Origin of the sequence: Amycolatopsis sp. lyj-108 (assembly GCF_046549005.1) — a bacterium.
GTDB lineage: Bacteria > Actinomycetota > Actinomycetes > Mycobacteriales > Pseudonocardiaceae > Amycolatopsis.
The window spans coordinates 678460-733195 of record NZ_JAJPWQ010000002.1 but is presented as its reverse complement, the minus strand read 5'-3'; the positions used below and the strand labels follow the sequence as shown (position 1 = coordinate 733195).

59 protein-coding genes (1 of these 59 cut by a window edge) are annotated in these 54736 nt (G+C 68.9%); 20 read left to right on the top strand and 39 right to left on the bottom strand.

All coding sequences use genetic code 11. The features are described from left to right. Positions 1-501, top strand: the 3' portion of a protein-coding gene (locus tag ACLJO0_RS09865; protein WP_410577688.1) for a DUF4064 domain-containing protein. Its footprint begins 417 nt before the window's first position; 501 of the gene's 918 nt are visible here — the last part of the coding sequence; its start codon lies off the left edge, out of view; its stop codon occupies positions 499-501. Positions 502-848: 347 nt separating this feature from the next. Here ACLJO0_RS09865 and ACLJO0_RS09860 read toward each other — a convergent pair whose 3' ends face one another. Beyond that, positions 849-2261 (bottom strand): S8 family peptidase, encoded by a 1413-nt coding sequence (locus ACLJO0_RS09860; protein WP_410577687.1) that lies wholly within the window; start codon positions 2259-2261, stop codon positions 849-851. Between the two features lie 79 nt (positions 2262-2340). Beyond that, the gene (locus tag ACLJO0_RS09855; protein ID WP_026467335.1) at positions 2341-2595 is read right to left on the bottom strand and encodes an SCO4848 family membrane protein; all 255 of its coding nucleotides are present in this window, start codon (positions 2593-2595) and stop codon (positions 2341-2343) included. Between the two features lie 43 nt (positions 2596-2638). Here ACLJO0_RS09855 and ACLJO0_RS09850 point away from each other — a divergent pair, with 43 nt between their 5' ends. After that, positions 2639-3877, top strand: a complete 1239-nt coding sequence (locus ACLJO0_RS09850) for a D-alanyl-D-alanine carboxypeptidase family protein (protein ID WP_410577686.1) — start codon at positions 2639-2641, stop codon at positions 3875-3877. An 8-nt stretch (positions 3878-3885) separates the two neighbouring features. On the opposite strand, the gene ACLJO0_RS09845 is transcribed toward ACLJO0_RS09850, so the two are convergent. Continuing rightward, positions 3886-4914 carry a YhjD/YihY/BrkB family envelope integrity protein gene (locus ACLJO0_RS09845; protein WP_410577685.1) on the bottom strand — a complete coding sequence of 343 codons (1029 nt, stop codon included), beginning with the start codon at positions 4912-4914 and terminating at the stop codon, positions 3886-3888. A 35-nt stretch (positions 4915-4949) separates the two neighbouring features. Then, positions 4950-5969, bottom strand: a complete 1020-nt coding sequence (trpS, locus tag ACLJO0_RS09840) for a tryptophan--tRNA ligase (RefSeq protein WP_125796438.1) — start codon at positions 5967-5969, stop codon at positions 4950-4952. A 163-nt stretch (positions 5970-6132) separates the two neighbouring features. Between trpS and ACLJO0_RS09835 the strand changes: the two genes are divergently transcribed. Then, positions 6133-6879, top strand: a complete 747-nt coding sequence (locus ACLJO0_RS09835; protein ID WP_125796437.1) for a S1 family peptidase — start codon at positions 6133-6135, stop codon at positions 6877-6879. A 460-nt stretch (positions 6880-7339) separates the two neighbouring features. Here ACLJO0_RS09835 and ACLJO0_RS09830 read toward each other — a convergent pair whose 3' ends face one another. Next, positions 7340-7669 carry a hypothetical protein gene (locus ACLJO0_RS09830; protein WP_410578215.1) on the bottom strand — a complete coding sequence of 110 codons (330 nt, stop codon included), beginning with the start codon at positions 7667-7669 and terminating at the stop codon, positions 7340-7342. A 399-nt stretch (positions 7670-8068) separates the two neighbouring features. Between ACLJO0_RS09830 and ACLJO0_RS09825 the strand changes: the two genes are divergently transcribed. Beyond that, complete coding sequence (locus ACLJO0_RS09825) at positions 8069-8953, top strand: glycoside hydrolase family 19 protein (RefSeq protein ID WP_410577684.1); 885 nt, start codon at positions 8069-8071, stop codon at positions 8951-8953. 56 nt (positions 8954-9009) lie between these two features. On the opposite strand, the gene ACLJO0_RS09820 is transcribed toward ACLJO0_RS09825, so the two are convergent. Then, positions 9010-9513: a MarR family winged helix-turn-helix transcriptional regulator gene (locus tag ACLJO0_RS09820; RefSeq protein ID WP_410577682.1), complete on the bottom strand. Its 504-nt coding sequence runs from the start codon at positions 9511-9513 to the stop codon at positions 9010-9012. A gap of 65 nt (positions 9514-9578) precedes the next feature. On the opposite strand from ACLJO0_RS09820, the gene ACLJO0_RS09815 reads away from it, so the two are divergent. Further along, on the top strand, positions 9579-10079 hold the full coding sequence (locus ACLJO0_RS09815; RefSeq protein WP_410577681.1) for a cupin domain-containing protein: 501 nt from the start codon (positions 9579-9581) through the stop codon (positions 10077-10079). On the opposite strand, the gene ACLJO0_RS09810 is transcribed toward ACLJO0_RS09815, so the two are convergent. The 4 genes from ACLJO0_RS09810 to ACLJO0_RS09795 form a co-directional block, all read right to left on the bottom strand. Then, positions 10073-10948, bottom strand: a complete 876-nt coding sequence (locus ACLJO0_RS09810) for a hypothetical protein (RefSeq protein WP_410577679.1) — start codon at positions 10946-10948, stop codon at positions 10073-10075. The two genes, ACLJO0_RS09815 and ACLJO0_RS09810, sit on opposite strands and share 7 nt — an antisense overlap. A 125-nt stretch (positions 10949-11073) precedes the next feature. Next, positions 11074-11196 (bottom strand): HepT-like ribonuclease domain-containing protein, encoded by a 123-nt coding sequence (locus ACLJO0_RS09805; protein WP_410577677.1) that lies wholly within the window; start codon positions 11194-11196, stop codon positions 11074-11076. A gap of 75 nt (positions 11197-11271) precedes the next feature. Further along, positions 11272-11580 (bottom strand): nucleotidyltransferase family protein, encoded by a 309-nt coding sequence (locus tag ACLJO0_RS09800; protein ID WP_410577675.1) that lies wholly within the window; start codon positions 11578-11580, stop codon positions 11272-11274. Between the two features lie 87 nt (positions 11581-11667). Continuing rightward, positions 11668-12474: an exodeoxyribonuclease III gene (locus ACLJO0_RS09795; RefSeq protein ID WP_410577673.1), complete on the bottom strand. Its 807-nt coding sequence runs from the start codon at positions 12472-12474 to the stop codon at positions 11668-11670. A 56-nt stretch (positions 12475-12530) separates the two neighbouring features. Between ACLJO0_RS09795 and ACLJO0_RS09790 the strand changes: the two genes are divergently transcribed. Beyond that, a complete protein-coding gene (locus tag ACLJO0_RS09790) occupies positions 12531-13274 on the top strand; it encodes an MBL fold metallo-hydrolase (RefSeq protein WP_410577671.1) in 744 nt (247 codons plus the stop codon). 15 nt (positions 13275-13289) lie between these two features. On the opposite strand, the gene ACLJO0_RS09785 is transcribed toward ACLJO0_RS09790, so the two are convergent. Both ACLJO0_RS09785 and ACLJO0_RS09780 read right to left on the bottom strand, forming a co-directional pair. Further along, positions 13290-13595, bottom strand: a complete 306-nt coding sequence (locus ACLJO0_RS09785; RefSeq protein ID WP_410577669.1) for an SH3 domain-containing protein — start codon at positions 13593-13595, stop codon at positions 13290-13292. A 197-nt stretch (positions 13596-13792) separates the two neighbouring features. Beyond that, entirely contained in the window at positions 13793-15016 is a 1224-nt protein-coding gene (locus ACLJO0_RS09780; RefSeq protein ID WP_034304555.1) for an NADP-dependent isocitrate dehydrogenase, read from the bottom strand. A 238-nt stretch (positions 15017-15254) separates the two neighbouring features. Here ACLJO0_RS09780 and ACLJO0_RS09775 point away from each other — a divergent pair, with 238 nt between their 5' ends. From ACLJO0_RS09775 to ACLJO0_RS09765, 3 genes are all read left to right on the top strand, one after another. Beyond that, entirely contained in the window at positions 15255-15767 is a 513-nt protein-coding gene (locus tag ACLJO0_RS09775; RefSeq protein WP_410577667.1) for a hypothetical protein, read from the top strand. Positions 15768-15849: 82 nt separating this feature from the next. Further along, a complete protein-coding gene (locus ACLJO0_RS09770) occupies positions 15850-16440 on the top strand; it encodes a hypothetical protein (protein WP_396566057.1) in 591 nt (196 codons plus the stop codon). A 21-nt stretch (positions 16441-16461) separates the two neighbouring features. Further along, entirely contained in the window at positions 16462-17457 is a 996-nt protein-coding gene (locus tag ACLJO0_RS09765; RefSeq protein WP_410577665.1) for a DUF2203 family protein, read from the top strand. A 3-nt stretch (positions 17458-17460) separates the two neighbouring features. Here the strand turns inward: ACLJO0_RS09765 and ACLJO0_RS09760 are convergent, their stop codons facing one another. Continuing rightward, positions 17461-17751: a hypothetical protein gene (locus ACLJO0_RS09760; protein ID WP_410577664.1), complete on the bottom strand. Its 291-nt coding sequence runs from the start codon at positions 17749-17751 to the stop codon at positions 17461-17463. A gap of 222 nt (positions 17752-17973) precedes the next feature. Further along, on the bottom strand, positions 17974-18525 hold the full coding sequence (locus ACLJO0_RS09755) for an Lrp/AsnC family transcriptional regulator (RefSeq protein WP_410577662.1): 552 nt from the start codon (positions 18523-18525) through the stop codon (positions 17974-17976). Here ACLJO0_RS09755 and ACLJO0_RS09750 point away from each other — a divergent pair. After that, entirely contained in the window at positions 18524-19387 is an 864-nt protein-coding gene (locus ACLJO0_RS09750) for an NAD-dependent epimerase/dehydratase family protein (RefSeq protein WP_410577661.1), read from the top strand. The genes ACLJO0_RS09755 and ACLJO0_RS09750 overlap by 2 nt on opposite strands. 2 nt (positions 19388-19389) lie before the next feature. Beyond that, positions 19390-20214, top strand: coding sequence for an aldo/keto reductase (locus ACLJO0_RS09745; protein WP_410577659.1), 825 nt, complete (start codon positions 19390-19392; stop codon positions 20212-20214). Here the strand turns inward: ACLJO0_RS09745 and ACLJO0_RS09740 are convergent, their stop codons facing one another. Beyond that, positions 20215-20829 carry a LysE/ArgO family amino acid transporter gene (locus ACLJO0_RS09740; RefSeq protein ID WP_410577657.1) on the bottom strand — a complete coding sequence of 205 codons (615 nt, stop codon included), beginning with the start codon at positions 20827-20829 and terminating at the stop codon, positions 20215-20217. It lies immediately after the preceding gene. Between the two features lie 66 nt (positions 20830-20895). Here ACLJO0_RS09740 and ACLJO0_RS09735 point away from each other — a divergent pair, with 66 nt between their 5' ends. Together ACLJO0_RS09735 and ACLJO0_RS09730 are read left to right on the top strand one after the other, a co-directional pair. After that, positions 20896-21774, top strand: coding sequence for a LysR family transcriptional regulator ArgP (locus tag ACLJO0_RS09735; protein WP_410577655.1), 879 nt, complete (start codon positions 20896-20898; stop codon positions 21772-21774). A 38-nt stretch (positions 21775-21812) separates the two neighbouring features. Continuing rightward, entirely contained in the window at positions 21813-22400 is a 588-nt protein-coding gene (locus ACLJO0_RS09730; protein ID WP_396566038.1) for an HhH-GPD-type base excision DNA repair protein, read from the top strand. A 261-nt stretch (positions 22401-22661) separates the two neighbouring features. Here ACLJO0_RS09730 and ACLJO0_RS09725 read toward each other — a convergent pair whose 3' ends face one another. Genes ACLJO0_RS09725 through ACLJO0_RS09715 form a run of 3 tightly spaced genes read right to left on the bottom strand, consistent with a single transcriptional unit; the run spans position 22662 to position 24446 of the window. Next, positions 22662-23231: a GNAT family N-acetyltransferase gene (locus ACLJO0_RS09725; protein ID WP_410577653.1), complete on the bottom strand. Its 570-nt coding sequence runs from the start codon at positions 23229-23231 to the stop codon at positions 22662-22664. 7 nt (positions 23232-23238) lie between these two features. Continuing rightward, positions 23239-23820 (bottom strand): hypothetical protein, encoded by a 582-nt coding sequence (locus ACLJO0_RS09720; protein WP_410577652.1) that lies wholly within the window; start codon positions 23818-23820, stop codon positions 23239-23241. After that, the gene (locus tag ACLJO0_RS09715) at positions 23802-24446 is read right to left on the bottom strand and encodes a spermidine synthase (protein ID WP_410577651.1); all 645 of its coding nucleotides are present in this window, start codon (positions 24444-24446) and stop codon (positions 23802-23804) included. Before ACLJO0_RS09715 ends, ACLJO0_RS09720 begins: the two co-directional genes overlap by 19 nt. A 128-nt stretch (positions 24447-24574) precedes the next feature. Here ACLJO0_RS09715 and ACLJO0_RS09710 point away from each other — a divergent pair, with 128 nt between their 5' ends. After that, positions 24575-24763, top strand: a complete 189-nt coding sequence (locus ACLJO0_RS09710) for a DUF1918 domain-containing protein (RefSeq protein ID WP_125788921.1) — start codon at positions 24575-24577, stop codon at positions 24761-24763. A gap of 3 nt (positions 24764-24766) precedes the next feature. On the opposite strand, the gene ACLJO0_RS09705 is transcribed toward ACLJO0_RS09710, so the two are convergent. Next, positions 24767-25936, bottom strand: coding sequence for an MFS transporter (locus tag ACLJO0_RS09705; RefSeq protein WP_410577650.1), 1170 nt, complete (start codon positions 25934-25936; stop codon positions 24767-24769). A gap of 195 nt (positions 25937-26131) precedes the next feature. Between ACLJO0_RS09705 and ACLJO0_RS09700 the strand changes: the two genes are divergently transcribed. Next, positions 26132-26449, top strand: a complete 318-nt coding sequence (locus ACLJO0_RS09700; RefSeq protein WP_125796417.1) for an ArsR/SmtB family transcription factor — start codon at positions 26132-26134, stop codon at positions 26447-26449. A 185-nt stretch (positions 26450-26634) separates the two neighbouring features. Continuing rightward, positions 26635-27807 (top strand): MFS transporter, encoded by a 1173-nt coding sequence (locus ACLJO0_RS09695; RefSeq protein ID WP_125796416.1) that lies wholly within the window; start codon positions 26635-26637, stop codon positions 27805-27807. Between the two features lie 6 nt (positions 27808-27813). On the opposite strand, the gene ACLJO0_RS09690 is transcribed toward ACLJO0_RS09695, so the two are convergent. Further along, a complete protein-coding gene (locus tag ACLJO0_RS09690; RefSeq protein ID WP_410577648.1) occupies positions 27814-28113 on the bottom strand; it encodes a DUF3017 domain-containing protein in 300 nt (99 codons plus the stop codon). Positions 28114-28230: 117 nt separating this feature from the next. On the opposite strand from ACLJO0_RS09690, the gene ACLJO0_RS09685 reads away from it, so the two are divergent. Further along, entirely contained in the window at positions 28231-30933 is a 2703-nt protein-coding gene (locus tag ACLJO0_RS09685; RefSeq protein WP_410577647.1) for a glycohydrolase toxin TNT-related protein, read from the top strand. A gap of 69 nt (positions 30934-31002) precedes the next feature. On the opposite strand, the gene ACLJO0_RS09680 is transcribed toward ACLJO0_RS09685, so the two are convergent. The 8 genes from ACLJO0_RS09680 to ACLJO0_RS09645 form a co-directional block, all read right to left on the bottom strand. Continuing rightward, positions 31003-31590 (bottom strand): pentapeptide repeat-containing protein, encoded by a 588-nt coding sequence (locus ACLJO0_RS09680; RefSeq protein ID WP_410577645.1) that lies wholly within the window; start codon positions 31588-31590, stop codon positions 31003-31005. A gap of 22 nt (positions 31591-31612) precedes the next feature. Beyond that, positions 31613-32680, bottom strand: a complete 1068-nt coding sequence (locus tag ACLJO0_RS09675; RefSeq protein WP_410577643.1) for a reverse transcriptase family protein — start codon at positions 32678-32680, stop codon at positions 31613-31615. Between the two features lie 139 nt (positions 32681-32819). Then, on the bottom strand, positions 32820-33302 hold the full coding sequence (locus ACLJO0_RS09670; RefSeq protein WP_410577642.1) for a VOC family protein: 483 nt from the start codon (positions 33300-33302) through the stop codon (positions 32820-32822). 67 nt (positions 33303-33369) lie between these two features. Continuing rightward, the gene (locus ACLJO0_RS09665; protein ID WP_410577640.1) at positions 33370-33879 is read right to left on the bottom strand and encodes a hemerythrin domain-containing protein; all 510 of its coding nucleotides are present in this window, start codon (positions 33877-33879) and stop codon (positions 33370-33372) included. A gap of 106 nt (positions 33880-33985) precedes the next feature. After that, positions 33986-37339 (bottom strand): error-prone DNA polymerase, encoded by a 3354-nt coding sequence (locus ACLJO0_RS09660; RefSeq protein WP_410577638.1) that lies wholly within the window; start codon positions 37337-37339, stop codon positions 33986-33988. Positions 37340-37342: 3 nt separating this feature from the next. After that, complete coding sequence (locus tag ACLJO0_RS09655; protein ID WP_410577637.1) at positions 37343-37495, bottom strand: hypothetical protein; 153 nt, start codon at positions 37493-37495, stop codon at positions 37343-37345. Positions 37496-37497: 2 nt separating this feature from the next. Continuing rightward, positions 37498-39108, bottom strand: a complete 1611-nt coding sequence (locus ACLJO0_RS09650; protein WP_410577635.1) for a DNA polymerase Y family protein — start codon at positions 39106-39108, stop codon at positions 37498-37500. Continuing rightward, the gene (locus tag ACLJO0_RS09645; protein ID WP_370309048.1) at positions 39105-39779 is read right to left on the bottom strand and encodes a hypothetical protein; all 675 of its coding nucleotides are present in this window, start codon (positions 39777-39779) and stop codon (positions 39105-39107) included. The genes ACLJO0_RS09650 and ACLJO0_RS09645 overlap by 4 nt, the downstream gene beginning before the upstream one ends. 229 nt (positions 39780-40008) lie before the next feature. Here ACLJO0_RS09645 and ACLJO0_RS09640 point away from each other — a divergent pair, with 229 nt between their 5' ends. Further along, the gene (locus ACLJO0_RS09640; protein WP_410577634.1) at positions 40009-40839 is read left to right on the top strand and encodes a hypothetical protein; all 831 of its coding nucleotides are present in this window, start codon (positions 40009-40011) and stop codon (positions 40837-40839) included. Positions 40840-40882: 43 nt separating this feature from the next. Here the strand turns inward: ACLJO0_RS09640 and ACLJO0_RS09635 are convergent, their stop codons facing one another. Both ACLJO0_RS09635 and ACLJO0_RS09630 read right to left on the bottom strand, forming a co-directional pair. Beyond that, positions 40883-41014: a hypothetical protein gene (locus ACLJO0_RS09635; RefSeq protein WP_410577633.1), complete on the bottom strand. Its 132-nt coding sequence runs from the start codon at positions 41012-41014 to the stop codon at positions 40883-40885. An 11-nt stretch (positions 41015-41025) separates the two neighbouring features. After that, positions 41026-41523 carry a pyridoxamine 5'-phosphate oxidase family protein gene (locus ACLJO0_RS09630; RefSeq protein ID WP_410577631.1) on the bottom strand — a complete coding sequence of 166 codons (498 nt, stop codon included), beginning with the start codon at positions 41521-41523 and terminating at the stop codon, positions 41026-41028. A 182-nt stretch (positions 41524-41705) separates the two neighbouring features. Here ACLJO0_RS09630 and ACLJO0_RS09625 point away from each other — a divergent pair, with 182 nt between their 5' ends. Further along, on the top strand, positions 41706-42410 hold the full coding sequence (locus tag ACLJO0_RS09625; protein ID WP_410577630.1) for an SRPBCC domain-containing protein: 705 nt from the start codon (positions 41706-41708) through the stop codon (positions 42408-42410). Here the strand turns inward: ACLJO0_RS09625 and ACLJO0_RS09620 are convergent. The 9 genes from ACLJO0_RS09620 to ACLJO0_RS09580 all read right to left on the bottom strand — a co-directional run bounded on the left by ACLJO0_RS09620 (position 42407) and on the right by ACLJO0_RS09580 (position 52754). After that, complete coding sequence (locus ACLJO0_RS09620) at positions 42407-43165, bottom strand: hypothetical protein (protein WP_410577629.1); 759 nt, start codon at positions 43163-43165, stop codon at positions 42407-42409. The two genes, ACLJO0_RS09625 and ACLJO0_RS09620, sit on opposite strands and share 4 nt — an antisense overlap. A 215-nt stretch (positions 43166-43380) precedes the next feature. Further along, positions 43381-44943, bottom strand: coding sequence for a bifunctional phosphoribosylaminoimidazolecarboxamide formyltransferase/IMP cyclohydrolase (gene purH, locus ACLJO0_RS09615; RefSeq protein WP_410577627.1), 1563 nt, complete (start codon positions 44941-44943; stop codon positions 43381-43383). Then, complete coding sequence (gene purN, locus ACLJO0_RS09610; RefSeq protein WP_396565997.1) at positions 44940-45557, bottom strand: phosphoribosylglycinamide formyltransferase; 618 nt, start codon at positions 45555-45557, stop codon at positions 44940-44942. The genes purH and purN overlap by 4 nt, the downstream gene beginning before the upstream one ends. 76 nt (positions 45558-45633) lie before the next feature. Beyond that, the gene (locus tag ACLJO0_RS09605; RefSeq protein ID WP_410577626.1) at positions 45634-47112 is read right to left on the bottom strand and encodes a DUF6350 family protein; all 1479 of its coding nucleotides are present in this window, start codon (positions 47110-47112) and stop codon (positions 45634-45636) included. 141 nt (positions 47113-47253) lie between these two features. Further along, on the bottom strand, positions 47254-48072 hold the full coding sequence (locus tag ACLJO0_RS09600) for a DUF5336 domain-containing protein (protein WP_410577624.1): 819 nt from the start codon (positions 48070-48072) through the stop codon (positions 47254-47256). A gap of 272 nt (positions 48073-48344) precedes the next feature. Then, a complete protein-coding gene (gene sucD / locus ACLJO0_RS09595; protein WP_125788903.1) occupies positions 48345-49232 on the bottom strand; it encodes a succinate--CoA ligase subunit alpha in 888 nt (295 codons plus the stop codon). Position 49233: 1 nt separating this feature from the next. Beyond that, positions 49234-50403: an ADP-forming succinate--CoA ligase subunit beta gene (gene sucC / locus ACLJO0_RS09590; protein ID WP_125796400.1), complete on the bottom strand. Its 1170-nt coding sequence runs from the start codon at positions 50401-50403 to the stop codon at positions 49234-49236. A 117-nt stretch (positions 50404-50520) separates the two neighbouring features. Beyond that, positions 50521-50880 carry a hypothetical protein gene (locus ACLJO0_RS09585; RefSeq protein ID WP_410577621.1) on the bottom strand — a complete coding sequence of 120 codons (360 nt, stop codon included), beginning with the start codon at positions 50878-50880 and terminating at the stop codon, positions 50521-50523. Continuing rightward, positions 50877-52754 carry a hypothetical protein gene (locus ACLJO0_RS09580; RefSeq protein ID WP_410577619.1) on the bottom strand — a complete coding sequence of 626 codons (1878 nt, stop codon included), beginning with the start codon at positions 52752-52754 and terminating at the stop codon, positions 50877-50879. Before ACLJO0_RS09580 ends, ACLJO0_RS09585 begins: the two co-directional genes overlap by 4 nt. Before the next feature lie 640 nt (positions 52755-53394). On the opposite strand from ACLJO0_RS09580, the gene ACLJO0_RS09575 reads away from it, so the two are divergent. Further along, entirely contained in the window at positions 53395-54081 is a 687-nt protein-coding gene (locus tag ACLJO0_RS09575; RefSeq protein WP_125788899.1) for a M23 family metallopeptidase, read from the top strand. Positions 54082-54736: the final 655 nt, after the last annotated feature.

Below are 54736 nucleotides of genomic sequence, written 5' to 3'. Positions count from 1 at the left end.
CCGAGATACGTTTCTCTGAAGATGGCCTACTACGGAATGACTCCCCTGACCGCCAGGGCGAAACGGCGCATCTCGTGCAAGGCGTACCACGCGAGACCGGAAAGCGCGTCCGAACGCACGCGGGCGAAGGCCACGTCCGTCTGGAAGAACTCGAAGACCGGAAAACCGCGCCTCGACATCTATGTCCACTTGGGAAACCGTGTCGCGGACGGCGACCTCGTGACCGTCGAGTGGTGGTGGCCGAAGATGTCGGCGGATCTGATGAGCGGCGCGGAGCCGGAGGACTTCGACGTGGTCTTCGACAAGGAGGTCTGCAAGTTCACCCACCGCGTCGTCTTCCGCAACATCGCGAACCCCGGGTCTCTCACCGTGCGCAATCAGGGTGCGCGCAATTTCAAGAAAAAGGTGCGGAACAACGACGTGATAGTCGAGTTCTCCGCTCGCGAGCCCCAGTTGAGCCAGCGGATGGGCTTCGTCGCGGACTACACGCGTCACGGCTGACGCTCCGGCACGGGTGAAAGTTCGACCTCATGCCGGAGCCAGGCGATGGGCTAGTTGCCGCCCGTCTCAGAACCGCCGGTCATCATGTATCCATTCGCGAGGTCGAACCTGACATCCCCATCGAGCGATGTGGAAGTGGGCACCTTAACGCAGGCCGATCGAGATGCGCGCAGTGCGTCACTCCATTGAGCTTCACTCACGAGCTTACCTCGTCCGGACGGTGTCAATACCGAAAAACCCGGCACGTGATCGGGCGATCACCGAACGAATCTCGCTTTCGCGCAAGTCCGGGAACGAAACCGGGGCCCGCCCGCGAAACGCGGACGGGCCCCGGCGAACGAAAAGATCTACTTCACCGCGTCCAGAGCGTTGACGCGGCCGTGCCCGTAGTACGAGTTGTCCTTCGCCGGGCCTTCACAGACCGGTGCGGCGGTGCCGCACTCGACCGCGTCGGCCTGGTGCTCCAGCAGCCAGGTCAGCAGCCGCGGCGGAGCGTGGCGGTAGCGGGACGCCAGCAGCGCGGCGACACCGGCGGCGTGCGGGGACGCCATCGACGTGCCGCACTTGGCGCCGTAGGCACCGTTGAAGATCGTCGACAGCGGGCAGCCCACACCCTGGCCGGCGGGCGGCAGCTGGGCGCGGTCGCCGCCGGGGGCGGTGACCGAAACGTCGTCACCGTAGTTGCTGTACGACGACTTCGTGCCCGCGTAGCCGATGGCCGAGACGTTGACGACGCCGTCGATGGCCTTGGGCAGGATGCCGCAGCTCTCGTCGATCGGGTGGGGGCGGTTCGGGTCGGTGGTCTGCTTGTCCGGGTCGAAGCCGCTGTTGCCGGCGGCGGCGACGTTCAGGACACCACGACCGGTCGAGTAGGTCACCGCGCGGCGGACGGCCTCGAACGCGGCCGCGTCGCCCGGCTCCTTCGTGCAGTAGAACATGCCCGGGTCGATGTAGTAGCTGTTGTTCGTCACCGGGAAGCGGTGCTTCGCGGCCCACATGAACCCGCACACCGCGGCCTCGGGGAGGATCAGGCCGTCGTCGTTCACGACCTTCACCGACGCCAGCTTGACGCCGGGCGCGACGCCGGTGAAGCCGCGCGCGGTGTCCTTGCCCGCGATCGTCCCGGCGACGTGCGTGCCGTGGTCGGAGTTCGTCGGGGCCCAGGCGGCGGGCGTGGTGTCGGGCGCGCCGGAGTTGCAGCCCGCGGACGTCTTCGGGTCCAGAGCGTCCTTCAGCCCGGGGTGGGTGGGCTCGATGCCCGAGTCCAGCACGCCGACGGTCACCGAACGGCTGCCACCGGAGACCTTGTTCGCTTCGGGAGCCTGGATCGCCCGCATGTCCCACTGCTGGGCCGACAGGTCCTCTTCGACGGCGACGCTGGTGGTCTCTTCGTTCTCCTTGGTGTCGACCACCGCGGAGCGGGTCGACCTGGCCGAGGCCGCCGGCGGGAACGCCACGTCACGGCCGCCCGAGTAGGCGCGGAAGACGCCGATCTTCGCCTGGAAGTCGGCGTTGCGCGAGGTCGCGACCGCGACCCCGATCTCCGGGTAGTACGCGACCTTCTCGCCGCATTTGGCGCGCAGCTCGGCGTCGACCTTGCGCTCCGGGGTGCGCGGGTCGTAGAGCACCACGTAGTTGAACGGCGCGCTCGCGGTGTCGCACTGCGGCGCGGGCGCGGCACTCGCCGACGGGGCCGCGAACACGCTTCCGGCCGCCGCCGCGACGAGCGCGGGGACGAGCAGACGTCTGATCCGGGACATTCAGCCTCCATGATTCGGTGAGGTGAACGTTAGGGAGCCGACGCCGGGCCCACCACCGTCAAAAGGACGACAAACCCGATCAGGCGTCAGCCTTTTCCGCGTCCCGTGACTTGGCGCCACGAAGCGTGCGCAGACCGATAAGGCCGATGATGGTGCCGAGCACGAACGAGACGACCGTCAGCACCGCGTGCACGATGAAGTAGGCGGTCGGCGAGCCGTCGGCGGCCCAGGCGCGGTCGCTGTCCCAGAGATTCTTGGCGAACGTGATCCAGATGATCCACGACCACACGCCGAAACCCAGCAGGAACATCGAAGTACCTCGCGAAATGCGCATGCCCCTGAGTATGCAGCGAGCCCGGCGACGCTACATTGCTCGGGTGCACAGCGCTATCTCCCGGTCGCTCATGGTCCTCGTTTCCGGTGTGCTCGCCCTCGCGGTGACGCCGGTGGCCACAGCGGCTCCGAAGCCACCAGCCCAGGCGCAGCCGTGCGCGAACAAGACGACGCCTCCCGCGCCGATCGACACCTCCGAGAAACCGCGCCCCGGGGAGGCCGCGCCGGAGCCGTTGCCGGTCCCGCCGGTCCCGGTGGGGGGCGACCGGATGGCCGAATGCGGGGTCGTGCTGCCGAAGCGCGCGCTGAACCCGCCAGAGGGAAGCACCGCCGCGTCCTGGGTGCTGCAGGACCTCGAAACCGGCGACGTCATCGCCGCGAAGGACCCGCACGCCCGTCAGCGGCCGGCGTCACTGATCAAGGTCCTGCTCGGGCTGGTGGTGGTCACCGAACTGCCGCCGAACAAGGTCGTCGTGCCGACCAAGGAGGACGCCGAGCAGGAGTGCACCTGCATGGGCATCGCCGCCGGCGGTCAGTACACAGTGGACCAGCTGCTGCACGGACTGCTGATGCACTCGGGGAACGACGCGGCGCACGCGCTCTCCACCGTGCTCGGTGGCGTGGACGCGACCCTCGCGAAGATGAACGCGCTGGCCACCCGCATCGGCGCCACGGACACCCGGGCCGCGACACCGTCCGGACTCGACGGCCCCGGCATGTCGACCTCCGCCTACGACATGAGCCTGATCTTCCACCACGCGATGAAGAACCCCGAATTCGCCAAGGTGGTCAAGACCAAGAGTTTCGAAATCCCGCCCACCGCGGGGAAACCGGTCATCACGATCTACAACGACAACAAACTCCTCGGTAGCTATCCCGGATTCACCGGCGGAAAGACCGGATTCACCGACGACGCGCGCCACACCTACGCCGGCAGCGCGGTCCGGAACGGTCACCGGGTCGGAGTCGTGATGCTCCGCGCCGAGCAACGCCCGACGCGGGTCACCGAACAGGCCGCGAAGCTCCTCGATTACGGCATCGCGCTGCGCGAGGCCAAGGCCGAATCGGTGGGGCGCATCGAATACCGGCCGGCGGCCGCGGTGGAAGCGGATCCGGCCAACGCCGTGCCGAACGCCGACGGCGCTTCGAACAGTGGCGCCGCGGCCGCGGCCGAAGACCCGTTCGGGGTGACGGGCTGGATCATCACGCTGGTCGTCTTCCTGATCATCGTGGCGTCGTTCGTCGTCGGTCACCAGCGCAGGAAGGCCATGGCGGGCGAGTAGCCGGAACTTCAGGACTTTCGGCGGCCGAACCAGCCCAAGAGCGCGCCGGTCGCGAAAGCCCCGCCGACGGCGCCGAGCCCCGGCCCCTGCTGAACGGTCACCCTCGGGTGGATCAGCACCGGGGCCGGCGGCTCGATGACCGTCTTCAAGTTCTCCTTCGCCGTCGCCGTCCACGCGGTGACGAACAGCAGGAACCGCGAGACGAGGTTCGCGAACACGAGCAGACCGATCACCGGGCCGAACAACGTGAACGCCGGTGATTTCGTGACACTGCCGAGGTAAAGGGTCGCGGCCTGCTGGAGCACGACGAACCCGACGGCGGCGAAGATCGCGCCCTTGACGGCGCTGCGCAGCGCGACGTGCTCACGAGGCAGCCTCGCGATGACCCACAGGAAGACCAGGGTGTTCGCGAGCAGGCCGAGCACGATCGTCGCGACCTTCAACAGGAACACGGCCCAGCCCTGGTTCTCGAGACCGACCAGTTCGAGCAGGAACCGCCCGACGCCGCTGCCCGCCGCGGTGAGACCGAACGAGACCACCAGCGCGAGGCCGAGGCCGACGAGGGACAGCAGATCCTTGATGGTCGTCGAAACCAGCGGGAGCTTCTGCTTCTCCTGCCCCCACTGAGCGGTCAGCGCGTCACGCAGGTTCGACATCCAGCCGATGCCGGAGTACAGCGCGAGCAGCAGACCGAACACGCCGATACCGCCGCCGGAGTCCAGCGCCGCCTTGATGATGCTGCCGACCAGATCGCTGAGCCCCTCCGGAACCGACTTCTTGATGCCGTCGACGAGCTGGTTCGTCACCACCTGATCGCCCGCGAGCACGATCTTGATGATCGCGAACGCGACCATCAAGATCGGGATCACCGAAAGCACGCTGAAGTAGGTGATAGCGGCGGCGTAGTGGTTGCCGTAGCGCTCGGTGAACGCGTCGTTCGCCCGGATGAGGTGATCGAGCCAGCCGTACTTCCGCCTCAACCGCGGTAACAGCTTGTCCTCTTCCGGCTTCGCGCCGTCATCTTTCGCCACCGTCAAACGCTAACCACACCGCGACGACATCGCAGCGCGAATCAGCCTGCTGGGGGAAGGAATCCGATGTTCTCGTAGACGTTCCTCAAAGTCACCGAAGCGACTTCCCGTGCCCGTTGCGCGCCGAGGGCCAACGCCTTGTCGAGCTCGGTGACGTCGTCCAAGTAGGACTGGACGCGCTCCTGCACCGGCGTCACCCACTCGACGAACGCCTCCGCGACACCCTTCTTCAGATCGCCGTACCCCTTGCCCTCGTAGGAGTTCTGGAGTTCGGCGACCGGCTGGTCGGTCAGCGCGGAAAGGATCGTCAGCAGGTTCGAGACGCCCGGTTTGTTCTCGGTGTCGAAGACGATCTCGCGACCCGTGTCGGTGACCGCCGAGCGCACCTTCTTCGCCGACTTCTTCGGGTCTTCGAGCAACTCGATGAGGCCGTTGCCGGTCGACGAGGACTTGCTCATCTTCGCGGTCGGGTCCTGCAGGTCGTAGATCTTCGCCGTGTCCTTGACGATATGCGGCTCCGGCACGGTGAACGTCTTGCCGTAGCGGTTGTTGAACCGCTGCGCGAGGTTGCGCGTCAGCTCCAGGTGCTGCCGCTGGTCCTCGCCGACGGGGACCTCGTTCGCCTGGTACAGCAGGATGTCCGCGGCCTGCAGAACCGGGTACGTGAACAGGCCGACGCTGGCGCGATCCGTGCCCTGCTTCGCGGCCTTGTCCTTGAACTGCGTCATCCGGCTCGCTTCGCCGAACCCGGTCTGACACTCCAGCACCCACCCCAGCTGGGCGTGCTCCGGCACCTGGCTCTGGACGAACAGCGCGCTGCGGGCCGGGTCGACGCCGAGCGCGAGCAGCTGCGCGGCCGAGCGGCGCGTGCGGTCGCGCAGCACCTTCGGATCCTGCTCGACGGTGATCGCGTGCAGATCGACGACCATGTAGAAGGTGTCGTGAGTGTCCTGCAGCCGTACCCATTGCCGCAGCGCACCCAGGTAGTTCCCAAGGTGGAACGAGTCGGCGGTCGGCTGGATCCCGGAGAGCACCCGCGGGCGCTTCAGTTCGTCGGACACGCCCGGATTCTCTCAGGCCACCTCTCGGCGGGTCATCCGGCCTCACCCCGGCCGAACGGTCTAAACGGTTAAACGCCACATACTTCCGACGGTTCTGAGCACGGTGCCCGATTCCTAGCGTTCATGGCACCGGATCTTCCGGCCACACCGAAGGAGAACCCAGATGAAGGCACGATCCCTACTGATGGGCTTGGCCATGGCGGCTGCGGCCGTCTTCTCGCTTTCCGGCGTCGCGGCGGCCGCCGAGCCCACCGGAGGCTTCCAGCCGAACATCGTCGGCGGCGGAAACGCGACGCAGGTCTACTCGTTCATGGTGTCCCAGCAGTCGAGCTCCGGTGGCCACCAGTGCGGTGGCTCACTGATCAGCTCGACCTGGGTGGTCACCGCGGCCCACTGTGGCACGCCGTACCAGGTACGCGTCGGCACCACGAACCGCACCAGCGGCGGCACCGTCGCCCGCGTGGCCCAGCGCATCGCCCACCCGACCGCCGACCTGGCGCTGCTGCGTCTCTCGACGGCGGTGTCGCAGGCGCCGGTCACGATCGCCGACGCGTCCGGGGCCGTTGGCACCGCGACGCGGATCATCGGCTGGGGCCAGACCTGCCCCGTCCGCGGTGGCTGTGGCGCTCCGATCAACCTCCAGGAGCTGAACACCTCGATCGTCGCCGACACCCGGTGCAGTGGCATCAGGGCCGCCAGCGAGATCTGCACCAACAACCCCAACGGCAACTCGGGCGCCTGCTACGGCGACTCCGGCGGCCCGCAGGTGAAGCAGGTCAGCGGTGTCTGGCAGCTGGTCGGCGCCACCAGCCGCGCCGGGAACAACAGCAGCACCTGCGCGACCGGGCCGTCGATCTACGTGGACGTCCCCTACTTCCGCAGCTGGATCCGCACCAACTCCGGAGTCTGATCCGGTTCCCGCGTCGCCCCACCGTCCCCGGGGGCGACGCGGGCCCAGCCGGTTCAGCAACGAACCGTGCGGAAGTTCGAACAGCCGCTCCAGCAGCGCGACCGCCTTCAGGGAGTCGCACCGCTCGGGGCGGCTTCTTCCGGTCCGCCAGTAGCTCAAGGTCGCGACACTGACCCGGACGCCCTGCCGGGCGAGCCGATGCCGGATCCGGTCGAGGCCGAGACCGCTGTCCGTGATCGCCCGGTCCAGAGCGAGCGGGAAGGGGTCACCGGGCCGGCTGCGACGCCGCGTCACCGTCATGGACCTGAGGGTGGCGATCAGCGGGCGGCTAAACAATCCGGGCGGGACTAGGTGTACCTACCCAAGAAATCCGCCACGTCGCCTTTAGCGGGCTAAACGCGATCCCGGGGGCATGTCGCCTTTAGCGGGCTAATCGCGCTCCGGTCCGGGAAGGCGCAGGTCAGGGGCGCTGCTGGCGGGTGAGGCCGTCGTCCGCGAGCACGGCCTCGGCCATCGCGGCGACGTGCGGGGCGGCCGGCTGGGCCGGGGCGACGGGAGCGAGGGCGACGGCGGCCGCGCGCGCCTTCCGGCGCTGACGGAACACACCGAAGGCCATACCGACGATGCCGAGCGCGACGGCGATCAAGCCGACCGGGCCGAGAAGACCGAACGCCATCTCCGAGCGCGACGCCGACTCCGCGGCCGACGCCGGACCGGCGCCCGCGACGAGCAGGGCGACCGGGATCGCGATGACCGCCGCGGCCCTGGCCGCGGGCAGGGCCGATCGCATCAGGAGATGAACTGGGTTCCGCACCGGAGTGCCTCCCGTGACGTGACTTTGCCGGACCGGAACGCTAACCCGAACGAGTGAGCATTTCCAGGCTGCTGGTCAAAAAACTACCGAGCGTGTCAAGACCTGTGGGTTCTGATCAACTCGGGGCACGAGACTAGCCCCTCACAGGGGGGATCTTTCGAGCACCCCTCGTCTCAGAGTTGTCGCCGCCGGAGCCGGTTTCTGACAAAAACGGACAGCGTTACGCCATTCGGCTGTCGCGACGGGGCCGAACAGGCACGATCCGACTTTCCCCGGTTGGTTTCTTGTGCGCAATGGTCTATACCTGTTGGCCATACCCCTTAAAAGGTATAGACCAATCTCCCTGCATGGTCCCCTCGTACGAAGGAGCCACCGATGTCTCTTCGACGTATCCTCGCGGCGGTCGCCGCCACCTTCGCCGCCACCACGGTCGCCGTGGTCGTCCCGGCCCAGTCCGCCTCCGCCGCGGACTGCGTGGCGCCGTGGAACGCGAGCTCGGTCTACTGGGGCGGCAACACCGCCTCCCACAACGGGCACAACTGGTCCGCGAAGTGGTGGACACAGAACGAAACGCCTGGTAGCGCGCAGGTCTGGGCCGATCAAGGCGCCTGCGGCGGCACGACCAACCCGCCGAACCCGTCCGGCTTCGTGGTCAGCGAGGCCCAGTTCAACCAGATGTTCCCGAGCCGGAACCCCTTCTACACCTACAACGGCCTGGTCACCGCCCTCAGCGCGTACCCCGCATTCGCCGGCACGGGCAGCGACACCGTGAAGAAGCAGGAAGCGGCCGCCTTCCTGGCGAACGTCAGCCACGAGACCGGCGGCCTCGTCCACATCGTCGAACAGAACGAAGCCAACTACCCGCACTACTGCGACACGAGCCAGTCCTACGGCTGCCCGGCGGGCAACGCCGCGTACTACGGCCGTGGCCCGATCCAGCTGAGCTGGAACTTCAACTACAAGGCCGCCGGCGACGCGCTGGGCCTGCCGCTGCTGACCAACCCGTGGCTGGTGCAGAACGACGCGGCGGTCGCCTGGAAGACCGGCATCTGGTACTGGATGACCCAGAACGGTCCGGGCACGATGACCCCGCACAACGCGATGGTCAACAGCCGCGGTTTCGGTGAGACCATCCGCAGCATCAACGGAAGCATCGAGTGCAACGGCGGCAACCCGGCCCAGGTGCAGAGCCGCGTGAACAAGTACCAGCAGTTCACCGGGATCCTCGGCGTCAGCCCCGGGGGCAACCTGTACTGCTGATCCATCCAGGGAACCGAAGGGGCCTTTCGCCGCATGTGACGCGGCGACGGGCCCCTTCAGTTTTCGTCCAGGGACACCAGCAGGCGACGCAGCGCGGCGTCCAGGACACCGAGGTCCTCACCCAGCGGCGACAGGAGCTTCGCGACGTTCGCCGTGTGCTCGGTCATCGCGGCGTCGACGACTTCGAATCCGCGCTCGGTCAGCGTGACGCGGAAGCTGCGCCGGTCTTCGGGGTCCAGCGCCCGTTCGACCAGCCCCGCCGCCTCGAGCCGGTCGATGCGGCTGGTCATCCCGGCCCTGGACATCATCAGCGTCGCCGACAGCTCGGACGGGATCAGCGTGTACGGCTTCCCGGACCGCCTGAGCGCCGCGAGCACGTCGAACTCCCCCTGCTTCAGGCCGTGTTTCGCGAACACGGCTTCCACCATCGGCGTGGTCAGCATCGCCACCCTGCCGAGGCGCCCGGCGACCCCGATCGCGGTCAAATCCAGTTCCGGCCGCTCGCGCCGCCATGCGCCGACCACCGCGTCGATCGCGTCCTCGTTTCGCTCTTCGCTCACGGAGGCAGTCTATTCGACGGGAGATAGTTTGACAGCGAACTATCAGCGATGGAACTATCGTCGGCATGACTCAACGCGTCGAAACCCGTGAACCCGTCCTCGTCCGCGCCGCCGAAGCCGAGACCGTCGGCGCGGCCCCCACTCTCGTCACCCTGCTCGCCGATGTCTCGACCACAGGCGGAGTCATGAGCAGCGCGAGAACACAGCTGGGTGTCGGCGCCGATGGAGCGGCGCCGCACTATCACACCGGCTCCTCCGAGATGTTCTTCATGCTCGACGGAAAGCTCGAAGTCCTTGTGGGAGAAGAGATCGTCACCGTTGCCGAGGGCGACATGCTCGTCGTCCCACCGCTGACCACACACGCTTTCCGTGCGGCCGCGGATTCGTCGGCGGACGTACTGATCGTGTTCATCCCCGGCGTGGAACGGTTCGGCTACTTCCGCCTACTGGAAAAGGTCGGACACGGCGAAGCGACCGTCCAGGATCTCTTGGACAGCCAGGAAAAGTTCGACAACCACTTCGTCGAAAGTCCAGTGTGGACGGAGAGCGCGAAGGTCCGTCAGTAACCGCGCGGCGGATAACCCGGCGGCGGATACCCGGGTTGCGGGTACTGCGGCGGCGGGTAGTGCGGCGGCGGATATCCCGGATGCTGCGGCGGATACGGCGGCTGGCCGTACTGCGGCGGGGGCGGATACTGCTGCGGATGCCCGGGATTCTGCGGCGGGTACGGCTGTTGCGGGTACTGGGGTTGCTGCGGGTACTGGGGTTGTGGTGGCGGCGGGGTGGCGGGCTGTCCGCCGCCGAGGTGGAACGGCAGCAGCGACACCAGTTGCGCGAGCTTGCCGAGCGTCGCGAGGATCTCGTCCGGCTTGGTCCGGCCGAACGTCGGATTCTCGACGTAGACCAATTCCGCGCCCACCAGCGACCAGGTGTGCAGCTTCGAGGACCGCATCGTGGCGGCCACTTGCGGTGTCAGCACACCGACCGCGACGTTCGGGTCGGTGTCGATCAGCTTGTACCAGCGGTTGAACTTCCGGTCCGCCGTGGCGGGCTCGGGGTACTGCTCGACGTCCCAGGCGGACTCGATGCTCGACACGATCTGGAAGTTCGGCATCGGCGCGGGCAGCGTGACCACCCAGACCGTGTCGATCGAGAGCGTGTCGAGCTCGTTGACCTTCTTGTTGGTCCACCGCGTGTGCACGCTCGTGACCGTCGGGCGGCGGTGGTAGTCGAAGACGCTGAACCGCAACCCTTGATACGCGCCGCTCAGCGCGCCGAACGCGATCCGCTTGTCCCCGCGCTGGTTGAACGGCAGCACCGTCCACCGCTCCAGGAGGTTCGGCGCGTCCGGGCTGAACTCCCACCCGTACTGGCCGGACATGGCGTAGCGCTCGGCGTTCGTCGCCTCGATACGCCTGGCCTCGTTCGTTTCCATCGCAACCCCCGCATCTCCCGCGCGCAGATTATCCGGAGTACGCCGCCGGCGCGTGGTCGGTCCCACGCATCTTGCAACCGCCGCAGGACACCGATCAATCCGGGAATTCTCTCAGTAAGTACCTGTCACACCAAGGCATCGTCGACCGTCGCGTAACCATGGATGAGGATGTTGCGAAACGCGACGATACGCCCGAGGTCAGGCACCTGCGCCGCAAGGCCGCTATCCAATTTGGACAGCTGGTTCAACGCTTCTCCGATGATTTCGAACTGACGCTCAACAGCTCCGCCGCATTCAAGGCATCCCAGAGGTAAGCGTGAGCGTCACGCTGCATAGAGAAGCTCCCGTGTCTCCAGCACCTGCTGCTTGAAGTACGGATTTCGAATGCTGGTCACGCTGACGAGATCGACCGGGCGACCGAGTACCTGCTCAAGGCCTTCCTTCAGGTCGAAGTACGTCCCGAAGTAGTCAAACCCCGGTCCCGTGTCGAACTCGACGAGCACGTCGACATCGCTCGACACCACGTCGAACCTGTCACTCACGGCTGAGCCGAACAAATCGAGGCGGCGCACCGAGTGTGTTCGGCAAAGCTCCTCGATTTCGCGCTTCTTGAGCTCGATCGACTCGTGCACGCCCGCCACCTCCTCAGTCTGATTGTGCTCGACCGGATCCCGGAGGTCACGGCGAACAGCCGTGATCCGGGATATTCGGCCGTCCGCTCAATCCGTGTACGTCGCCGTCACCGGCGCGTGGTCGGACCAGCGCTGGTCGTAGGACTCGGCGCGCTCGACCACGACGGAAGTACACCGCTCGGCAAGGCCGGGGGTGGCGATCTGGCAGTCGATGCGCCAGCCCGAGTCGTTGTCGAACGCCTTCCCCCGATACGACCACCAGGTGTACGGGCCGGGGCCTTCCGGATCGAGCTTGCGCTGCACGTCGACATACCCGGCCTCGGTGAACACGCGGCCGAGCCACTCCCGCTCCTCCGGCAGGAAGCCCGAGCTCTTCTGATTGCCGCGCCAGTTCTTCAGGTCGGTCTTGTCGTAGGCGATGTTCCAGTCGCCCACGACGACGACCTCACGGCCGCCGGCCGCCGCCTTGGCACGCAGGTCGACGAGGTACGGCAGGAACGCCGCCATGAAGCGTTCCTTCTCGTCCTGGCGCGGGGTTCCGACGTCGCCGCTGGGCAGGTACAGGCTCGCGACCACGACGTTCGGCAGGTGGATCTCGGCGTACCGGCCGCTGTCCTCGAATTCGGGCTCGCCGAACCCGATGCGGACCTCTTCCGGCTCGGCCCGGCTGAAGAGCATGACGCCGTTGCGCCCCTTCTGCACCGACGGCGCGTGCACCACGTGCCAGCCTTCGGGCGCGGCGGCACCGGCCGGAAGCTCCTTGAGCTCGGCCCGGACCTCTTGGCAGGCGACGACGTCGGCCTTCGTCGAGCCCAGCCACTCGACGAAGCCTTTTTTCGCGGCGGCACGGAGGCCGTTGACATTCACAGTGGAGACGGTCAGCACCCATCGCACGCTACCCGGGGGGTCCGACAGAACCGGCACGGCGTGCGCTCTGCGAGACTGCCCGCATGAGCGAGTTGACCGTGCTGGGCAGCTGCGGCGCCTGGCCGGAACCGGGTCGGGCCTGCGCCGGCTTCCTCCTGGTCCACGAGGGTTTCAAGGTCGTACTCGACCTCGGTTACGGCGCCGCGTCACGGCTGTTCGAACACTGCCCGGGCGGCCGGGTCGACGCGGTGGTGGTGACGCATGAACATCCCGATCACTGCGCCGACGTGAGCGCGCTCGGCCGTGCCCGCGCCTATGGGCTGCCGGACGAGCCGAGGATCCCGCTGCACTGCACGCCGGGCACGGTGCGGCGGCTCGAAGCGATGGAACCGCGACCGCATCCGACGACGATCTTCGACGTGTTCGAACTCGGCAGGCCACGCGAGGTCGGGCCGTTCCGGATGACCACGTTCCTGCTGCCGCACCATGTGCCGAACCACGGCGTCCGGCTGACCGCGCCCGGGCTCACCGTCGCCTACACCGGGGACAGCGGGCCGAGCCCGATCCTGGCGGAGCTGGCGCGCGACGCCGACCTGCTCATCGCGGACGCCACGCTGCAGGGCCCTTCTCCCGACGAGACGCCGCGCCTGGTGTCGACGGCGGGCGAGGCCGGGTACTGGGCCGAGCGCGCGGGTGCCCGGCGGCTGCTGCTGACCCACTTCTGGCCGGGCTCCGACCGCGACATCTCGGTCGCCGAAGCGCGGAAGGAGTTCAGCGGCGAGGTGCTGGCGGCCGAGGAAGGCACCCACTTGCGTTTAGCGGGCTAACCGCGATCCCCCAGGTCAGGGGCCGCATTTGGCGCCTTCGACCGGGGGCGCGAACTCGGCGGCGACCCATTTGCCCTCGGCGATCTTGCGAAAGCCGCTCTCGACCACCGGCTGCGCGTCGATCTTCGCGTCCTTGACGTACTTGCCGACGATCTTCTGCCCGCCGGGGGCGTCGCGCGCGTTGAGCACGTCGGCCGTCACCACGACCTGGCATCCGGTCGGGCTGGACGCGCTGGACTCCCTGTCCTGTCCCGAGATGGCGACGACCACGATGAGCGCCAGTCCGCCGCCGATGAACAAGACCGGTTTCGAGATGGCCATGATGGTCACTCCTCGAACAAGGGAATCGTTTTCTGTCCGGTCCAGAGTGGCAGAAGCCGGGGCGGTCGCCCAGATCCCGGATTGCCAACCACCCGGAGGCGCCAACCGGACGGCGGGCGTACTACCCACCGTCACAAAGTGCGTGAAGGCCCCCTTCCGGCGAGGGAAGGGGGCCTTCACGCACTTGGCTAACGAACTCAGCCCTGGGCGATCTTCTTGGCCAGGTTGGCGTCCAGCGTCGCGAGGAACTCCTCGGTGGTCTGGAAGGCCTGGTCCTTGCTGATCAGCAGCGCGAGGTCCTTGGTCATCTTGCCGCTCTCGACGGTCTCGACGACGACCTGCTCCAGCTTGTTCGCGAACCCGATCAGCTCCGGGTTCGAGTCCAGCTTGCCGCGGTGCTCGAGGCCCCGGGTCCACGCGTAGATGGACGCGATCGGGTTGGTCGAGGTCGGCTTACCCTGCTGGTGCTGGCGGTAGTGCCGGGTCACCGTGCCGTGCGCGGCCTCGGCCTCGACGGTCTTGCCGTCCGGGGTGCGCAGCACCGACGTCATCAGGCCCAGCGAGCCGAAGCCCTGCGCGACCGTGTCGGACTGGACGTCACCGTCGTAGTTCTTGCAGGCCCAGACGTAGCCGCCCTCCCACTTCATCGCCGCGGCGACCATGTCGTCGATCAGGCGGTGCTCGTAGGAAATGCCCTTGGCGTCGAAGTCGGCCTTGAATTCGGCCTGGTAGATCTCCTCGAACACGTCCTTGAACATGCCGTCGTAGGCCTTGAGGATGGTGTTCTTGGTCGACATGTAGACCGGGTACTCACGGTCGAGGCCGTACTGCAGCGAGGCGCGCGCGAAGTCCTCGATGGACTTGCGGTAGTTGTACATGCCCATGGCGACGCCGCCGCCCTCGGGGAACTTCGCGACCTCGAACTCCATCGGCTCGGAGCCGTCGTCCGGGGTGTAGCTGATGGTCAGCGTGCCGGGACCGGGGACCTTGAAGTTGGTCGCCTTGTACTGGTCACCGTGCGCGTGACGGCCGATGATGATCGGCTTGGTCCAGCCGGGCACCAGGCGCGGGATGTTCTGGATGACGATCGGCTCGCGGAAGATCACGCCGCCGAGGATGTTGCGGATCGTGCCGTTGGGCGAGAGCCACATCTTCTTCAGGCCGAACTCTTCGACGCGCGCCTCGTCCGGCGTGATCGTGGCGCATTTGACGCCGACGCCGTGCTTCTTGATCGCGTTGGCCGAGTCGACGGTGACCTGGTCGTCGGTGCGATCCCGCTCCTCGATACCCAGGTCGTAGTACTCCAGGTTCACGTCAAGGTACGGGTGGATCAGCCTGTCCTTGATGAACTGCCAAATGATGCGGGTCATCTCATCGCCGTCGAGCTCGACGACGGTGCCCTGGACCTTGATCTTGGCCATGAGCAGCGGTGCTCCTTCCGCGGATCTTCGCGTTCTTCTTCAGTCTCTCCGGTAGCGGTACAAGCGTACTGCTTAACGGTCCTGGATGGTTCCAGTAGTGGTCGGTATCAAGTCTCCACGAGGCCGTTGTGACCGAAGTCACCCGGTCGGACGACGGCCATCCGGCCGTCACGGAACCGCGCGGGCCGCGACATCATCGACCAAACTCCTCTGCCGGCCCACCGGAAAGGGCGCTCCCATGACGAACAACCCCTACGCTGTGCCGCCGTACGAGCAGCCTCAGGCCCCGGAGCCTTACGGCGCCCAGCCTAGGCAAACGAGCCGGGCCGTGCCGCGCGTGCTCAGCGCGCTCGGCGGAGTGCTGCTGACACCTGTCGCTCTCGGCCTGGTGATCTACAGCGGCTCACAGCTGCAGCGCAGTTTCGCGCAGTACCTGTCCGTCGGCGAAGACCCGCTCAGCCTGTTCTTGCTGGTCCTCGGCGGTGTGCTCTTGGTCGGCGTCGCACTCCTCGGAGCGCTGTCCGGCATCGGGCCCATCGTGGGTGGACTGATGTGGGGCGTGCTCCCGGGACTGACGTTCCTGCTGAGCCCGCAGGACATCATGAGCCTCACCTACGACGTGACCGGGGCGAGCCTCGGGACGGGCTTGGTGACGTGGCTGGTCATGGGCGCCCTGTTCGCGAGCGGATTCCTGCTCGTCGGGGCAGGCCTGGTCGGCACCCTCGCGCGGCGGCGCCCGAATCGCGTTTAGCGGGCTGAACGCGCTCCGCGGAGATCGAAGTGAACCGAAGGGGGCTGACGTCCGTAGTCCGGTTAAGGGAGGTGACCCGCCCATGTCATCGCACCGGTACGTCGCGGAGTACGACGACGAGGACTACCAGGAGTACGGCGAGTACGAGCAGGAACCGAAAGACCCGCGGAGGCCGTACGAGGACGTCGAGTCGTATGAACCGTACGAGCCGCCCTTCGACGACGACCTGGGCGTCGAAGACCCGCGCGCGGGTCGAGGCGTGCGTCGCGTCCTCAGTGGCGCGGGCGGTCTGATCCTGACGCCGGTCGCCCTCGGCCTGTTGTCGTGGGGCGGCCTGCGGCAGCAGATGCTCGTCCAGGCCACGCTCAGCACCCAGCGTGACGTCTTGAGCATCGGCCTGCTCGTGGGCGGCGGACTCCTGTTGCTGGCGGTCGGGCTGCTCGGCGCGCTCTCGGCGACCGGCCCGATCCTCGGCGGTCTCGTCTGGGGAGTCGCGCCGGGCGTGGCGACCATCGCCGTCCCGGAATGGGGCTTCCGCCTGGTGAAGTACCTGCCGCAGAACGACGTCACCTACGGAGTCACGAGCTGGCTCTTCATCGGCGGCCTGCTCGCGACGGGCTTCCTCCTGATCGGCGCGGGCCTCGCGTCGAGACTCGCCCGGCGGCGCCGCTGAGCGTGCTGGGACCATCGGCGTATGGGTTTGTTCACCGTTCCCGAAGCCCGCGCCGAGCTCGCCCGGCTACGTCCCGTGCTCGACGAGCTTGTCCGTCTCCGCGCCGACGCGGCCGAACTCGCCGCGTCCCTGCGTCCCGGTGGCCGGGCGACCACGCTCGGCGGGATGCCGGAGTGGAAGGCCGCGCAGGCCCGGTTGGACGACCTGATGACGACCGTCCAGCGGACGGGTGCGGAGCTGAAGGGGTTCGCCCCGCTCCTGATCGACTTCCCTGCCGATCTCGACGGCGTCGACGTCCTGCTGTGCTGGCTCGAAGGCGACTCGGAGTTGCGCTGGTATCACCGCGTCGACCTGGGTTTCGCCGGCAGGCGCCGCCTCCCGGACAGGGTCGCCGTCGTGAGTGAGGAGATCGCGGCCGGGCTGTTCGACGGCATCGCCGCGCACTACGACGAAGACACTTTTCACGGCTTGGTCGCCGACGCGCTCGTCGACGGCCTCGGCCTCAGAGCGCCCGAACGCGTTCTCGACGTCGCGACCGGTACGGGTGTGGCCGCGTTCGCCGTGTTGCGCCTGGAGCCGGGCGAAGTGCTCGCGATCGACATCTCGCCGGGCATGATCGCCCAAGCCGAGAAGAAGGCGGCGACGCACGATCCCGGCAGGCTCATCACCTGGCAGGTCGCCTCGGCGGTTCCGTCGCCGGTGGAGGACGAAGGCGCGGACGCCGTCCTGTGCGCGTCTTCGCTGCATTTCCTCGGCGCGGCCGCGCTCCGCGACTGGCTGCGAGTGCTGCGCCCAGGTGGCAGGGTGGCTTTCAGCCTGCCGCTCGCGTCGGCGTTCCGGCCGTCGGAGGCGTTCGCCGCCATCGTCCCCACCGACCTGAAGCTGCCGGAAACCGAGGATGACGCGGCGGAACTGGCCTCCGAAGCGGGTTTCACCGACGTGACGGTGAAACGCGTCGACGTCACAACGCCGGATCGGATCCGGTCGGTGTTCGTGGTGCACGCGACCAGGCCCTGAAACCTACAGCGGCGCGAAGAACGGCACGCACTTCGGCGCGGAAGCGCCTTCCGGGTCGATCGCCTGGCTCAGATGCCCGGAAACGTCCGCGCCGCAGTGGTCCTGCAGCACGATGTCGGTCGTGTACGGCGTGACCACTCGATCGTGGCGGCTCACGATGCTCGTGTACGTCGGCCCCGGCACGCTCACGCCGCCGCGGGCGAGGTCGTCGAGGAAGTCCGACGGCGCGAGGTATTCACGGCACGCCCCGCAGACGCCGTCGGCGAGCAGATCGAGGCCGGGCAGCGAAAGCACGGTCCTGGCCAGTCCGGAGGTAGTACGCGGGCATCGTCGTCCCCTCGGGATGCCCGACGATGTCGACCTTGTCCGCGCCGGTGCTCGCCAGCACGACCGGTTCGGGATGGCTCGCGCTGGGCTTGCACGACCAGTCGTTCCAGCCGCTCGACGGCGATCGTGAACGTCAAGGCCGCCACAAGCGGGAGAACGACCAGACTTACAAGCCACCTCTTGTGACGATCACAAGGGCAGCAGAACACGCCGCTCGATCGGACTGGACATGACGATCGACGTCGTCGTGGCGCCCAGCGTGGAGAGGTCTTCGAGGAGGTCTTCCAGGTGGGTGGTGTCGCGGACGGCGATCTTGAGAATCCAGCAGTCCTCGCCGACCACGTGGTGCAGTTCGAGGATCTCCGGGCGGTCCATGATCTTCCGGGTGCGCGGATGCCGCACGGTGAACCCGCTGTGCGGCGCCACCCGGACGAACGCCCGCAGCCCGAGGCCGATCCCGGCGGGCGAGACGAGCGCCGCGTAGCCCGTGATCGTGCCGTCGGCTTCGAGCCGTTTGACGCGTTCGCCGACGGCGGCAGGACTCAGTGAAACCCGGCGTCCGAGTTCGCTCAGGGTGATGCGGCCTTCCTCCTGAAGGAGTTCAAGGAGTCGCCGGTCGATCACGTCCAGTGAGCTTTCAGTGAAATCACGATTCGACCGCGAATCTTTCAGCGATTCCGCCGATATGCCCATGTTCTCCCCTTCATTGACCAGGATCGCCACCGTAACACTGGTCGTCATGAAGAGAGTGCTCGTTCTGGGCGGAAGTCGGTACTTCGGCCGGGGAGTGGTCGAGCGGCTGCGCGACGCCGGACTGGACGTCACCGTGCTCAACCGCGGCTCCGCTCCGGCGCCGTCCGGCGTCGCCCATCTGATCGCCGACCGAGACGACGAAGCCGGCCTGAAGGCCGTTTTGGGCTCCCGTTCCTTCGACGTCGTGCTCGACCAGGTCTGCTACACCCCGGTCCAAGCGGACATCTCGCGTCGTGTCATCCGCGCGGACCGGTACGTGATGACGTCCACGATCGAGGTCTACGACCAGGTCCGGGCGGACGCGCCGATGGCCGAATCGCTGGTGACCCGGTCCCCTGCCGACTTCGGTCTTCCTTGGCACAACACGGACTTCCTCGAAACGCAGTACGGCGAAGGCAAGCGTCAGGCCGAAGCGGTCTTCGCGGCCGGGGACGCGTCGTTCGCTTCGGTGCGGGTCGCGCACGTCCTCGGCGGTCGCGATTTCACCGGGCGGCTCCGGCATTACGTCGAGCTGCTGGACGCGGGACAGGCCGTCGAAATCCACGCGGAGCCGCGGCCGTCGACGTTCATCCACGAGAGCGAGATCGCGGACTTCCTGGCCTGGGCCACGTGTGCGGACTTCACCGGACCGATCAACGCCGGTTCGCACGGCGAGCTTTCCGCCGTGGACATCGCGCATGCGATCTCGGCCGAGCCCCGGTTCCGGACCGTCGAGCGGGACGCTTCGCCGTTCTCCTTCGACCGGTACGCCGTCCTGGACACCTCGCGCGCGACCGGTCTCGGTTTCTCCTTCTCCACCACCACCGATTGGCTCGGCGAAGCCGTCGAAGAAACCCGAAAGGCGGCTTGAGCATGCGCTACCGCAGCGTCGGAGACGTCAAGGTCAGCGCGATCGGGCTGGGCGCGATGCCGCTGTCGATCGAGGGCCGGCCGGACCGCGACCGCGCGATCGCCACGATCCACGCCGCGCTCGACGCCGGTGTCACGCTGATCGACACGGCCGACTCCTACCACTGGCACGCGGGCGAAACCGGGCACAACGAGGTGCTGATCGCCGAAGCGCTGGCATCCCACAGCGGCTCGGACGCGGTGCTCGTCGCGACCAAGGGCGGCCGCGGCCGTCCCGGTGACGGCTCGTGGACCGTCACCGGGACACCCACGCACCTCAAGAACGCCTGCGAAGGCTCGCTGAAACGGCTCGGCGTCGACGCGATCGGGCTCTACCAGCTGCACAAACCCGACGAGAACGTGCCGTGGGCGGAATCCGTCGGCGCGCTCAAGGAGCTGGCCGACGAAGGCAAGATCCGGCTCGCCGGACTGTCCAATGTGTCGAGTGCGCAGATCCTCGAAGCGCGGGAAATCCTCGGCGGGACACTGGTTTCGGTGCAGAACGAGCATGCGCCCGCGCAGCTTTCGCACGAACCGGAACTGGCCCTGTGCACCGAACTCGGGCTCGCCTATCTTCCGTGGGGCCCGCTCCGCGGGATCGGCGGCGAGTTCCTTTCCGTGGCCGAAGAGCTCGGGGTCAGCCCGCAACAGGTGTGCCTGGCTTGGCTGCTCGCGAAGTCGCCGTCGATGGTCGCGATCCCCGGCTCGACCAGGCCGGCGACGATCCGCGACTCGGCGGCCGCGGCCGATCTCGTGCTCACCGCCGAAGATCTCGCCCGGCTGCCGTGATCAGGCGCTGACCATCAGCGTCACGCCGAGGGCGATCATCGTCGCGGCGACCAGGCCGTCCAGCACCCGCCACGACGACGGCTTGCGGAAGAACCCGCTGAGCAGCCTCGCGCCGAAACCGAGCGCGAGGAACCAGAGCACGCTGGCCGACACCGCACCCACGCCGAACGCCCACCGGTCGCTGCCGTGCCCGGCCGCGACCGCGCCGAGCAGGAGGAGGGTGTCGAGGTAGACATGCGGATTCAGCCAGGTGATCGCCAGCGTGGTCAGCACGATGCGGCGCAGCGATCCGCCGGTCTCCGGACCACCGGTTTCCAGCGCCGCCGGCTTGAACGCGCGACGGGCCGCGAGGGCGCCGTAGCAAAGCAGGAAGGCGCCGCCGACCAAGGCGACGATCGTCAACGCTTCGGGTGACGTCCCCACCAGCGCGCCGACCCCGCCGACGCCGAGGCTCACCAGGATGGCGTCCGAGAAGATGCAGATCAGCACCACGACGAGTACTGCTTCGCGCCGGATGCCCTGACGCAGCACAAAGGCGTTCTGCGCGCCGATCGCGACGATGAGGGCCATGGTCGCGCCGAACCCGGCGACCGCGCTGAACAGAACGTCTCCCATGCCGACCACGGTAGAAATTCCAGCGTCAACAGTACAGCTAAAGATTCTTACGTAACATTAGCGCTCATGACGACAGATCTGCCTCTCGACCTGGTCCGCACGCTGCTGGCCGTCGCCGACGAAGGCACGTTCGACGCGGCGGCCTCGGCGCTGCACGTGACGCCGTCGGCGATCAGCCAGCGCGTCAAGGCGCTCGAACAGCGCACCGGCCGGGTCCTGCTGATCCGCACGAAACCGGTGCGCCTGACCGAATCCGGGCAGGCGGTGGTGCGGTTCGGCCGTCAGCTGACGTTGCTGGAGGCCGACACGCGGGCCGAACTCGGCCTGACCGCGGGCGACGAACCGGTCCGGCTGCCGATCGCGGTGAACGCCGATTCGCTGGCGACGTGGTTCCTGCCGGCGCTCACCCGGGTGCCGCCCGAGCAGAAGATCTGCTTCGAACTGCACCGCGAGGATCAGGACCACACCACCACCCTGCTGCGGGAAGGCCTGGTGATGGCCGCGGTGACGTCGTCACCCGATCCGGTCGCCGGGTGTTCGGTGCACCGGCTCGGGCACATGCGCTATTTGGCCGTCGTGAGCCCGGCCCTCGGCACGGACCTCGACCTCGCCGTAGCACCTGTCGTCGTCTTCGACCGCCGTGACGACCTCCAGGACCGCTTCGCCCGCGAGCGCGGCACGATCGCGAGCCCGCTGCGACATTACGTTCCCTCTTCCGAAGGATTCTTCGACGCCGTCGCGGCCGGGATGGGCTGGGGCATGGTGCCGCTCGCGCAGATCGGCGACCGCCTGCGGGACGGCACGTTCGCCTGCCTCGACCCGGATCACCCGATCGACGTGCCGCTGTTCTGGCAGCAGTGGAAACTCGACTCGCCCGCGCTGGCGGCGGTGTCGGCCGCCATCACCACCGCCGCCGCGGACCTGCTGGTCGATCCGCACGGATGAGGGCGCGCGCGGCGGCCCGGTCGTGAGATCCTGGGCGCATGACGCGCGCATTGCACCTGGTCGGGGACGAGGAAGCGGACCGGCTGCTGACCGAAGACCCGTTCGCCCTGCTCGTCGGGATGCTCCTCGACCAGCAGTTCCCGATGGAACACGCGTTCCGGGGCCCGCAGAAGATCGCGGACCGGATGGACGGTTTCGACATCAAGAAGATCCACGCGATGGACACCGAAACCTTCGTCGAGCTCTGTGTCGTCCCGCCCGCGATCCACCGCTACGGCGGCTCGATGGCCCGGCGGGTGAAGGACCTCGCGGAGCACGTCGTCGAACACTACGACGGCGACGCCGCCGGGATCTGGACCGCCGGGCGCCCCAAGCCGGACGGCCCCGAAGTCCTCAGGCGGCTCAAGGCGTTGCCCGGCTTCGGCGACCAGAAGGCCTCGATCTTCCTCGCGTTGCTCGGCAAGCAGCTCGGCGTGCAGCCCAAGGGCTGGCGCGCGGCCACCGGCTCGTACGGCGACCGCGGCTCACGGCGTTCGATCGCCGACGTCGTGGACGCGAAAACCCTCGGCGAGGTGCGAGCGTTCAAGAAGGCTGCGAAGGCCGCTGCCAAGGCTCCCGCGAAGTAGCGACGGGTGAGGCAAAGGTGGCATGGCGGTGCCGGGGGTCGTGAGTGGCGATTCGGGTTCTGGCGAGCTTTCCCTTGGGTACCTACTGCGTGACCTGTGGCCTTCTTGCGTGATGCCGGGTTGAAGTACATGAAGGACGCCTTCCTGTACCTAGGCGCAAGGATGGGGTCCTTCATGTACTGGGGTCCTTCACGGACCTGCGATCCCGATCCACCCGCCGTAGGCACCTAGAACACGGCCGGCCCTTACCCGAATCGCCACTCACGACCCCTTCGCGGCTCCCGGCCACGGTCCCGGCGTTTCGGCGGGCAGCTTGGCCTGCTCGACTTCGGTGCGGAACAGCCGGAAGCCGCGTGCCTGGTAGTTCTTGAGCGCGGCCGGACCGTCCGTCGTGCAGGTGTGGACCGTGACGCGCCGCGTCGTCGCCTTGCCCGGCCAGCGGTCCGCGAGCGCCCACGCCTCCCGCAGCGCGACGGCCAGCAGGTGCCCGCCGATGCCCTTCCCGACGAAGGACGACATCAGGCCGAAGTACGCGAGTTCCACTGTGCCGTCAACAGCGCCGTCGAGTTCGAAGTAGCCGCACGGCGTCCCCTGCGCGTACGCCACCCAGGTCTCGACGCCCGGCCTGTCCAGCCACTCGACCCACCGCGTCCACGTCCAGCCGAGCCTGTCGATCCAGAACCAGTCGCCGCCGACGGCGGTGTAGAGATAGCGGTTCAGCTCCGGGCTGACCAGCTCGGAGCGGGTGACCGTCACCGGGACGGCAGGCGGTTTCGCCGCGCTCAGGTCGTCCGGCGAGGTCTGTTCGAGGTGCCAGGTGGTGATCTCCATACGGCGATCATTTCAGCCAGATGCGCAACGGCCCTAGTGCCGTGTAGCCGTTGCGGAGAGCGGCGTCGAGATCGTCACCGCGTTCGTAGCCGGTGATCGGCAACCCGGGGAAGCTCGCCGCGACGGCCGAGGTCGCGCCACGCCACGCGTCGTCGGGATCGCCTTGAGTGTACAAATTGGACAGTCCGGCGAAGTCGCCGTCACGGTTGGCGGTCACGCCGGAGACGCCGTCGGACCACACCGCGACGGACGGATCGTCGAACCGGTCGTCGACGCGGGACCAGCCCGGCTCGAGCGGCACCTGAGCCGTACGAGTGATCCACGTGGCCTCGAAGAGCACCTCGAAGCCCGCTTGCGAAAGATCCAGGCAGGCGAAGCTGTCCTTGACCGAACAGCCCGGCGAGGTGTCGATCCCGTCCAGCACCTCCGACACGGTCGCGTCCGGCGCCAGGGTCACCGCGTCCGGGTACAGCGGCGGCGTCCGGTGTGCCGACTTCCAGACGTGGCGGGTGAAAGTGCCCGTCCGGCACACCACGTCGCACCAGTGCGCGTTGACCCGCGCCGCGTCCGCTACACCCGCGCGAACCACAGCACGTCCGGTTCTCCTTGCGGCACCGGGATCTTCAGCTCCCGCACCTCACCGAACCGCGCCCGCAGCCGCTTCGCGAACGACGGCACCGACTCGGCGCTCCACACCCCGAGCACGCCGCCGGGCCGCAGCCGCGCGGCGAGCATGTCGAGCCCGTCGTCCAGATACAGCTTCGCGTTGCCGTCGGTGACCGTCCACTCAGGACCGTTGTCGATGTCGAGGCACAGCGCGTCGAACCGCTCTTCCGTACGGCGCAACCACTTCACCAGATCGGCCTCGACGACGGTGACCCGTTCGTCGGACAGCGCGTCGCCATGGACGTCTTTGAGCGGGCCCTCGCGGTTCCACTTGATCACGGCAGGCTCGCGCTCGACGACCACGATCTCGCCGACACCGGGGTGGTCGAGCGCGGCGCGCAGCGAATAGCCGACACCGAGGCCGCCGATCAGCATCCGTGCCTTGCCCGGCACCAGATCGGCCGCCACCGAGACGAGCAACCGTTCGGATTCACCGTTCCGGGTGTCCATCAGGAAGACGCCGTTGGCGATGACCTCGAAATCTTCTCCGGCCCGGCGGAGCACCAGCTCGCCGCTCTTCCCGGCCACCTTGTCGAGTACGTCGGTCATCCGGCCAGCCTATCGACGACGATCACGGCGGACCCGCGGATTTCCCTTTCGCACTCGACCGATCGTGGCGGGCACCTGTACGAACCCCGCCGACGCTCCTAACCTTGAAGTGTCGGAGGTGATTTCTCATGCAGGCGACCGTCGGAGACGAAATCCACGTGCACGGACGCACGGTCGGCTCGGCCGAGCGACACGGCGAAATCCTCGAGGTACGCGGAGAACACGGTGCCCCGCCGTATCTCGTCCGGTTCGCGGACGGGCACGAAGGGCTGGTCTTCCCCGGCCCCGACTGCGAAGTCCAGACTCGCGCCGAATAGGCGTCACTCGGCCAGCGCGGGCTGCTTCACGCGGCTCCGCCAGCCCGCCACGACCACGACCGCGCCGATCGCGGTCAGTATCGCCGCGATCTCGGGCAGCAGGAGGGGTCCGCCGCCGCTGAGCACGGCTCCCCCGACCAGGCCGGAGAGGCCGACGCCGAGATAGATCGCGGACGCGTTGAGCGAGAGGACGAGCCCGGCGTTCTGGCGGGAGAGCTCGATCAGCCGGTGCTGGATCGGCGGGTTGACCGACCAGGTGGCCAGTCCCCAGAGGAAGAGGACGACGGCCGCGCCCGCGACGGTGGTCGCCACCAGCGGCAACAGCGCGAGCACGACGGTGATCCCGCCGAACACGACCAGCAACGGTCCCCTGGCGCCCCAACGGTCGGCAGCGCGGCCGCCGAGGACGTTGCCGAGCGCGCCGCCCGCGCCGTAGACGAACAGCAGCAGGCTGACCGTCGTGCCGTGGATGCCCGCGGTGGCGGACAGGACCGGCGAGATGAAGGTGTAGACGGAGAACGCGGCGAGGCAGCCGAGCACGGTCGCGCCGAGCATGGCGAGGACGCGCGGGTCCTTCGCGACGGTGAACCGTTCGGCCAGCCGGACCGGTGGCGGCGCCGGGACCGCGGGCAAGACCAGCCGGACCGCGAGGGCGCCGAGGAGCGAGAAGACCGCGACAAGCGCGAAGACGGCCTGGTAGCCGACGCTCTGCGAAAGGACACTGCCGAGTGGAACACCCAGGATCGTCGCGACGGTCAGCCCGCCGAAGACGAGCGCGACCGCGCGGCCCCGGCGTTCCGGCGAGGTGAGGTCGGCGGCGACGGCACTCGCGGCCGGCGTGAAGACCGCCGCGCCGATCGCGGTGACCACGCGCGCGAGGAGCAGGGTCACGTAGCCGGGCGCGAGGGCGGCGAGTGCGTTGCCGATGGCGGTGACGACGAGCGCGGCGACCAGGAGGGTGCGCCGTTCCCAGCGGCCCGTGACCGCGGCGAACAGCGGCGAACCGACCGCGTACGCGATGGCGAAGGCGGTGACCAGCTGCGCGGCGGCCGTCTCGGAGACCCCGAGCTCGCCGGTCAGCGCGGGCAACAGCCCGGCGACGACGTAGCCGCTGGTACCGACCGCGAAGGTGCCGAGCGCCAGCACCGCGGTCCTGGGTGGTGCGAAGGTCATGACTCCCCAGCTCCAGACCCCACAAATCGCGTTTAGCCCGCTAAAGGCGCTCCGGGCCCGGGGCGCCTGGCGGGTGCCAGATCGCGGTTAGCCCGCGAAAGTCGACTTGGGATCATTGTTCGATGGTTGTCGTAGTTCGATGGTGACCGTACTACGTGCTCGCCGAAAGTTCGAGGGGCGTCGTACTATGGACGGATGGCCACGACGACCAACCAGTACGTCTATCCCGGACAGGACGAGATCCGGATCGAGGCGGTCCTCGCCGCGCTCGCGGACCCGGTCCGGCTCGACATGGTCCGCCAGCTGGCCGAATCCGGCACCGAGATCTCGTGCAGCGGTTTCGACGTCGCCGTGACCAAGTCCACACTCACCCATCACCTGCGCACCCTGCGCGAAGCGGGCATCATCATGGGCCGCCAGCAGGGCACCGCCCGCTACAACTCCTTGCGCCGCAACGATCTCGACGAGCTCTTCCCCGGGCTGCTCCAGGGAGTGCTCGCCGCGCGCCGCTGAGGGTGGGCAGCCTCACCCGAAACCGGGATGACAAAGGCCCCCTCGATCGGTTGAACTGGACGAAGGACAGCGGTGCCGCACGCGCTGTCTTCTTTTGTGTCCGTGACCTAAATCGATTCAGCTCCCCCTCCGCGACGCTGGGCGAGTAATCGTTTACCTCAAGTACGACCCCCGGAAGGAGAGCCGTGCCCGTCGCGCTGCTCGCGCTCGCCATCGGTGCCTTCGGCATCGGGACCACCGAATTCGTCATGATGGGCGTGCTGCCCGAAGCCGCCGCCGATTTCGGCGTGTCGATCCCGTCCGCCGGCTACCTCATCTCCGGCTACGCCCTCGGCGTCGTCGTCGGCGCCCCGCTGCTCACCGCCGCCGCGGTCCGGCTGCCGCGCAAGACGATGCTGCTGGCGATGATGGGCCTGTTCACACTCGGCAACGCCCTCTTCGCGCTCTCGCCGAACCAGGAGTTCGGCGTCGCCTTCCGCTTCCTCGCCGGCCTGCCGCACGGCGCGTTCTTCGGTGCCGGCGCGGTCGTCGCGTCCAGCCTGGCCAAGCAGGGCGAACGCGCGAAGGCCGTCTCGATGATGTTCATGGGCCTGACGCTGGCCAACGTCGTCGGCGTGCCGCTCGGGACGCTTCTCGGCCAGAAGGTCGGCTGGCGCGCGACCTTCGGTGTCGTGGCCGTGATCGGCCTGTTCGCCATGGCCGCGATCGCGAAACTGGTCCCCCACCAGGGCAAACCGGTCGAGCCGTCGCTGCGCGGCGAACTCGGCGCCTTCCGCCGCCCGCAGGTGTGGCTCGCGCTCGCGATCGTCACCTTCGGTCTCGGCGGCGTGTTCGCCTGCCTGTCCTACATCGCGCCGATGCTGACCGACGTCACCGGCTATTCGCCCTCGCACGTCACCCTGCTGCTCTCGCTGGCCGGGGTCGGCATGACGATCGGCAACTACCTCGGCGGCAGGCTCGCCGACAAGGCGCTGATGCCGAGCCTCTACGTCTCCCTGATCGCGCTCGCTTCGGTGCTGGCGATCTTCACCTTCACCGCGAACGGCAAGGTCGGCGCGGCGGTGACGATCTTCTTCGTCGGCCTCGCCGGGTTCATGATCGGCCCGATGATGCAGGCCCGGATCATGGAGAAGGCGGGCGGGACGCCGTCGCTGGTCTCCGCGGCCGTGCAGTCGGCGTTCAACATCGCGAACTCCATCGGCGCCTACCTCGGCGGCCTGGTGATCGCGGGCGGACTCGGCCTGGTCGCACCCAACTGGGTCGGCGCGTCGCTGGCCGTCCTGGGGCTCTCGCTGGCCGTGGTGTCCGGCAGCCTGGACCGCCGCGAAGCCCGGCTCAGCCCCGCCATGGCCTCCTGAGGCGAGTCAGGACAGGGGCCCGCCGGTGATCGTGAACGCGATGAACAGGATCAAGACGGAGAGCGCGCCGTAGGTCAGGACGTCGACCGGCTTGCCCCGGATCGCCAGCAACCCGGCCTTCGCCTCGGGCAGCACCGCCCGGAGCAGGCCGGCGAGCAGCAGCGCGCCGCCGATCAGCGCGGCGCCCTGCCGCCAGTGGTACTGGCCGATCCGCAGGGCGGCGACGGCCACCACCAGCATCACCACCAGGAACGGCAGGTGATGGAGCAGTGCCCCACGGTCACGCCGCTGTCCGGCCACCGCCATCAGTCCTCGTCCTTCAGGGTCTCGCGGGCAGATCGGTTCACGCCGTCAGTATCCCGGGTGAGTGAGCCGACACCAGGTCAGGGCGTCTTCTGGACTGTCAATAGCGGCAAAACCCACATGCGGGGTGCACGCGAGCGCGGATACGGTCAAAATGTGACCGTGGCACAACCGACGACTCAGCTGAACGCGACCGAGCAGGACACCCTGGTCAAACAGATCGGCCTCGCCCTGCTGCGGGCCGCGCCGCGCGATTGGCGAAAGGTGACCGCCGAGTACCGAGCCGTCGGCAGGTACCACGAGATGACCGGCGAGATCATCACCGAGGACGGCACCGCGCACGAGTGGGTCGCGACGCATGACATCGCGACGCTGTTCGGCAGGCTCCGCGCCGGGATGTATCGCGACGGCCGCGGCACCTGGTTCAACGCCCGTTACCAGCTGGATCACCCGTCCAGCTACAACCTCGAGTACAACCGCGACGAGCCCCAGTGGCGCCTCGCGCCGCCTCCGCAGGCGCTGTCCGACGAACTGCGCATGTTCCCCCGCTCCGAGGAGAACGTGCCCGAATGGCTGATCCGGCGTATGTCCGGCCTCGGCCCTGAGCAGCCCGGACCGCACTTCCGCATCGCCCGCATCTTCGACACCATCGGCCCGGCCGGGCGTCCGGTGATCAACCGGCCCGACCTGGAGATCGAGGAGCAGGACAGGCTGCTCGAGTACCTCGACCGCGCACCGCTGGTGGTCACCGAGCGCGGCTACGACATCGACAGGCTCGCGCAGACCCCCGAGGCCACCGTCCCGGTCGCCTTCCACAGTGACGGGCAGTGGATCTGGCCCGCCGCCGTGAACTTCTACCTGCGCGAGTACGGCGTCTCACCGGAACTCGACCTGATCGACCACGTCCGGCAGAACGATTTCACGCTGCCCGAGGTCGACGCCCCGACGCTGCAGGCCGCCGCGGGGTACCTCACCCGGGGGAATCAGCCCCCGCAGCAGCGCCCCAACGGCCCGGGTGGCCCGGGTGGCCCCAACGGCATGCCCGCGGGCCCGCCTCCGCAGGGCCCGCCGCAGAACGGCCCGGTGCCGCCTCAGCAGGCCAACCAGGGCGCTCCCGGACAGCCCGGCCCCGGTCCGAACCAGGCCGCTCAGCCGCCCGTCCCGCCGCCGCACCAGCAGGGCCCGGACCAGTCGGCCGCCGCGGCGGCTGCCGCGGCACCGGTCGCGGCTGCCGCGGCCGTTCCCGCCGCCGAGTCGACCGTTCCCGATCAGGCCGAGCAGGCCCAGCGGTACGAAGAGGACTACGACACCCAGGACTACCAGGCGCAGGACTTCCACGAGGCCGCCGCCGAGCAGCAGTACGAAGGCCGCTACGAAGACCCATACGCGCACGACGAGGCGCAGTTCCACGAGTCCGAACAGGACGCGTACGCCGACGAGGAACGGCAGGACGAGGCGTCGCATCAGCGCGCCGAACCCGCGCCGGAACCGCAGGCCGCCGACCCGGAGGCCACCACGTACGCGCGGCCCGCGCAGGTCGACGCCTACGAGCCGCCGCCCCTCGCGGAAGAGCAGGACGCGTACGCCCGGCAGGAAGAGGACCAGCCGTACTCGCCGCCGGAGGAGGAGACGACCACCGGTTACACACCGGTCGAACAGGCCGACGCCGGTCCTGAACTGCCCCTCCTCACGCACGACGCGGAGCCGGACCTGCCCCCGCCGTCGGACAACGAGGTCACGCAGGTCGACGCCCCGCCGCCGGTGCCCGTGCCCGTGTCCCGCCCCGAGCCCGAGTCGCGGCGCGAGGAGGCCCCGCGCCGCGCGGCACCGGAGCGACCGCGTCGCGCCGAGCACCCCGTGCCGGTGCTGAACGAACTGCAGGCGAAGTTCGACGACCTCGACGTGCCCGAGGACGTCTACCGCATCGGCTCCCCCACCGACCACGGCTGGAGTGTCGAGCAGGTCGACGGCGGCGGCTGGCGGGTCGGCTGGTACGACGGGAAGCTGGCCAATCCGGCGGTGTTCGGCGACGCCGAGGACGCCGCCGCGTTCATGCTCGGCAAGGTCCTGCTGAACCCGAACGGCGCTCCGCCGCCCGAGGAGCAGCCCGCTGTCGAAGAGCGGCCGGTCGAGGAGCAGGCTCCGCCGCCGCCCGTGCTGGCGACGCTCTCTCCCGAGATCGCGACCGGTTCGCATCCGGTGCCGCCGCGGGAGTCGATCCCGGCACAGGAACAGACGGCGTTCACGACGGCCGAGGAGCTGCTCGGCGACGATATGGACGACGAGCCCGCCCCCGCGCCGGTCCCGCCCGTGCCCCCGGCACGGCCGAACCCGGTGCTGGCGAGCCCGCCGCCCGCGCCGCCGCGGCGTGAACCGCCGGTGACGCCGCCTCCGCCGCCGATGCGGCGCGAGGAACCGGCCCGTCCGCCGGCCGCGGCGAACGCCGCCGGGGCGCCCGACGCCAAGCAGAACTGGCCGATCTCGCCGCTCAACGGCGAGCCGCCGCTGACGCTGTTCCGCGGCAAGGAGCTGCGCGAGCTGCCCGCGGGCAGCGAGCTGGACCGCTTCGGTGGCCCGAACGGCAACCTGACCTACGCGGCCGGGACGCCGTTCGAGGAGCGCTCGCTCGTGCCGGAGTGGGTGAACCGGCCGTACCACGTGTACCGCGTGCAGCGCCCGCTCGAAGCGCTCGCCGGGGTCGCGATCCCGTGGTTCAACCAGCCCGGTGGCGGTTCGGCGTATCTGCTGCCGGCGTCCATCGAGGAGCTGCTCGCCGAGGGTGACCTCATCGAGCTGGACCCGGGCGAACCGCCGATCGACTAGTCCGTTCTGCAATGAAAGGTCCTTTCCTCGCAAATTTTGCAAGGAAAGGACCTTTCATTGCACGCGAAGTCAGTGGATGACGAGGCCGTGCGCGGCGGCGTAGGCGACCGCGGTCTCGGTGTCCACGTGGACACCGGCGAGGTTCGCCTGCACCAGCCCGTTGGCGTCGAGCCGCGCGCCACGCAGGTCGGCGCCTTCGAGTTTCGCACCCGCCAGCCGGGCACCGGTGAGATCCGCACCTCGCAGGTCGGCACCGGTCAGATCCGCTTCGAGCAGGTTCGCCTCACGCAGTCGCAGGCCACCGAGGTCCACTTTGGACAGACGGGCCTTGCCGAGCGAGACCAGCGAGAGATCACATTCGGTGAAGGCGACCTTCTGGAACCGGCAGTCCACAAAGGACGATCCGAGCATCGAACAGGAGCTCCACCGCGTGCTCGCGAGCACACTGCGGTCGAAGGTGCACGACCGGAACGCCGATGCCTCGTGGCGCGAACCCTCGAAGTCGACCTTGGTGAAGTCACACTGGTCGAAGGTGCAGCCCTGGGTGCGCAGCCCACGCAGGTCGGCTTCGGTGAAATCACAGCCGACGAAACTGCGTTTTTCCCACCACTGCTCGGAAAGAACGGCTTCTCGGTAGTCCTCCGCGGTCTCGATCACCCGTCCAGGATCGCATACCCGCTCACGTCCAGGTGATCCCGTCGAACATCGCGCGCAGCTTCGCCGCCCGCGCCGGGGACGACGCGGCGATCCAGCCGATCCGGCCGAGCAGATGGGCGCGGAAGTCCGGATGCTCGGTCCGGTTCTGCTCCTCCGGGCCGGTTCGGACGCAGTTGTGCAGCAGTGCGCGCAGGGCGTCGTAGTCGGCGCGCGTCGCGGCGGGCGCACTGTTGACCACCAGGCCCGCGACCCGTTGCCGCTGATGCGCTCCGGCGATCGACGTCTTGTCGTCTCGCAGCCGGAAGCCCTCGCCGGTCACGATCCGCCGGACACCGGGCAGCAACCGGTGCAGTGGCAGGGAATCCCCGGAGAACGCCAGATCGTCGGCGTACCGCGTGTAGGCGGCGCCCAGTGCACGCGCGAGACCGTCGAGCCGCCGGTCGAGATGGTGCGTGACCGCGTTCGCGACCGAAGGCGACGACGGCGCGCCCTGCGGCAGATGCGTGGCCGCGAGGTTGTTCAGCAGCCGCAGGCGCGCCGGATCCCGCCGGCCCTCGGGCGCGGCGGCGAGGACATCGGGCGGAACGGCCGTGGTGAGCACACCCGCCAGCGCCTCCGCCACGGCGGGCGGATAACCCGCGAGGGCGAGCAGCGCCGAGATCCGGCGCGCGGACACCGTCGGGAAGAACCCTTCGAGGTCCATCCTGACCACGGTTTCCCGCCCGGCGTGCGGCGTGGCGCAGGACATCGCCGAACGTCCGCGCCGGAACCCGTGCGCCGCCTCGTGCACCGGCAGCGCCTCGACGACGTGCCGCACGATCCGGCGTTGCAGTTCGGCGATCCGCGGCTTCGGCCGCTCGATGAGCCGCACACCGCCCGAAGCGGTCGGGATCCAGCGGTAGGTGTAGTGCCGGATCGGCTCGGCCGCACGCCTGTTCCAGCCCTTCGCGTCGGCGAACCACGAGAGTTCGCCGGGCGTCAGGTCGAGGGCGGCGGCGCAGTCGTCGAAGTTCGCCCAACGGGCCACCTGGAATCGCCAGACCGGCATGGGTTCGAGGAGCGACGCGGAGGTGACTCTTTCTCCTGTCATCCGCGCGGACTCGCACGCGAAGCATGCCGCGCTCGCGCGGGGCGCCTTGTCTCGCTGTCTTCGTACTCCCCGGGGTTGCCCCGGAGTGGGTGGCGATCCACCGGCTCACCTCCGCGTCGCTATCGCCACCCTACCGACTTCAGCGACTGGGAATGATCTCCGTGCCGGAGACGTAGCGCATGGCCTCGATGAACTTCGGGTCGTTCATCCGGCGTTCCATCTCCGGGAAGTCGAGGTCGACCAGCCGGGTCTGGATCCACCACAGGTTGCCGAACGGGTCGCGGACCCGGCCGACGCGGTCGCCGAAGAAGAGTTCGGTCTGCCTCGTCACCTCTTCGGCGCCCGCCTCGACGGCCCGGCGCTGCGTCTCCACGCTGTCTTCGACGTAGAGCCGCAGGTACGCCGGAGTCTCGCCCCAGTTGTCCCGCGAGTCGAACAGCATGACGACCGAATCACCGATCCGGACCTCGGCGTGCCCGATCTTCCCGCCCTCGACGTACACCGGGTCACCCAGCGGCTCGGCGTCGAACACGCGCTTGAGGAAGTCGATCACGCCCGCGGTGTCGCGCGAGATGATCCACGGGGTGACCGAGTGGTAGCCGTCGGGGATCGGGTTGCTCATCAGGTTCTCCTCAGTCGTCGTGATGCGATGAGAAGAACGCTAAAGCCCGTATAGGACAGATCGTGTCCTAATGCGATTTCAGCAGGAAAGGCGGCTTTTTCTCCTGCCACTCGGGCATGTCCAGCGAGTTGAGCAACCCGACGATCCGCTTCTCCTCGTACCGGAAATGCGTTTCCATGATCGCCGTGAGCCCGTCCAGCTCCCGTTGGACGTGCAGGATCTCGTCCTGACTCGACCCGGGACCGACCCCGGCGACCAGCTCTTCGAGCCGTTCGATGATCCCGGTCATGACCTCGTGGTCGTGCGCGAGCTCTTCGAGCGACGGCCTCAGTTCGGGGAATTTCTCCGCCAGCACAAGGAAAGCGCCGCCGTCCTCGCCGGTGTGATGCCTGGTCAACGCCGAGCAGAAGGTGAGGCAATGCGCCCGGAGATCGCGCAGCCGCTCGGCGCGCCCGTCCGCGACCGAGCCGAGGTCGTCGTGCAACGCGGCCAGCTCTTTACGCAGCCAGTCGTGAACCTGAATGAGTTGATTTCCGAACGCCGTCAACCGGCCGTTCGTCCGAGAAGGGGTTTCCATGATTTCCCATGGTCCGGCGCCTCCATGCCCGCGACGGTCTCTTTGCCGGGTGCACTGCGACGCTGGAACAACTTCAGCACGACCGCCCGATGATCGTCAAGAGGGTTCAGTGGAAGTCACGGGACTTGGCGGTGATCCGCAGCGGCAGGTGCCGGATCTGTTCGGCGAGGACGTTCACCACCTCGCCGGTGCGCTCGACCACGCCCCGGATCAGCAGCGCGGGACTGCCGCGGGCGACCCGGTGATAGCGCTGCCACACCCCCATCGTGCAGATGATGTTGATCATCCCCGTCTCGTCTTCGAGGTTCAGGAAGGTGACGCCGCCCGCGGTCGCCGGCCGCTGGCGATGGGTCACCGCGCCTCCGGTCAGCACCCGGGTGCCGTGCGGGACCTCGCGCAGGCCCGCCGCCGTGACGACGCCGAGCTCGTCGAGGTGCTCGCGGATGAACTGGGTCGGGAAACTGTCCGGCGACACCCCGGTGGCCCAGACGTCCGCGGCCGCGACGTCGATTTCGTCCATGCCGGGCAACATCGGCGCCTTGACCCCGGTGGTGAGCCCGGGCAGTTTCTCCAGGCTTTCGTCGGCGACCGCACCCGCCGCCCAGAGCGCGCTCCGCCTGGTCTCGCCGAAACAACCGAACGCGCCCGCCGCCGCCAGCGCCTCGACCTGAGGTTTGGTCAGCCGTACCCGCCGGGCGACCTCGGCCAGGTCCGCGAACGGGCCGTCGCGTTCCCGTTCCTCGACGATCTTCTTCGCCAGCTTCTCGCCGATCATCCGCACAGTGGACAGGCCACCCCGCACGGCGAGCAGGTTTCCCCCTTCCGGCAAGGGTTCCAGCGTCGCGTGCGGGAGGCTCGCGTTGATGTCCGGGCCGAGCACCCGCACCCCGTGCCGCCGCGCGTCGGCGACCAGCGACTGCGGCGAATAGAACCCCATCGGCTGCGCGCGCAGCAAACCCGCCAGGAACGCGTCCGGGTGGTAGTACTTGAAGTACGCGCTAGCGAACACCAGCAGGGCGAAACTCAGCGCGTGACTCTCCGGGAAACCGAAGTTCGCGAACGCCTTGAGCTTGCCGAAGATCTTCTCTGCGAGCTCTCTCTCGATGTCGTTCTTCGCGGCACCTTCGAGGAAACGCCGTTTGAGCCGTTCCATCTTCTGCTCGGAACGTTTGGCCCCCATGGCGTGCCGCAGCTGATCCGCCTCCGCCGGGGTGAAATCGGCGACGTCGAGCGCGATCTGCATCATCTGTTCCTGGAACAACGGTACGCCGAGGGTCTTCTTCAGCGCGTTCTCCAGTGTCGGATGGTCGAAGTCCCATTTCTCCTGGCCGCTTTTCCGCCGGATGTAGGGATGCACCGAACCACCCTGGATCGGGCCGGGCCGGATGAGCGCGACCTCGACGGCCAGATCGTAGAACTTCTTGGGGCGCAAGCGAGGCAGGGTGGCCAGCTGCGCGCGGCTCTCCACCTGGAAGACGCCGATCGCGTCGGCGCGGCAGAGCATTTCGTAGACGTTCTGATCCTTGAGATCCAATTCGGAGATGTCGACCTCTTCCCCTTTGTGGTCACGAACAAGGTCGATCATATAATGCAGGGCCGACAACATTCCGAGGCCGAGCAGATCGAATTTGACCAGCCCGGCCGCGGCGCAGTCGTCCTTCTCCCACTGCACGACACTGCGATTCTCCATCCGGGCCCATTCGATCGGGACGACCTCGCTCACCGGCTGCTCGCAGATCACCATCCCGCCGGAATGGATACCCAGATGGCGCGGGAAGTCTTCGAGCGCGCAGGCGAGTTCCACGACCTCCTCGGGGATGTCGTGATCGTGGTCCTTTTCCGTGGCGCGCAACGCACCCCAGCGGTCGATCTGCTTGCTCCACGCGTCCTGCTGGCCGGGCGAGTACCCCAGCGCCCGCGCCGCGTCGCGGACCGCGGACCGGGCCCGGTAGGTGATCACGTTCGCCACCTGCGCGGTGTTCAGCCGCCCGTATTTCTCGTAGACGTACTGGATCGCCTCCTCACGGCGGTCGGATTCGATGTCGAGGTCGATGTCCGGGTAACCGTCGCGATCCGGGGCGAGGAACCGTTCGAAGAGCAGGCCGTAGCGCACGGCGTCGACCTTGGTGATGCCGAGCGCGTAGCAGACCGCCGAGTTCGCGGCCGATCCCCGGCCCTGACAGAGGATGTCCTTCTCCCGGCAGAACCGCACGATGTCCCAGACGATCAGGAAGTAGCCGGGGAAACCCAGTTCTTCGATGACCTCCAGTTCGTGGTCGATCAGCTTTTTGGCTTTTTCGCGGTACTCCTCGTCCTTGTTCTTCTCGTGCTCCTTCGCGCCTTTCCTGGTGAGGTACCGCAAGTAGGACGCTTCGGTGTGCCCCTTCGGAACGTCGAACGGCGGCAGCTTCGGCTTGATGTGGTGGAGTTCGAACGCGCACTCCCGACCGAGCAGCGCCGCCCGCTGCACCGCACCCGGATACCGCGCGAAGATCTCGGCCATTTCCTCCCCCGATCGCAGGAACGCCGTCCCCGCGGCGGGCAGCCAGCCCTCCATGTCCTCCAGGCCTCGCCGGGCGCGGATGGCGCTGAGCGCGTCGGCGAGCGGGGCCCGCTCCGGCCGGGCGTAATGCGCGGCCGTGGTCGCCACCGTCGGGAGCCCGAACTCCTTGGCCATTTCGCTCAACAGGTCGTTGTGCGTGCTGTCCAAGGGAAGGCTGTGGTCGATGAGCTCGACATAGACGTTTTCGCGGCCGAAGCAGTCGATGAGTTCCTTCAGTCTCTCGACCGCTGCGGCGGGGCCTTCGGTGACGAGTGCCTTGCGCACCGCGCCCTTGCGGCAACCGGTGAGCACGACGCACTTCCCGCGAACCTCTTCGGCGACCGCGCGCAGGTCGTAGACCGGTCTGCCCTTCTCCGCCCTTTCCTTCGGGGACAACGACTGCCTGTCGAAGCCGTACAGCTGACCGGCGGTGATCGCCCGGTTCAGGCTCAGGTAGCCGTCCTGTTGTTTGGCCAGCAAGAGCAGGTGCTCGCCCTCGGGATCGGCGAACCCGTTCTGCGGCCCGGACAGGCCGAAACTGAGCTCCGTGCCGAAGACGGTGTGCACACCCAGCTCCCGAGCCGCTTCGGCGAACCGCACCACGCCGTACATGCCGTCGTGATCGGTGAGCGCGATCGCGTCCAGGCCCAGCCGCGCGGCCTCTTCCACCAGTTCCTCGGGATGGCTCGCCCCGTCGAGGAAGCTGAAGTTCGAATGGCAGTGCAGTTCGGCGTACGGCACCCGGCGCGCGGTGGCCCCGTCGTCGTCACCGATCAGCCCGGACAGATCCGCGGGCGGCTGATAGCCCTCACGTTTGGCACTCCAAGCGGGGCTGTCGCCGCCGTCACCGGGCGGGACCTCGCCGGCGAGCTCACGGGCGAGGTCCTTCCACGGCCGCGGAGGGTTGTTCCAGCCCATCGGTCACCGGTTCTCGGTCGAGCTTCTCGGTGTGGGGACGAACACTTCCGCGCGCGGAACGCACGCCGCCCATGCGGTGTCCAACTCGGCACGCTGTACCGGGATGGCCGGTTCCTCCAGCCAGCGTCGCACCAGCCGCGTGTACTCCTCGTCCATGTTCAGTCGTACTTCCCTTCCAGTGTCCACATCGGATTCTTGTGGTGTTCGAAGCGGAGCAGCACCGCCTCCTCGGCGTCGGCCCCGTCGGCCAGCAGCACCTGCACCCGCATCCGGGTCCCCGACCGCGCGTGCCCCGCCCCGGCCCGGACGCCGACGAACCACGGCCCCGCCCAGGCGAGGACCTCGCGCGGCTCACCGCCCTCGAAGCTCACGAGGAACGGCGCGGCGCTGACCCGGCGCCGCGCGGTGATCTCCACGGCGTGCCCGTTCTCGTCCAGCACCTGAGCGGGAACCGGCGGTACGAACACCGTGGCCGGGGAAGGCGACGGGAGCCTCCCGGCCCAGTTCGCCTCCGCCTGCGCCGACTTCTCCCGCCTGTCGCCCCACGGCACCAGCCGGACCCGCTCGGCGGGATCGCGGCCGCCGTCGAGCACCGCGGTGAAGACGCTCTCCGGGCCGAGCAGGCCCTGCACCCGCACCAGCGCGCGGCCTGCCCGCTCATCGGACACGCCTTCGTCCTCTGTGGACGGACGCAGCACGCCCGACGCGCCCGCCTGCCACAACCCGAGCTGCAGCGACCGTCCTTCGACGGTCTCCTCCGGCTCCAGCCGCAGCCGCACGACGCCGGAATTGGGGCGGTCCTTGGCCTTCAGCCAGCCTTCGAACTGCCAGCGCACCCTGTCCGCGACCCCGAGCGGGGTCAGCGGTTCGGCGCACCGCCACACCCGGCCGAGTTGCTCACCGGTCTCGGTGGTCGCGTAGATGCCGAGCCTGGTGCAGGCCAGCCCGTGCGCGGCGAGCCCGGCGTGGAACCGTTCGCCGAGCCCTTTCGCCACGAACGCGGCGGCGTCGACCCGGTCGATCGGCGGGTCGAACGCCTTCGCCAGCGAGAGCTCCGGCGGCGGACGGCGGCGCGACGGCGGACGTTCGGACTTCCCTCGTGACAGCCGGTGCGCGAGCACACCCTCTGTCCCGAAACGCGCGGAAACGTCGCTTTCTTCGAGCGCCGCGAAGGCGCCCAGTGTGCGAAGGCCGAGCTGCTTGAGCAAGGTGACCAGCTCGGTCCGGCCGGCTTCGGGCTGGTCTAGTTCGCGGATGGGCAGCGGAGCCAGGAACTCCGCCGTCCCACCGGGCTCGACCAGCGTCGAACGACGGGCGGCGAGCGTCGCGGCGAACAGGCCGTCGGCGACGCCGACCTGGCTTTCCACCCCCGCCGCCACGGACACCTCGTCCACCAGCCGTTCCAGGAGGCCGTGCTCACCGCCGAAGTACCCGGCCGCGCCGTCGACCGGAACGGCGACGATCCCGGGGCGCACCACCTCGACACCGACGGCCAGCTCCTCCACCGCCCGTGCGACGGACTCGAAGAGCCGGGCGTCACGGCCGTCGTCCTCACCGAAGACCGCCAGCTCCGGGCAGCAGGACTGGGCCTCGCGCCGCCGCATCCCGCGGCGGACGCCGTATCCCCTGGCCACCGCGGTGCACGCGACCACGCGGTTCGCCGAGAAGACCGCGGCCGGGCGGCCGACGGGTTCACCGGCGACGGCCGCGGCGGCGACCGCCGGCCAGTCCGGGCACCACAGCACCAGCATGCGCACAGGCGGGTTCATGCCGTCCCCCACCTGGTCGCGGGGAAGTCGGCACGCTCGACTTCGCCCTCGCCGGTGAACCGCAGCAAGGCCGACATCGGCCGGGCGGCCGCACCCCGGCCACCGGCCCGCACCTCGACCTCACGGGCGCGCAGATGACCCGCGCCCCCTCCGTCAAAGCCGGTCCAGCTCGAACGGCGGCAGCTCAGCTCGACCTCCGCGCCGGGCCAGGACCCCAGCGAAAGCAGGACCGAACCACGGTTGCGCGCGCGGGCGGACAGCCGCCTCGCCACGTCGGGCCGGGCCAGCCCCGGACCGACGACCACGAGATCGAAGCCGTCGAGCAGAGCCGCGGTCACCGCCGGGAACTCGGCACCGGGGCGGGGGACCAGCGCCAGCCTGCCCACCTCGACCCCGAGTTCCGCGGCGGCGACCACCCCGAGCGCGGGCAGGCCGACCGCGACCGCCCACGCACCGCCGGCGGTCGCGGCGGCCAGCAGGGTGAGCATCAGTGACGTGGACCCCAGCACCGAAACGGTGCTCCCGCGCCGGAGCCCCGCGGCGGGCAGCAGACCGGACAACGCCGGGGACACCGGGAGCACCCTTCCCGTCGTCCTCGCGTGTTCGGCCGCGGAAGCCACGCCACTGGCCGTGCTCACTCCTGGCAAAGCCGCCAGCCTCGCCAACGGCAAGGCCCGTGCCTCGACCACCTCCGCTGTCAACGGACCCGCCTCCCCACGACATCTGGACCGTCCTTTGTGGACGGCACCGGACGCGCCGCGGGGAAGGCGGCACTTCGAACGCTTGTTCGATGACTCCAGTAGATCGGGCGGCGCAACGGTTGTCAAGCGAGCCGGGAACGATCACCGGACCTGTCACGTCCGATACCGGGAATCCCCTTGGCAGGAAAGGAAACCCGCAGTGGACGACGCTTGGCCCGAGACGGTGAACGGCTGGGAACTCGCCAGGGAGGGCCATCTCGAGAACTACCGCAAGCGCCTGGCCAACAAGGTCACGGTCACCGCGATCTGGGAGAACGGCACCGGAAGGGGCCGGCTGGACGCCCGCACCGAGCCGCTGGGCGGCGGACGGACCCTGACCAGCAGCCGCAAGGACTTCCGGGACAAGGACGCGTTCTGGACCGCCGCGACCTGCGTGCTGGAGATGGCCGCGAACCTGCCGTCGCTGGGCTGGGGCACGAGCCCGGCGGACTCGGCGCTGGCCGGGACCATGGCGGGCATGGTCGAAGCGGAACCCGGCACCAGCGGCTACCCGGAAGCGGAACTGACGTTCACGTTGACCGACGGGCACACCGTGACGCTGTTCATGACCGACGAGCAGGCCTTCGACCTGAGCAACGCGATCTCGCGGCTCGACCACCACGTGTGGTCCGAAGAACGCGAAGACGACGAAGAAGACGAGGACGACTTTGACGACGAGGACTTCGATGACGACGAGCCCGTTGTCGAAGAGGTGCCCGAGGTCGGCGAAGTCCACTCCGGCCCGGACACCGGGCATGACCTGGTCACCCTGCTGGATGACCGGTTCGGGGTCACCGAGGACGACCTGCTGGCGCACGTCGACTGGTCCGCGCTCATCGTGGTGGGGGAACCCGCGGTGAGCTCCCTCATCGAACGAGGGGACGAACTGACCGCCGCGGTCGCTCCGAGGTGGTATCCGGTCGTCGCGGACCGGCCCGGCGAGCGCTGGGTCGTCCTGAAGCGCACGGGTCTGCGCTACCACGGGGAGTGAGAGCCTCGTGAGTGGCGTTTCGGGTTCCAAGCCGAAACGCCACTCACGACACCGGACCGTCAGGCCGCCCGAGGAAGCGGCGCCGGGTGGTACCGCCGGAAACCAGGCGCGACCAGCGGCCGGTCGCGTACCGGCAGTGACCGCCCCGGTTCACGAACAGCTGCCGGAGAGCCATGACAGTTCCTTTCAGACGCTCTGACGCGCTGCCTGCCGGCGCAGGAGCTCTTCGACGGCGGAGGGAAGGGTGGTCTCGAAGTCGATGAGCTTGACCCAGGTCGGCGTCACCACGACACGGACCATGCCGTCGTAAAGCGACCGCACGTTCGCCTCCCACTCGACCCGCTGCTCGGGCGTCATCTCGTAGGTGCCGTTCCACTGCATGTACTCGTCGGGGATGCCGTCGACGTGGTCCAGCTCGACGGTGCCGCGGATGAGCAGGATCTTCGGCGGGTGGGATTCGGTGTCGATCGTCAGCGCGACGGCGGGATTGCGGCGAAGCGCCGGCAACTTCTGCGCGTTCGTCGGGGTGCACAGGACGATCTCCTTGCCGTTCCAGTGGATGCCGATCGGGATCGACCGCGGCGTGCCGTTGAGCGCGGTGTAGGCCAGCCGGGCCAGGTCGCGGGCCAGGAGCTCCTGGCTGAGCGGGCGGTTCAGGATCTCGTCGATCGTGCTCTGCCGCATGTCGCTCTCCTCGGGTCACTGCCTTCGCGGACACCCCAGGGACGCCGCCATCCTCCAGACCTCGACACCTCCAGAATGTGACCTGCGTCACGTCGACTTTAGCGGGCAAAACGCGATCCGTTTGTCGAAACGGCCCCCGGCCAGGCGTCGCTCTCTTGAAGGCATACGAGAGAGGAACAGCCATGACGAAGGAATCCGAGGTCCGCTTCGAGGGCTTCCTGCCCACCACGCCCGCCGACACCTGGGCCGCGATCACCACGGGCAGCGGCGGCTGGCTCTGGCCGATCCGGTACGAGCCCCGCGACGGCGGCACCGAATCCGGCCTCACCCCGAACGGCGGCATGGTGACCGTCTGGAAGCCGTCACAGCACTTCGTCACCTACGCCGAAGACGAGAACGGCTGGTTCAACACGCTCGAGTACGTCCTCGAACCGAAGGACGGCGGCACGTACCTGCGCTACGAGCACACCACGGTCCTCGACGACTGGGACGTCGAATACGACGCGTGCGAGCAGCACACGTCGTTCTACTACCACTCGCTGGGCGAGTACCTGACGCACTTCAACCGACGTCAGGCGAAGTACTTCAAGACCGACGCGCCCGAAGCGTCCAAGGCTCCGGAAGCGTTCGAGGCCGTGCGGGCGGCCCTCGGCGCGACGGCCGTCGGCGACCGGGTGTACCTGGAAGTCCCTGGCGTCGAAGGCGTCGTCGACTACCTGACGCCGGCCTTCATCGGCGTCCGGACCGAAGACGCGCTGTACCGCTTCTACGGCCGGAACGTCTGGGGCTGGCCTGTCGGCATCGGACACCACCTGTTCGCCGAAGACGCCGACGCGGACAAGGCCGAGAAGGCGTGGACCACCTGGCTGAACGGCCTGTACGGCTAGCGGGGCAGTTTCTTCGCGATCTCGGCGCCGACGGACTTCGCCGCTTCGGCGGACTCTGCCGGCGGGATCGGCGAGTTCGTGAAGAACCCCTTGTCCCAGCCCTTGTAGGTGACGATGACGACGTACACACCCTGGGAGTACCGCAGCTCGGCGCCGCTGAAGGCGCTGTCGGTGTCCAGGGTGACGAGGACCGCCTTCTTCCCGATGCCCTGCACCTGCTGCTGACGTTCGGACGGCGCGGCCGATCCGACGGAAGACTCCGCCGCGCGTTTCTCGGCGTCCGGCCCCTCGTGGCGGTACACCGTGATCTGGAGGGAACGGTCGTGGACGTTGTCGCTCTCCGGCGGCAGCCAGGAACAGCCGTACTGCTTGATGACGGTCTTGCCCGCTTTGATCTCGTTCTCGCGGACGCCTTGGTAGCTGGTGGTGAACGTCTTGTTCAGGAGCTCCGGGGAGACCTGGCACTCGGCGGGCGGCTGCTGCGAGACCGGTGCCTTGCCGACCGACGAGTAGTACTCCGACGCGAAGATTCCGCCGGGGATGCCGAGCCCGAGCAGGACGACGCCGCCCACGATCAGGCCGACGATCAGCCCGGTCTTCTTCTTGGGCGGCTGCCCGTAGCCGGGCGGGCCGTAACCGGGAGGTGGGCCGTAGCCGGGCTGGGGCGGGCCGTAACTCGGCTGCTGTCCGTAGCCCTGCCCAGGTGGCGGGCCGAAACCCGGCCCCTGGCCGTACCCCTGCGGTGGCTGGTGCACCGATCCTCCCCCTACCGATTCACGTACGTCCGGATCGCGTTCAGCGGGCTGAACGCGATCCGCGGCCAGCATGGCACGACGGCCGCGGCCGGGCACCGGGAACGCCCGCAGATCGCGATTAGGGGGCTGAACGCAAGTCCGGGCCGGAGCGCGATTAGGGGGCTAAACGCAAGTCCGGGCCAGATCGCGTTTAGCCCCCTAAAAGCGACTCGGCGTCAGTGGGCGAAGTGGCGCGTGCCGGTCAGGTACAGGGTGACCCCGGCGGCCTCGGCGGCGGCGATGACCTCGGCGTCGCGGATCGAGCCGCCCGGCTGGACGACGGCGCGGACGCCGGCCTCGAGCAGGACCTCAAGCCCGTCCGGGAACGGGAAGAAGGCGTCCGAAGCGGCGACGGAGCCCTTCGCCCGGTCGCCCGCACGCGAGACCGCGAGCCGCGAGGAGTCGACCCGGTTGACCTGGCCCATGCCGACGCCGACGGTCGCGCCGTCGTTCGCCAGCAGGATCGCGTTCGATTTCACCGCGCGCAGCGAACGCCACGCGAACTCGAGGTCGGCCAGCGTCCGCTCGTCGGCGGGCGCGCCGGTGGCCAGCGTCCAGTTCGCCGGGTCGTCGCCCTCGGCGGCGATCGTGTCGACGGTCTGCACCAGCATGCCGCCGGAGATCGGCCGGAACTCGATCGGATCCGGCGACTCGATCGCGGGCAGCTTCAGCAGCCGCACGTTCTTCTTGCGCTGCAGGATCTCCAGCGCCTCGGCGTCGAAGTCCGGCGCCAGGACGACCTCGGTGAACACCTCGGAGATCTGCTCGGCGGCCTCGCGGCTCACCGGCCGGTTGGTCGCGATCACCCCGCCGTAGGCCGAAACCGGGTCGCACGCGTGCGCCTTCCGGTGTGCCTCGGCGATGTCCTCGCCGACGGCGATCCCGCACGGGTTGGCGTGCTTGATGATCGCGACGGCCGGGGCTTCGAAGTCGTAGGCGGCTCGGCGCGCGGCGTCGGTGTCGACGTAGTTGTTGTACGACATGGCCTTGCCGTGCAGCTGTTCCGCGTGCGCGAGGCCCGGCCGCCCGTGCTTGTACAGCGCGGCCTTCTGGTGCGGGTTCTCGCCGTAGCGCAGCACGTCGCCGCGCTCCCACGAAGCGCCGGTGAAGTCCGGGAAGCCGGAGTCGTCCGCGGGCGCGTAGACGTTGGCGAACCACGAGGCGACGGCGGTGTCATACGACGCGGTGTGCGCGTAGGCCTGCGCGGCGAGCCGCTTGCGATCGGCCAGCTCGAAACCACCGGCGGCGACGCGGTCCAGCACCCACTCGTAGCGTGAAGGGTCGACCACGACGGCGACGCTGTTGTGGTTCTTCGCCGCGGCGCGCACCATCGCCGGGCCGCCGATGTCGATGTTCTCGACACAGTCCTCCGGGCTCGCGCCCGAGGCGACGGTCTGCGTGAACGGGTACAGGTTGACCACGAGCAGGTCGAACGGCGCGATGTCGAGCTGCTTGAGCTGCTCGACGTGCTCCGGACGGTCGCGGTCGGCGAGCAGGCCCGCGTGCACGCGCGGGTGCAGCGTCTTGACCCGGCCGTCGAGGGACTCCGGGAACCCGGTGACCTGCTCGACCGGCGTCACCGGCACCCCGGCGTTCGCGATGACCTTCGCCGTTCCGCCGGTCGACACGATCTCGACACCGGCCGCGTGCAGCCCGGTGGCGAGTTCGAGCAGGCCTGCCTTGTCGGAGACGCCGATCAGCGCGCGCCGGACGGGACGCTGTCCCTGTGCGGTACTCACGAAAACCTCACCTTTCGTCCCTCGACCGCGCACCCGCTCCGGCCGAGCTTTTCGATCGTTTCCACCAGGAGCCTGCGTTCCACGGCCTTGATCCGCTCGTGCAGGACGTCTTCGTCGTCGTCGGGCTCCACGATCACCGGCTCCTGCGCGATGATCGGCCCGGTGTCGACTCCGGCGTCGACGAAATGCACCGTCGACCCGGTGACCTTGACGGCCATCGCCAGCGCGTCGGCCACGGCGTGCGCGCCGGGGAACGACGGCAGCAACGCCGGATGCGTGTTGATCACGCGGCCGGGGAACCGCGCGAGGAATTCGGCGCCGAGGATCTTCATGAACCCCGCCGAGACGACCAGGTCCGGCTGGTAGGCGGCGACGGCTTCGGTGATCGCCTTGTCCCACGCCGCGCGGTCCGGATGGTCGGCCATCCGCACGGTGAACGACGGCACGCCCGCGTGTTCGGCCCGGGTGAGCGCCGCGATCCCGGCGCGGTCCGCTCCGACGGCCACCACCTTCGCCGGGAAGTTCGGTTTTTCGACCGCGTCAAGCACGGCCTGCAGCAGCGTGCCGGAACCGGACGCGAGGACGACGAGCTTCACCGGAGTGGGCAGGTCCAACCGACTAGCCAGAACGGGCTCCTTGCCACGGCGGTACGCACTCGGGCGTACGGCGCTTCACCTGGTCGCGACAACCCTAACGGTCGTCGCCGGGGGCACTTTCGTCGCCGGACCCGTCGGTGGACTCGGTCACAGCGTCGTCGACGGCACCGTCCTGCTCGGGCTCGGTTTCTGGCTCTGGTTCAGGCTCGGTTTCGGCCTCGGGTTCCGCCGGGGTCTCGTCGACGTCCTCCGCCGCTTCTTCGACCTCTTCGGCCTCTTCGCCCGCTTCGGCTTCGGTTTCCTCTGCGAGTTCGTCGTCTTCGGGCTCGACGGCTGCTTCTTCGGCTTCGGCGATGTCTTCGGGTTCACCCGGTGGTTCGGGAGCCTCGTGCGGTCCGGCGAAGAACGCGACGAACCCGCCGGGGACGACGATCCAGCAGAACGCGATCACCGACGCGACCCCGACCGGCACGCTGACCGGGTCGAACGGCCCGTCGCCGAGCCTTCCGCCGGACAAGGTCCCGAGGATGACGCAGCCGAACGCGACGAGGGCGCCCGCGACGGCGACCGCCCGCATCCGCAGCATCGGGTCTTCGTCGATCGCGCGGATCCGCCAGCCGACCACCGCACCGACCAGCGCGGGCAGGAGCAGCAACGCCGGCCACCAGACCGCGTGGTGCGACGGGATCCCCGCCAGCACCGGCACCCCTGGCAGCTTGCCTTCCTGGTAGCCGAACATGCCGACGGTCACCGAGCCGATCGAGAAGCCCGGCCCGGTGGTGAACGACAGCGCGGCGACGACCGCGTTCGGCAGGTACGCCACGGAGAGCACGAACATGCCGAGGCTCGCGCCGAAGCCCGGCTCGAACAGACTGTCCACAGTGGACCAAGAGAGCGCGGTCGCCGCGGTGAACACCACCGCGCCACAGGCGATCAACGCGGCGAGGCCGAGCGCACCCGCCCGCAGGCCGTGGACGGCGACCGGGTCGAACCGGTCCCGCACCGAGGCCGGAAGCCCGCAGACCCTGGCGATTCCCGCGACGGCGGCGAGTCCGGCGAGGAGCCCCGGCACGCAGAACGCGGTCAGCGGGTTCACCCCGATCGGCGATCCGCCCGCCATCAGGGCGATGAGCACACCGAACAACGCGTGCGCCCCGGCTATCACCGTCACCACCGGGACGGCGTCCGCCGGAGTCCGTCCGCCGAGGCGACGGGCGGCGCGCTCGGCCGTCCTTGCCGCGAGCCATCCGACGACGAGCGTCGGCAGCAGCGGCAGCACGCCGAGCGGATGACCGCCGAGTTCGAGTTCCACCTGCCACGAAGCGAGCCAGCCCGGGCCGGCGGCGAGCAGCGCTCCGGTGGCGGAGAACCGGGACCGGTCGGCCGCGAACGACACCACGGCGAGGACGGCCACGACGGCGGTGTAGGAGGAAAGCAGGGGTGCGCAGGCCGCGGCGAGCAACACACGAACCCGCTTCGCCCTGGACACCTCCGGCTCGGGGACGAGGTCGCTCACCGGCTCTTCGCCCGACGGGCGTTCGTCGCGGGTGAGCAGCTTCATGATCCGCACCATGACATCCGGACTGGGCCGTCCGGGTGAGGCACGCCGCCACCGGACAGCGCACGTGGCCCAACCCACCCGGTCGGGTAACCCGGAAAAACGAAACACCCGCCGTGACACGGAGAGTCACAGCGGGTGTTTCGCGTTCGGAAGTCAGCTCTGCTTGCCGAAACCACCGGGCGGCGTGCCCGGGTTCTGGCCCGACTCCGACGAGGAGGAGGACGGCGGCTGCTGGAAGAACTGGCCCTGCTGCGGCGCGTACGTCGTGGCCTGCTGCCCCGGCGGCTGCGTGACCGGCGGCTGGAACCCGCCCGGCTGCGAGAACGGACCGGACGGCTCGCCCTGCTGCTGACCCTGCTGGCCCGCGCCGGGGAACGGCTGGACCTGGGTGGCGGCCGGGCCCTGCTGACCCTGCTGGCCGAACGGACCCTGCGGGCCCTGCTGCGGGAACTGCTGGCTGTACGGGGCCTGCTGTGCCTGCTGCTGCGGCTTCGCGGCGGGCAGCTTGATGACGTCGTGCTCGAACAGCAGCGCGGCGACCGCGACCAGCATCTGCAGGATGCCGAGGATCAGCACCACGGTGAGGATGCCGGGAACCGAGACATCCTCACGGCCGCTCCCGTAGCCGATGATCAGGTCCAGTGCGGCGAACGCGCCGAGGACGCTGAACAACGCGGCGAACGGCAGCGTCTTCGGGCCACGCGGCAGCGCGTGCAAACCCGCGAGCAGACCGCTGACCAGGAGGAAGACCGAGACCTGTCCGGCGGCGTCGGCCTCGTCGGAGAAACCGATGAAGAACTGCACCAGGCCGAGGACGGCGACGGCGAGCGCGAGCAGCAGCGCCAGGTTCAGCGGAGGAGCCTGCGAGGGCGCCTGCTGCTGCGGAAAGGCTCCCGAGCCGGGGTGGGACTGAGGGGGTTGCTGGCCGCCACCCTGCTGGGGGTAGCCGGGCCCACCGCTGGGATAGGACATCCGAATGCTCTCCTGTCGTTCGACCGGCACCCCGGGGCGCGCGGGACTCCCGGGACAAACGAGGCGGCTGTGATGCTCGAACGCTAGCGCACACGCGGTCACCCCACGCCTCGGGCTCTGAGACGTCTGTACACCCGATCAGGTTCCGTGCGGAACCCCTCCGCGACGACCGGATCGCGATTAGGGGGCTAAACGCGCTCCGGGCGCAAAGAGGCGGGCCGGGCACCGGTGAGGTGCCCGGCCCGCCGGGGAAAGCGCCAGTCTCCGAAGGATCAGAGGCTGTTGTACAGCTCGCGCGCCAGGACGGCGGTCTCGCTCGGGGTCTTCCCGACCTTGACACCGGCGGCCTCGAGGGCCTCCTTCTTGGCGGCGGCCGTGCCGGAGGAGCCGGAGACGATGGCGCCGGCGTGGCCCATGGTCTTGCCCTCGGGCGCGGTGAAGCCCGCGACGTAGCCGACGACCGGCTTCGTCACGTTGTCCTTGATGTAGGCCGCGGCACGCTCTTCGGCGTCGCCGCCGATCTCGCCGATCATCACGATGACCTTGGTCTCGGGGTCGGCCTCGAACGCCTCGAGGGCGTCGATGTGCGTCGTGCCGATGATCGGGTCGCCGCCGATGCCGACACCGGTCGAGAAACCGATGTCACGCAGCTCGTACATCATCTGGTAGGTCAGCGTGCCGGACTTCGACACGAGACCGATCGGGCCGGCACCGGTGATGTCGGCCGGGATGATGCCCGCGTTCGACTTGCCGGGGCTGATCACGCCGGGGCAGTTCGGCCCGATGATGCGGGTCTTGTTGCCCGTCGCGACCGCGTGCGCCCAGAAGTAGGCCGAGTCGTGTACCGGGATGCCCTCGGTGATCACCACGGCGAGCGGGATCTCGGCGTCGATCGCCTCGATGACCGCGTCCTTGGCGAACTTCGGCGGCACGAAGATGACCGACACGTCGGCGCCGGTCTCCTTGATGGCTTCCTCGACCGTGCCGAACACGGTGAGGTCCTTGCCCTCGATGGAGACGGTCTGACCGGCCTTGCGGGAGTTGACGCCACCCACGATGTTCGTGCCGGACTTCAGCATCTTGGTCGCGTGCTTCATGCCCTCGGAGCCGGTGAGCCCCTGGACGATGACCTTGCTGTTCTCGTTGATGAAGATCGACATCTCACGCACCTGCCGCGGCGAGCTCGGCGGCCTTGTCGGCCGCGTTGTCCATTGTGTCCACCACGGTGACCAGCGGGTGGTTCGCGTCGGCGAGGATCTGGCGACCCTCGACGACGTTGTTGCCGTCCAGCCGCACGACGAGCGGCTTGGTGGCCTCGTCACCCAGGATCTTCAGCGCCTCGACGATGCCGTTCGCGACCGCGTCGCAAGCGGTGATGCCGCCGAAGACGTTGACGAAGACGCTCTTCACGTCGGTGTCGTTGAGGATGACGTCCAGACCGGCCGCCATGACCTCGGCCGACGCGCCGCCACCGATGTCGAGGAAGTTGGCGGGCTTGACGCCGCCGTGCTTCTCACCCGCGTACGCGACGACGTCCAGCGTGGACATAACGAGGCCCGCGCCGTTGCCGATGATGCCGACCTCGCCGTCGAGCTTGACGTAGTTGAGGTCCTTGGCCTTGGCCTTCGCCTCGAGCGGGTTCTCCGCGTCCTTGTCGACCAGTGCCTCGTGGCCCGGCTGACGGAAGGAGGCGTTCTCGTCGAGGGTGACCTTGCCGTCGAGGGCGATGATCTTGTCCTGCGGGTCACGGACCAGCGGGTTGACCTCGACCAGCGTCGCGTCCTCGGAGACGAAGGTCTCCCAGAGCTTCACGACGACGTCGGCGGCTTCGTCGACGACCTTCTCCGGGAACTTGCCCGCGGTCAGGATCTCGACGGCCTTCGCCTTGTCGACACCGATGATCGCGTCGACCGGGATCTTCGCGAGCGCTTCGGGACGCTCGACGGCCAGCTGCTCGATCTCCACGCCGCCTTCGGCCGAAGCCATCGCGAGGAAGGTGCGGTTCGCACGGTCCAGCAGGAAGGAGAAGTAGTACTCCTCGGCGATGTCCGAGGCTTCGGCCACCAGCACGCGACGCGTGATGTGGCCCTTGATGTCGAGACCGAGGATCGCCTCGGCCTTTTCCGCGGCCTCGTCCGGCGTCTGGGCCAGCTTGACGCCGCCGGCCTTGCCGCGGCCGCCGGTCTTGACCTGCGCCTTGATGACGACCTGGTTGCCGATCTTCTCGGCGGTGGCCTTGGCTTCTTCGGGGGTGTTTGCCACGGCACCCGGCAGAACCGGTACTCCGTGGGCGGCGAAGAGATCCCTCGCCTGGTATTCGTAGAGGTCCACTACTCCAGTCTCCTGACGACACGCCACTGTGGTGGTCCGTTCCCGGACCGCGCTGTCGGACCAGTCGAGGTTAGCGACCTGCGCAGAAGCAGGGCACTCCGCACCTGGTGAAGTCGGTCACCGTACGCGGTCAGACGGTGTTTCCACGGTGTGAGACCGCACACCGGAGACCCAGATCGCCGCCTCTTCCAGGCTTTCGAAGGCGTTTTCGAACCCGCTCGGGCCGTTACCGACCGCGAAGAGGAGAACGCCGGGAAGCGTTTCGGCGAGCCCTTCCGGTTCACTCTCGCCGCGCAAGACGCCGAGGATGTCCGGATCCTCCTGTTCGACCGTCCGGACCACTTGTTCGACGGTGTCGAGACGCCCGGCGTAGACGACCTCCACCCCGTCGTCGCGCAGCGCCCGCCCGAGCGCGACCGCCGACCCGTCCGGGACATCGAACTCGGCCAGCACGACGCGGAGGAGGCGGCGCGTCATCCGGTCCGCCGCGCACCCGCGACGGCCATCCCGGCCGCGACGAGGGAGACGAGCGCGCCGCCCAGGGCGAGCCAGAACCCGATCCCCGCCGACGAGCCGTCGTACTCCGAACCGACGAGCGGCAGTTCCGCCGCGCGCAGCCCGAGTAGCAGCGCGGCACCGGCCAGGGCGGACGCCGCCGCGACCGGCCGCGAGCGCACGACGAGCGCGTACAGGCCGAGCAAGACCGCGAGCGCGCCGAGCAGGCCCCACGACGCCGCGCCGAAGTTCGACCACAGACCGGGAGCGGTGTAGCCCGGCGCGGTGAACACCGGGGTGCCGAACGCGGCGATCGCCAGGACCGCCGCCGCGACGACCGGGGTCAGCACGGCGCCGTTCGCCCGCGAACCGTCCAGCCCGCTGTCGGTCGAGGCATCGGCAGCGTCATCGGCGTCATCGGCGTCATCGGCGTCATCGGCGACATCGCGTTCCACGACGCCGGTGACCACCGCGGCGAGCGCGGCCACGGCTGCCAGCACGAGCGCGACGAACGTCCACGTGACGCCGGGGCCCGCCGAGAAGCCGACCTCGTCCGGCGACGGCACCGGGAGGTCGACCCCGAACAGCGCCGGGTCCACCGCCTTGTCCTCGGTCACGGACAAGGCCGCGCTCAGCACGGCCGCGCCCGCGAGGACGACCCCCGCCCACGTCGCCGCGACGACTCCCCTGGCGAACGCCGAGAGCCGGGGCACGAAGACGAACAGCGCGGGCACGGCGAGCACGACGGCGGCGCCGAGCAGCAGCCAGCGCGCCGGCGTCTCGGGGACGGGCGCCGGACCGTTGGCCTTCAGAACCGGGGCCAGCGCACCCGCGACCGCCGCGGCGGCGGCGAGCAGCGCCAGGCCACCGGTGGCCAGCCGCCACCAGAACAGCCCAGGCAGCCTTGCTTCGCCGGCGAGGTCACCGGTGACGGCATCGCCTGCTTCCGCGACGTCGAACCGGGTGAAGGCCAGCCCGACCAGCGCCAGCCCCGCGACGGTCACCACCACCGAACCCGGCGCGACCGAGAGCCGGTCCACGACCAGCCCCGCGACCACCGCCGGGACCCCGACCGCGAGCGACGCCAGCCCGGCTCCGGCGAACCCGCCCTTGCCGACTCCGGCCGAAGACGAACTCACGGCCACGAGCACGGTCAACGGAAGCATCGCCGCGAGCAGCAGGTACCCGGCCATCGCGACCGTCGGACCCTCGAAGGCGTTCTTGGCCAGCAGATACGCGTTGCCCGAACCGAGGGGTGCGAGCAGCAGACCCATCCCGCCGGCCACGCCGAGCACGGGCCCGAGCAGCCGCCAGCGACGCCGTCCGTCGAGTTCACCCGCCAGTTCCGCCTCGTCACGTGCGGTCCCGGCGGCGAACGCCCCGGCGGCGAGCGTGAGCAGGTGGCCCACCACCAGCGGCCACAGCCCCGGCCCGGCCGGAGGCAGCGCGAGCAGCCTGTCGGCGAGGAACAGTTCCGGCCGCGCGGCGAGGGATCCGTCCGCGAGCAGCTGCAGGTCCAGCAGTAGCCGCCCCGGCGCGAGTGCGGTGAGCCCGAGCACCAGCCCGGCCGTGAGCCCGGCGCGCCCGGTGAACAGTGCGTAGAGCACGGCCACCGCGGGCGCCAAGGCCAGCACGACCAGCAACGGACCGGCGGTGAAACCAGGCGAACCACCCTGGATGACGGGCAGCAGCGCGCCGGCGGCCAGCGCGACCGCACCGGCCGACACCAGCCCCGCCGAGAGCAGGAGCGCTCGCGGGCGGGAGCCCGGTTCGCTCCGGAGAAGTTCGGCGGACGCGGTACCGGGGACGGCTTGCCCGGCGGAGTCGCCGCCAGGGTGCCGTGAGCGCGAAGTCATCGACGGCGACGCTAGCAAGCCGGGGCCGGCCGGGCCCGGCAGCAGGGGCGCCGCAGGTCTCACCGGCGTTCAGCCAGGTCACGGAAGACAGCTGAAGTCAAGCTGAAGACGAGCTGACCAGGCGCGGGCTAGGCGTGGAAGCGGCCTAGTCCGGGTAAACCTCCTTCAACACCGTCGGGCAACCGCTTATTTCCCTCGTTTGCCCCCTTTCCGGCCCTTCGGTACCCCCGAACGGCCCCTTGATCTTGTAACGCAAGTCACACGGTTGTGAGTAAACCTGGTTTAACTTTGGGTAATCTCCACTGGACAACGGCCACATCGCCGTCGCCCGATCGGCCGAGAGCGCCGTCAGATCTTGCTGTTCGGGGTGCCGCTTCGTTACTGTCCCGGGGTCCCCATTACAGTCAGATCACGAATGAGAGCACCGAACGAACCACCCCCGAGGTCGTTCACCGGGTTCCCCCGCCCGGGCTCTTGATCCGACTCCCCGAACACGGAAGGCCCCGTCTTGGCTTCACACCGCTCCCCCGGCGGCCAAGCTCCTTCCCCGGCGCTCGAGAACGCACTCGATGGTGCGGTCGTTCGCGTCCGGGGCTCGCACCGCCTGTCGCCCCCGTCCTCGGCCCTTCGCGGTCGTGTCGTGGTCGCAGCCGTCGCTGCCGGCGCCTTCGCGGCCGCCGCTGCCGGGCAGACCCTGAAGTCCGTTTCGGAATCCTCCGACGCCGCCGTCACCCCCCTGGCCAGCACCCAGGACGCGAGCGCCTCGTTCGCCCTCGGCGGCGGAGCCGGTGGTGGCGCCCCCGAACTGCTGCCGACGAGCCAGTCGACGAACGCCTCCGCCGAAGCTCAGAAGCTCTCGGAGAACAACAGCATCACCCAGGCCCGCGTCAAGCGCGAGGCCGAAGCGGCCCGCAAGGCCGAAGAAGAGGCCAAGCGGCCCAAGACCTGCATGCCGACCAAGGGCTCCTTCACCTCGGGCTTCGGTGCCCGGTGGGGCACGAGCCACCTCGGCATCGACCTCGCGGCCCCGATCGGCACGCCGATCGTCGCGGCCTCCGACGGCACGGTCATCGAAGCGGGCCCCGCCAGCGGTTTCGGCCTCTGGGTCAAGGTCCAGCTCGCCGACGGCACCGTCCACGTCTACGGCCACATGAACTCGTTCTCCGTCCGCGAAGGCCAGAAGGTCAAGTGCGGCGAGGAGATCGCCGAGGTCGGCAACCGTGGCCAGAGCACCGGCCCGCACCTGCACTTCGAGGTGTGGCAGAACGGCACGAAGAAGATCGACCCGCGCCCGTGGCTCGCCGCCCGTGGCGTGAGCGTCGGCTGATCGGAATTCCTTCCCCTTCACCACACCGGTGAGGCCGCCCGCAGCAAGGGCGCGCCGGGCAACGACGCTCTGGCGCGCCTTCAGGGCCTCTGCCTCCCCCTTCGAGGACACCAGCTTCGAGGACACTGGGAAGCGTCGTAGGCCATCCGGCCCGGAGCATGTGTGGTCTTTCGGGCTCTCAAAGCCCTCACGCGACGCCGTCGGGCAGCTTGCGGACGAAGTACCCCACGGCGATCTGCCATACCGTGCAGAGACCGGCCGGGCGCCGTGCGATCGGCCACCATCCGGCGAAAAGTCCCCGGGAACGAATTCGGCACCCGGCTGGCCGCGGCCCGAACAGCCATCGCCGCGCGTGCCCGCATACGACACACCGTCCGGCCCCGTCCGGTTCGTGCGTCCGCAGTAACGCGCGCCAGGCCGCGACCAGCCTGAGCACTTCCGGCGGTTCCGGACCCCGATCCGGCCCCGCCCCTTCTTCAACACCCCGCAGGTATTCGAGTACCCCACTCGAGAGAACCCCAAACAAGACCCCGTCCACACCGTGCGCCCCCTCCTCCTGATCGGGGCACACCGGCTCGTCCAGCCTACCCCAGCGCATCGAACTCGTGTTCGATGGCACAGGTATACGGGAGGGGTCCGACAGTTTTGGAGCGCG

Coding starts and splice junctions, on each gene's coding strand:
- ACLJO0_RS09580 (WP_410577619.1), bottom strand. CDS start 52,754: ATGACTTCGCGCTCACGGCACCCTGGCGGCGACTCCGCCGGGCAAGCC.
- ACLJO0_RS09855 (WP_026467335.1), bottom strand. CDS start 2,595: ATGCGCATTTCGCGAGGTACTTCGATGTTCCTGCTGGGTTTCGGCGTG.
- ACLJO0_RS09675 (WP_410577643.1), bottom strand. CDS start 32,680: ATGACAGGAGAAAGAGTCACCTCCGCGTCGCTCCTCGAACCCATGCCG.
- ACLJO0_RS09725 (WP_410577653.1), bottom strand. CDS start 23,231: ATGGAGATCACCACCTGGCACCTCGAACAGACCTCGCCGGACGACCTG.
- ACLJO0_RS09825 (WP_410577684.1), top strand. CDS start 8,069: ATGTCTCTTCGACGTATCCTCGCGGCGGTCGCCGCCACCTTCGCCGCC.
- ACLJO0_RS09750 (WP_410577661.1), top strand. CDS start 18,524: ATGAAGAGAGTGCTCGTTCTGGGCGGAAGTCGGTACTTCGGCCGGGGA.
- ACLJO0_RS09665 (WP_410577640.1), bottom strand. CDS start 33,879: ATGGAAACCCCTTCTCGGACGAACGGCCGGTTGACGGCGTTCGGAAAT.
- ACLJO0_RS09660 (WP_410577638.1), bottom strand. CDS start 37,339: ATGGGCTGGAACAACCCTCCGCGGCCGTGGAAGGACCTCGCCCGTGAG.
- ACLJO0_RS09715 (WP_410577651.1), bottom strand. CDS start 24,446: ATGACCGACGTACTCGACAAGGTGGCCGGGAAGAGCGGCGAGCTGGTG.
- ACLJO0_RS09790 (WP_410577671.1), top strand. CDS start 12,531: ATGAGCGAGTTGACCGTGCTGGGCAGCTGCGGCGCCTGGCCGGAACCG.
- ACLJO0_RS09785 (WP_410577669.1), bottom strand. CDS start 13,595: ATGGCCATCTCGAAACCGGTCTTGTTCATCGGCGGCGGACTGGCGCTC.
- ACLJO0_RS09780 (WP_034304555.1), bottom strand. CDS start 15,016: ATGGCCAAGATCAAGGTCCAGGGCACCGTCGTCGAGCTCGACGGCGAT.
- ACLJO0_RS09835 (WP_125796437.1), top strand. CDS start 6,133: ATGAAGGCACGATCCCTACTGATGGGCTTGGCCATGGCGGCTGCGGCC.
- ACLJO0_RS09830 (WP_410578215.1), bottom strand. CDS start 7,669: ATGCGATCGGCCCTGCCCGCGGCCAGGGCCGCGGCGGTCATCGCGATC.
- ACLJO0_RS09730 (WP_396566038.1), top strand. CDS start 21,813: ATGACGCGCGCATTGCACCTGGTCGGGGACGAGGAAGCGGACCGGCTG.
- ACLJO0_RS09810 (WP_410577679.1), bottom strand. CDS start 10,948: ATGGAAACGAACGAGGCCAGGCGTATCGAGGCGACGAACGCCGAGCGC.
- ACLJO0_RS09605 (WP_410577626.1), bottom strand. CDS start 47,112: ATGGTGCGGATCATGAAGCTGCTCACCCGCGACGAACGCCCGTCGGGC.
- ACLJO0_RS09650 (WP_410577635.1), bottom strand. CDS start 39,108: ATGAACCCGCCTGTGCGCATGCTGGTGCTGTGGTGCCCGGACTGGCCG.
- ACLJO0_RS09685 (WP_410577647.1), top strand. CDS start 28,231: ATGCGGGGTGCACGCGAGCGCGGATACGGTCAAAATGTGACCGTGGCA.
- ACLJO0_RS09635 (WP_410577633.1), bottom strand. CDS start 41,014: ATGGCTCTCCGGCAGCTGTTCGTGAACCGGGGCGGTCACTGCCGGTAC.
- ACLJO0_RS09745 (WP_410577659.1), top strand. CDS start 19,390: ATGCGCTACCGCAGCGTCGGAGACGTCAAGGTCAGCGCGATCGGGCTG.
- ACLJO0_RS09690 (WP_410577648.1), bottom strand. CDS start 28,113: ATGGCGGTGGCCGGACAGCGGCGTGACCGTGGGGCACTGCTCCATCAC.
- ACLJO0_RS09860 (WP_410577687.1), bottom strand. CDS start 2,261: ATGTCCCGGATCAGACGTCTGCTCGTCCCCGCGCTCGTCGCGGCGGCG.
- ACLJO0_RS09630 (WP_410577631.1), bottom strand. CDS start 41,523: ATGCGGCAGAGCACGATCGACGAGATCCTGAACCGCCCGCTCAGCCAG.
- ACLJO0_RS09735 (WP_410577655.1), top strand. CDS start 20,896: ATGACGACAGATCTGCCTCTCGACCTGGTCCGCACGCTGCTGGCCGTC.
- sucD (WP_125788903.1), bottom strand. CDS start 49,232: ATGTCGATCTTCATCAACGAGAACAGCAAGGTCATCGTCCAGGGGCTC.
- ACLJO0_RS09655 (WP_410577637.1), bottom strand. CDS start 37,495: ATGGACGAGGAGTACACGCGGCTGGTGCGACGCTGGCTGGAGGAACCG.
- ACLJO0_RS09700 (WP_125796417.1), top strand. CDS start 26,132: ATGGCCACGACGACCAACCAGTACGTCTATCCCGGACAGGACGAGATC.
- ACLJO0_RS09710 (WP_125788921.1), top strand. CDS start 24,575: ATGCAGGCGACCGTCGGAGACGAAATCCACGTGCACGGACGCACGGTC.
- ACLJO0_RS09740 (WP_410577657.1), bottom strand. CDS start 20,829: ATGGGAGACGTTCTGTTCAGCGCGGTCGCCGGGTTCGGCGCGACCATG.
- ACLJO0_RS09775 (WP_410577667.1), top strand. CDS start 15,255: ATGACGAACAACCCCTACGCTGTGCCGCCGTACGAGCAGCCTCAGGCC.
- ACLJO0_RS09625 (WP_410577630.1), top strand. CDS start 41,706: ATGACGAAGGAATCCGAGGTCCGCTTCGAGGGCTTCCTGCCCACCACG.
- ACLJO0_RS09815 (WP_410577681.1), top strand. CDS start 9,579: ATGACTCAACGCGTCGAAACCCGTGAACCCGTCCTCGTCCGCGCCGCC.
- ACLJO0_RS09705 (WP_410577650.1), bottom strand. CDS start 25,936: ATGACCTTCGCACCACCCAGGACCGCGGTGCTGGCGCTCGGCACCTTC.
- ACLJO0_RS09600 (WP_410577624.1), bottom strand. CDS start 48,072: ATGTCCTATCCCAGCGGTGGGCCCGGCTACCCCCAGCAGGGTGGCGGC.
- ACLJO0_RS09585 (WP_410577621.1), bottom strand. CDS start 50,880: ATGACGCGCCGCCTCCTCCGCGTCGTGCTGGCCGAGTTCGATGTCCCG.
- ACLJO0_RS09670 (WP_410577642.1), bottom strand. CDS start 33,302: ATGAGCAACCCGATCCCCGACGGCTACCACTCGGTCACCCCGTGGATC.
- ACLJO0_RS09755 (WP_410577662.1), bottom strand. CDS start 18,525: ATGACGACCAGTGTTACGGTGGCGATCCTGGTCAATGAAGGGGAGAAC.
- ACLJO0_RS09765 (WP_410577665.1), top strand. CDS start 16,462: ATGGGTTTGTTCACCGTTCCCGAAGCCCGCGCCGAGCTCGCCCGGCTA.
- ACLJO0_RS09770 (WP_396566057.1), top strand. CDS start 15,850: ATGTCATCGCACCGGTACGTCGCGGAGTACGACGACGAGGACTACCAG.